Here is a 57,671-nt window from a genome sequence, read left to right on the forward strand (position 1 = left end):
CGTTCGATATGACGCGGGTGACAGCCCTCGTATCGGAAGATTATCATACTTCTGCCGACTGGATCCGAACAGGAGACAATCTTTGACGATATGAATCAGGCTACGATCGGGTACGAGTATGCGGACGACTCCGACGATCCCCACATCGGAGCCGACCCGACGATTCGGGCGGGGACGATCATCTACGACGACGTCGCAATCGGCGACCGATTCTCGACGGGTCACTACGCGCTCGTTCGAGAGTTAACCGAGATCGGCGACGACGTGCTCGTCGGAACCAAGGCCGTCATCGACGGGCGCACGACCGTCGGATCCGGAGTCAGCCTCCAGACCGGTGTGTATGTCCCCTCCGACACGACGATCGGCGATCACGTCTTCGTCGGTCCACATGCCATCTTGACCAACGATCCGTATCCAGTCCGGGAGGATGCCGACCTTGCCGGACCAACGATCGAAGACCACGCGTCTATCGGCGCGAACGCGACGATCCTTCCTGATATAACTCTCGGAGCCAGATCGTTTGTTGCGGCTGGATCTGTCGTCGTTGATGACGTACCACCGGAGACGCTCGCGATCGGTGCGCCCGCGGAGCATCGACCGCTTCCCGAGGAGATCCCGCGGCAAAACGAGCTATGACGATACGGATCGCCAACCCGACGATGAGCGACGAGGCAAAGGATCGCGTAGAAGCCGTCCTTGACAGCGGAATGCTCGCGGACGGGCCGGAGGTCCGTGAGTTCGAAGACGAGTTCGCGAACTACTGCGGAGTCGAACACGGAGTCGCGACGGCAAACGGAACGGCCGCACTCCACGCCGCGCTTGAAGCGCTCGGGATCGGCAAGGGCGACACCGTATTGACGACACCCTTTTCCTTCGTCGCCACCGCAAACACGGTCCGATTTACCGGGGCAGAGCCGGTGTTCGCCGATATCGACCCGGAGACGTACAATATCGATCCCGAGGCGGCCGCGACGACCGCACGTGAACACGATGTCGACGCGATTATGCCGGTCCACCTGTACGGACTCCCGGCAGACATGGATTCGATCTGCGAGTTGGCAGACGAGCTCAACGTTCCAGTTATTGAGGATGCAGCACAGGCACATGGCGCAACCTACGACGGCGATCGAGTGGGTGCCCTTGGAGATGTGGCGTGCTTCTCGTTTTACCCGACAAAGAATATGACCACGGGAGAGGGCGGAATGATCGTTACCGATTGTGACGGCGTCGCCGAGGCAGCTGCTCAGTTCGTCAATCACGGCCGGACCGAGTCGTACGACCATACGACACTCGGACACAACTTCCGAATGACGAGTATGGCAGCGGCCATCGGGCGGGTCCAGCTGGACCAGCTCCCTGAGTTTATCAAGACCAGACGATCGAACGCTTCGAAGTTGACCAACAGTCTTGCCGAAACGAGCGTCGTCACTCCGACCGAACCGGAGAGCATAAGACACGTCTACCATCAGTACACGATCCGTACGAACGATCGGAACTCACTCCAAGATCACTTGGACGACCACGGGATCGGAAACGGGGTATACTATCCGAAGTGTATTCATAATCAACCTGTGTACGAAGATATCGAGGTGACGGCACCGGAAGCCGAGCTCGCCGCGACTGAAGTCCTCTCGCTTCCGGTTCATCCCTCCCTCTCGGACGACGATGTCGATCGTATCATCGAGGTAATTCAGGACTATGACACGAAACAAGACTGACGTTGGCGTGATCGGCGTCGGATCGATGGGCCAACACCACGTACGCGTGTATCGTGAGCTGAATGACGTAAACCTCGTCGGGATCGCTGATGCCGACTCGGATCGAGCGAGCGAGGTCGCCGAGAAACGCAATACCGAAGCGATCGAAACGGGAGACCTATTGGAGGCCGTAGACGCCGTCTCGGTCGTCGTCCCGACTCAGTATCACTACGACGTGGTGACGACGTGTCTGGACGAAGGCGTCGCGACGTTCGTCGAGAAACCAGTGTTAGGATCGCTCGATCGCGCCAACGATCTCCTCGCTCAAGTCGAGGCAGCGGATGTGCCCGTCCAAGTGGGTCACATTGAGCGATTCAATCCTGCCGTGACTGTGCTCTCAGAGATCGTTGAGGATCTCTCGCTCGTTAGTGCCCGTGCTCGACGACTTGGCCCCGAACCAGATCGGAAGATTGAGGACAGCGCTGTGACCGATCTGATGATCCACGACATCGATATTGTGCTGTCTTTATTCGACGAGACACCCACCTCGGTATCCGGATCCGGTGTCCGTGAGGGGCGACACGCAAGCGCACTTCTGGAATTCGATGGTGATCGAATGGCGTTGCTTACTGCGAGTCGAAAGACACAACGGAAGGTCCGAACCCTTGAGATCACCGCAGAGGAGTGTTTCATCGAAGTCGATTATCTCGATCAGTCGATCGAGATCCACCGAAATTCGGTTCCAGAATATATTGAGGAAGATGGTGATGTTCGGTTCAAACACGAGAGCATCGTCGAACGGCCCGTTGTCCAAAACGGGGAACCGCTACGGAGAGAACTTGAATCGTTCTTGGAAGCTGTAAAATCGGAAACAACGCCAGAGGTACCCGTCCAAGACGGATTAGATGCTCTTTCAGTCGCACTAGAAATCGAACAGGAAACGAGTCCCGACCTCGTGATGGCTTCAACCGATGACTGATTCTGATAGCCCGCCAATAAATCTCGAATCGCTGTACGGAACTTCTGTAGAGGAAGAAACTCAACAAAAAGCATTCTCAGAGGGCGAGGTTCCAGTCGCCGTTTATGGGCTCGGAAAGATGGGTCTTCCCTTAGCGTCCGTGTTCGCAGAGACGTGTGGGAACGTGATCGGAGCTGATATCGATCCCGATGTCGTTGCTACCCTTCAGGACGGAGGGTGTCACGTAAAGCGGGAACCTGGACTTGATTCGCTTGTCGCCGATCTTGTCGATAGCCGATCTCTCCGAGCCACGACGGAACCCCGTGAAGCGTCTCGAGATGCGTCCGTCCACGTAGTGATCGTTCCAACCCCGATCACCGACGAGAAAGAACCGGACCTTGCGATCCTCGATACGGTAATCGGAGATATCGCGACTGGACTAACCGAAGGAGATCTCGTCCTCATAGAGTGTACGGTGCCACCCCAGACGACCGAACAGCGGGTTTTCGAGCAACTGCTCGAGGAATCGGATCTCGAACGCGGAGAGTTCGGCGTCGCGTTCTGTCCCGAACGAACTTCCTCGGGACGAGCACTCAAAGACATCAGGGGTGAGTATCCGAAGGTCGTCGGAGGTGTAGATGAGGAAAGTACTCGTGCTGCGAGCGTGATATACGATACGATCAATTCTGAAGGCGTGCTTACGGTTTCGAACGCAACGACTGCGGAAGCCGTCAAACTCTTCGAGGGACTCTACCGAGACGTTAACATTGCACTCGCAAACGAACTGGCCAAATTCACCGACGAGTTAGGAATTGATGTTCGTGAAGCAATCGATACCGCGAACACACAGCCGTTCTGTCACATTCACGACCCTGGTCCTGGCGTTGGGGGCCACTGTATCCCGTATTATCCATATTTCCTGATCAAGCCGTTTGAGACACCATCTCCACTCCTCTCTACGGCACGAGAAGTGAACGATTCGATGCCGTCGTTCACTGTCTCCAAGGTGCGGGAAGGGCTGGAATCGCAAGGAATCGCAATCGAAGATTCAACAGTCGTCGTACTCGGATTGACGTATCGTCCAGGCGTCGAAGAGATCCGAGCTTCGCCCTCGATTTCCATCACCCACGAACTCACCGATCTCGGTGCGGACGTGTATGCCATAGATCCGTTACTCGATATGTTCGATGCCTTTGAAGCGCAGCCGATTGATCAAGAGGATATCTACGATCTCGGAGCCGATGCGATCGTTCTTGTGACTCCACATAAGGAATTCGAGGCAATCCGATGGGAAGAACTTGATACAGACCCCAATGGGCCAGCCGTTCTTATAGATGGCCGAGCAACGCTTGATAACTTAGATTTTGACGCGTGGACCTATACTATCAGTGGTGGTGCTCGATAGAATCGTTCAACCAGTTATGCTGGATTGTCGAGGATCGTGTCTAAATAATTTCTTGCGATTGTATCCCAGTCGAAGTGTTCAGCAACGTACTCACGGCCTGCCACCGCATACTCTCGTCTCTTGTCTGGATTCTCACGTAACTGGCGAACTGCTGTGGCTAGTGCTTCTCCGTTACCCGGTTCAAACACGATACCTGCGTTGGCCTCGGTAAGTACCCTTTCTGCCTCTCCTTGTACACCGAGTACGACTGGTAGTTCGGCAGCCATCGACTCTAGCAGCTTGGATGGAAGTGCCATCTTAAACAGATCGTTCGGTTGTAGATGAACGAGTGCAATATCTGATTTCGCTAAGATACCGGGTACCTCCTCTTTCGGACATCTTCCAGTGAACACGACATTGTCGTGATTCGTTGCTGCTTGCTCAAGCGTTTCTTTCTCAGCACCGTCTCCAACAATGAGAAACTCTACACCGTCCAGTTTCGGGGCCGCGTCGAGTATCACTGATAGGCCGTGAGCCCGTCCAATAGTCCCAACGTAGGAGACGGTGAGATCTGTTGAATTATGAGATAGAAGGTCGGTATGTGTATTTGATATTTGATAGAATTCAGGATTTATCCCGTTTGGCTGGTACGATATTTTGGATTCATCCACGTCGGCCTCCGTAAGCGGATCAGCGAATGCCTGTACGACGATAATCAGATGATCGGCTCGATGATAGAGGAACGTCACGGTCCGCTTGAGCAACCAAATAACGAACCCGTTGTCGAAGTCGCTGACGGCCAAGATGGATTCGGGCCACAGATCGCGAATCTCGAACACAAACGTCGCTCGCTTGATCCGCGCGATGACCCAGGCGGAGACGCCTGTGAGCGGTTGCGGCGAGGTCGCGATCACGACCGATGGAGAGACGTATCGAAGTCCGACAGCCATCGAGATGAGCATAAACCAGAAGAACTTCAGGCTGCGACGGAGGAGATCCCCGCTGGGCGACGTGATCGTTTTCGTATAGAATACGTCCACATCATCCCGTTTTTCGTGTCGCAACCACTGGTTATCGTACCCGTCGTAGATCTCGCCTTCCGGATAGTCCGGCGCGGAGGTCAACACGGTCACTGCAGCCTCCTCCGACCACCGTTTGGACAGTTCGTCCCATCTCGTCTGGGAGGCTCCTGTCTCCGGGGGGAAGTACTGCGTTACGACGAGGATCGATTCGAATTCGTCCGTCATACTTGTAGACAATCTCTATTCCAATCTTGAAGCGATTCGTCCGCCCGCGTCGTGAGCACGGTCACGTCGTGACCCATCGTGGCCTGGTCTCTTGACATCGCGTGGACATAGTAGTCCCCGATTCCCTTCGTGTCGGGAGAGGTCCACGGCGTGACCCGGAGGATTCGCATTATGTTTCCCTACCAAACGCCCGCAAACAAACGTATCGATCCGTATTCATCGAACCCCATCTACGGGCCGCACTGAGTCCTCGCCCGAGAGTAAGGTCGTCGAGGCACAACCACTTACGAGGCCTCGCCCACGAGCGCTACGCCGAGTACTACGCGAATCACCACGACATAAATATATCCGGGTTCTACTTCTTTTCCGCCTATCGGGCCTCGGCGGCAAGAGGCACACAAGGACGCGAACACGGTCGCGCAGTTCGCGGATGCGACCGCGCGGCGAGGCCCCAGAACTATTCGGAGACGGCACCTAACGGGGGATTTCACCCACATCGTAGGATATCGCTCGCGCCTGCGAACTCCCTGCGGCGAGGAACTCACTGGCGTTTACAACGTCGGCACCGAGGAAGCCTACTCGTTCAACGAGATGGTCGCACTGATCAACAACGCGCTCGGCACCGAAATTGACCCCGCATACGTCGAGTGCCCTTCGACAGTTACGGCATCTTGAAGTTTTGTGAGGCCACCGGCTGGGAGCCCGAAATCGACTTTGAGGAGGGCGCCGACCACGTCTACGAGCCGTACCACGAGGCTGGCGCTCCCGAGACGAACTAAGCGGGACGCGATCGATAGGAAAGCGTGGCCGTTTCGAGCCACTCCGGAATCTCCGGTCGATCGCCCACTCCACGAGTCGTGATCTGTCACAACCCAATAACCCCATCTCGTATGGACGTAGTAGTCTATCGATCGTGCGATGGCGACATAGCGTGAGCTGAACGACAAGGGCGTTAGCAGTGCTCACCACGATCTGGTGACTCCCACGAGAGGCATCCGATCTCGCTGTTGTGACGAAGTGAGGTCGACGTTGGGTCATTGGTCCGCTTCCGTCCTGCGTGGGGATCGTGTTCCGTGACGGATTAAGATGGGGGCCGATCGTATCTTCGACAATATGATGATCTATAAATCACCATACTGTTCTAACGTCCTCTGGCACGATGTCCGATGAGACGCCTCCCGTTAGAACAGACATTGCTAAATGGCGACGGCGAACGCCGTGACGTAAATGCTGTCGTCACGGAAGAGTGGATCGGGAAGACGACGCCGTTCGAACGAGTGTGAGAGATCGTCCGACAAATCTACGATACCGGATCAGCTACGCACATCGCTGATTGCTCCTATGTGTCGTCGATGGCGGCGCGAAAACATCTCCGGACGCTTTATTGATGCCGGCGAGATGACGACATCCCAAGAGAGACAGACGACCCTGTACCGCCGGGTGGAGATAGCTATCGTCATCGAGCACTCACGATCACTCCTTGCGGAACGGACGCCCGTAGAGATCGCAACCGGAATTGCCGATATGAATGCGAAATACGGGAGTGGCGCGAGACACCCGAAAAGTTTGCCTGTGAACTGGATATCGACGTCGATCTGTCTCTCCCTCATCTATACCACCCGTCAGCACGACCGACCGTCACTTCCGGGTTCGCTTCGTTGCGTTGTGAGTTCCAGATCGATTGCTTTGCGGTCCAATGACACTGTTCCGCCAGCGGGGCACAATCTTTCGAGCGTCGTTGACACTCACCCCGACGGCCTATCTCTTGGAGCACGAAAGATCAAATGGATGGTGTCCGAGACAGATCCTACCACAAAAATCATTCAAATAACGACCACCACGAACTGATACACAAAGTTAACGTGTTCCTACCACGGATACTACTCTAATTGATGTCAATCCTGGTTACTGGGGGGGCGGGATTCATCGGCTCGCATCTCGTTGATCACCTCCTCGCCGAGACCGACTATCGGGTTGTCGTCCTTGACGACTTTTCGACGGGGAGTGCGTCGAACCTCGCACATCTTGACACCGATCGCCTCGAAACTATCGACGGTGACGTGCGCGATGAATCTCTCGTCGCCAAGTTAGTCTCTGGGGCAGATGCCGTCTACCACCTTGCGGCCGCTGTCGGCGTGAAGACGATTGTCGAGAATCCCTTGGATTCGATGCAGACAAACCTCGAAGGGACGAAGAACGTCCTTGAGGCGGCCGCTGCGAGCGATTCCACGCCGACGTTCGTTGCATCCTCCTCTGAAGTGTACGGTAAGTCAGAGCCCGTCCCGTTCGCGGAGGGAGACGACCGCGTGTACGGTTCGACCACCTCGCAGAGGTGGGGATACGCCACCGCCAAGGCCGCTGATGAGTTCCTAGCGCTGGGGTTCCACGCCGAACGCGACCTTCCAGTCGTCATCGGCCGCTACTTCAACATCGTGGGCCCACGACAGACGGGTCAGTACGGAATGGTGATTCCCACGTTCGTCGAGCAGGCACTCGCCGGCGACGACCTTACGGTCTACGGCGACGGCACGCAGACTCGCAGCTTCACCCACGTCGAAGACGCTGTCTCGATCACCCACGACCTCCTGACGACCCCCGATGGGCACGGTGAGGTGTTCAACGTCGGTGCGCCGGATCCGACGTCGATCAACGATCTCGCGAAGCGCGTCATTGAGCTCACCGGCTCCGACTCGGAGATCACTCACGTCCCGTTCGCGGAGGCGTATGACGAGGACTTCGAGGAGCCCGACGAGCGCGAACCCGATGTCTCGAAACTCCACGATGCGCTCGGTCGCGCACCAACGGCCGACCTCGACTGGATCCTGCGTGACGTGATCGATGAACGGACCGACGAGGTGATCGCCTGATGCAGGGCATCAAGGAACGCCTCGCTGACCGCGAGGCCGAGATCGGCGTGATCGGGCTCGGATACGTCGGCCTGCCGTTGAGCCTCGCCTTCGTGGATGCCGGGTTCGACGTCCACGGGTTCGATATCGATGAGAAGCGCGTCGAGCGCCTGCAAGCCGGAGATAGCTACGTCGACGACGTGAGCGATACCGATCTGGCGGCAGGGCTCAACGACGGGTTCACCCTGGCGTCAACCTCGGATATCGTTGCCGACTGCGACGCGTACATCATCGCGGTTCCGACTAGTATCTCGGACGGGGAACCGGCGATGGGCGCAGTCCGGGCTGCCGCGAAAACGATCGCCAAGCAGGCGGGCAAGCGCGAGACGCTCATCGTGGTCTCTAGCACTGTTTACCCCGGTGCGACAAACGAAGTGGTCGCCCCGATTGTCACCGCCGATCGATCCGCCGGGTCGACTCTGTTCGCGATGGTTCCTGAGAGGCTCAATCCCGGCGGAGACCACGAGATCGGAGAGATCCCACTCGTAGTGGGTGCTGACAACCCAACTGCGCGGGACGCCACAAAGATGCTCTTCGGAACTATCACCGAGACCGTTTCGGTAGATGCGACCGAGACAGCAGCGCTCTCGAAGACCCTGGAAAACACCTACCGGATGGTGAATATCGCGCTCGTGAATCAACTCGTCGCGCTCGCCGAGCGGCTTGACGCCGATGTGTGGGAAGCGATTGAGGCTGCCGGTACCAAACCGTTCGGGTTTCAGGCGTTCGAGCCCGGACCGGGCGTCGGCGGTCACTGTATTCCGATCGACCCGCAGTTTCTCACTTGGCAGGCCGACGAACTTGGGACCGAGCTCCCGTTTATCGAGCACGCCCACGAGGTAAACGAGGAGATGCCCGGTCGAGTCGTCGACGGCGTGACCACCGCGCTCGAAGCCCGTGGCATTTCTCCTGATGACGCCTCGGTGCTAGCGTTCGGCGCGGCGTACAAATCGAACGTCGGCGACCCAAGACACTCGCCGGCGATCGAGGTGTTCAACGGCCTCCGACGACACACCAACGTGACCCTCGTCGATCCACACGTCGATCCCGAAGAAGCTCGGATCCCGATTGTTGACACTGTGAGCGCCGGGGAGATAGAAGCGGCCGACGCGGTTGTCCTCCTTGTAAATCACGATGCGTTCGACCTAGAGCGGCTCGGCGAGCTGGCGAGCTTTGTCTACGACGCGAAGAACGCGATGCCGTCAGATGCGTCCGCGACTGTAGTGACGCTTGGAAACGTCGATACGGAGCTGCAATCGCACGCTCTCAGATACGCACCCGCGGGAGGACAGCGATGACCGAATTGGGCCCAACGGATCAAACCGTTCTCGTTACAGGTGGAGCCGGATTTATCGGGTCGCACCTCGTTGAGCACCTCGTTGATGACAACGAGGTCCGGGTTCTCGATAACCTTTCGACCGGATCACGGGAAAATCTGCCTGCAGATGCAGAGCTCATCGTCGGAGACGTTCGCAGTACGGACGATCTGTCTCGGGCCACTCGAGACATCGATGTTGTGTTTCATCAGGCCGCACAGGTCAGTGTCGAACGCTCGATAAACGACCCTACCGAGAGCTTCTCGAGTAATATTGAACCGACGATAGACGTTTTGGAATTGGCTCGGAAGCGGGATTTCCGTGTCATCGTGGCTTCAAGCTGCGCCATCTACGGTGATCCAGAATATACTCCAATCGATGAGAGTCATCGGACGGAACCCAACTCACCGTACGGGTTGGAGAAACTCACTGTCGATCGCTACACACAGTTGTATAACGAGCTATATGATATCGAAACGGTTGCCCTCCGCTATTTCAACGTCTATGGGCCGCGTCAATCGGTAGGTGACTACAGCGGCGTAATAAGTGTCTTCAGAGAGCAAGCCAACGCTGGGGAAGATCTGACTGTCGAAGGAGACGGCCAGCAGACACGTGATTTCGTTCACGTGGACGATATCGTACGGGCGAATATGTACGCAGCCGAGACGAAAGAAACGGGATACGCGTACAACGTTGGTACCGGTTCAGCGACTTCGATCCGGGAATTGGCCGAGATAATCCAGGATCTGTCGGATTCAACTCCAGATATCGTTCACATAGCGGAACGGAAAGGGGACATCGAGGAAAGTGAAGCGGACCTCACAAAGATACAGAATAAACTCGGTTTCGAGCCGAGAGTACCGCTAAAAGAGGGGCTCCGATCGCTAATGAACTAATAGTCAGTGGAGTATACTTCCTACGTCTTCGAGTACCTTCCAAATCTGTCGCAAGACGATCTGGATATCGTACGTAAACGACTGGTTTCGGATGTACTTTATGTCGTACCGGAGTTTTCGTTCGGGCTCTTTGCCCGTCGCGTCGTGTATCTGCGCGAGTCCGGTCAGTCCGGGTTTAACGAACCATCTCTGCCGCCAATCGGTCAACTGGCTCTCGTAGTCTGATTCGAGTTCGGTTATCGCCGGGCGAGGACCGACGACGCTCATTTCCCCCGTCAAGATGGGCCACAGTTGTGGTATCTCGTCTAGGTGCGTTACGCGGAGAAAATCACCCAGGGCGGTCCGTCTGTCGCCGTCGATATCGAGATCGACGTCCTCGTCGACCGGCTTCAACGTCCGGAATTTGTAGACGGTGAACGTATCTCCGAATTTGTACGTTCGCTCCTGGGTGAAGAACACAGGGCCGTGCCCTTCGATCTTGATCGCTGCCGCGATTAGCAGGATGACCGGCGACAAGACGAGTAACGCGGTCCCCGCAAAGACGACGTCGAACAGTCGCTTGAGCATCCGATCTTGGACGTCCCAGGGTTCGAGGTCGATGTCGACAATCGGCCTTTCATCGCCCGTTGGGTTGACGAGGAGGCTATCGACGTGGTCGACGTGAGTTTTGGCCTCGATTCCGTGTTCATAACAGGTGTGTAATGCACCGAAGAATTCCGCTCGGTTGGCTCCCTCAAACGCGAGGATTGCCGAATCGATGCTGTGTTTTTGGATTACATCCTCGAATCGGGAGAGTCCACCTACGTACCCGTGCTCGAAGGACGCTTGTCCGCCGTCGGTGACACTTTGTGACTCTTGATCAGCGGAATCGTCACCAGACCGATACGGTGTCGGGGGCGCAACGTACCCCAGCATCGGTCCGTCGTACGCCTTGACGATTCGCTCAATCATCGCGGGATCGTCGCCGACGACGACGGCCCGCTCCGTTCGCGTGTCGGGCTGGCGGAGCCAGATGAACCACAGCGGCAGCACGACAAGCAGGATCGGCGTCAACAACAAGAGTGTGAGCCGCGGCACTCGGTAGGTGTAATCGAAGTAGCCGATCGTCGCGAGCGCGAATACAGCGACTATTACTCGCTTTTGGGCCAGCGCGATGATATCAAGGATCCGCCGCGGCCGCGGCTTATACAGCGGGAGGAACGCGCCCGTCACCACGGCGGCAGTTAACAGCACTTCAAGTGAGAGTTCGATTCCGGTTGGTAAATCAGTCGGGAGTCGCGACAAGGCCGGCAGCGACGTCACCGCGGCTTGGATAGTCCCGTTGTTCACGGCGACGACGCTGCCAGCCGTGAGTACGGCGACGCCGAGAACACTCGCGAACCGATACCGCCAACCAGTCTCCATTACTGCGTGATTGTCAGTCGGGCTATCTTAAGGTCTGTGTTATGATTTCTAGAAGCTTCCTACTGGTTGAGCCCTTTGTGTGGTGCCTCCGACGCATTTCGGTTAGTTCTCGGGGTGTTCAGATACACGATCGTTACAGTAGTCTTTGCGAATCAGCACACACTTGACCGCACACTGTTGGGCGATCGGATGTGCATACAATTCAAAAGCACATATTGCTGAGAAATCACCCCCGGGTAGGATTAGAAAGGAAGTCACTCGACAGAGACACGTAACACAAGGACCGACGGAGCGATGGACAGGAACGACGAGGTTCACAGTAAACACTCAAACTGAGGACCGGGAACTTCCGACGGTTTCATCGCTGGAACCGTCGCGTCTCCCCGTGCCTAAACTGAACCCTACGCTTTCTGCCAAAGGCCTATATCTCGCGACGAAAACCAGTGGATTATGAAAGCAGTCGTACTCGCGGCGGGGAAAGGACGGCGACTCTGGCCGCTCACAGAGAACCGTCCAAAGCCGATGCTTCCGGTCGCGAACCGCCCGATTCTCGAACACATCTTCGACGCTCTCGCGCAGACTGCGGTTTCGGAGGTCCTCTGCGTTGTCGGCGCAAACCGCGAGCGCATCCAAAATCACGTTGGCGGTACCTACCGCGACCTCGAGATCTCCTATGTCGTCCAGGAGCCACAACTCGGCACGGGCCACGCCCTCCTGCAGGCGGAATCATTGCTTGGTGAGTCCTTCATCGCGTTGAACGGCGACCGAATCATCGATGCGGAGTTGATCGAGGCGGTCATCGATCGGCAGCGAGAGACAACCGAGCCGGTGATGGCGATTACCCGCGTCAAGGAGCCGAGTCGGTACGGCGTCGTCGCACTCGACGGCAAAACTGTCATCGGCCTTGACGAACAGCCACTCCCCGACCGCACAAAATCGAACTACATCAACGCTGGCGTCTACGCTTTCGGGCCCGAGATATTCGCTGCGATCCGCCGTATCGACACCCACGGCGAACAAGCGCTCACCGACGCATTAGCGTCCTATATCGACGACCGTCGTCTCGAAGCGGTTCGCTATCGGGGCACGTGGTTGGACATCTCGAAGCCGTGGGACCTTCTGACGGTTAACAGTACGCTCCTTGGGACCGAGCGAGCACCAAAGGCGCCAGGGCGAAGCACCGCCATCGACGAGTCGGCCGTGGTCGCCGACGGGACCGCAATCGGTGACGATACCGTGATTCACCCACAGGCCGCAGTATTGGGTGGCGTCAGCCTCGGCGACAACGTCAGTGTCGGCGCCGGTACGATCGTTGAAAATGCGATTCTTTTATCTGATGTGACACTCAAACGTGGAGCAGTAGTGACAGACTGTATCGTCGGCGCGAATACGACACTCGGCCCGAATACCACGATTGAGGGCGGGCGAGCCGATGTCATCCTCGAAGAGACCCTCCATCAGGACGTCACTCTCGGGGCGTTGCTCGGTGACAATGTGGCTGGCGGCGGCAACGTCACGATTACGCCCGGTACGATCGTCGGGAACGACGTCACACTCGGGAGCGGGACCTACGTTTCGAGGCAGGTCGACGACGACAGTCACGTCCAGCGGGGGTAAGCACCTATGTGTGGGATCATCGGCTACATCGGCCCAGAAGAGACAGGACGCATCGTCCATCAGGGACTCAAAAACCTCGAATATCGGGGATACGACTCAGCGGGAATCGCTCTTGTCGACGACACGATCACCCTTGCCAAGACTGAAGGCCAGGTGGATGAGCTCACGGCACCACGCGCGGACGGCGCAACGGCTGGGATCGGTCACACACGCTGGAGTACCCACGGCGAGCCAACCGAAACGAACGCTCACCCGCATACTGACTGCACTGGAGAGGTCGCGGTCGTGCATAATGGTATCATCGAGAACTACGAGGCGCTGAAAGCGGAACTCAGCGACACGCACGTCTTCGAGAGCGAGACCGACACCGAGGTGATTCCCCACTTCATCGAGACCCAGCTTGAGGATGGAGTCTCCCTTTTGAGCGCGGTCCAGCGGACGACCCACCAACTCGAGGGCAGTTACGCGATCGCCGTGACGGCGGCCGGTCACGAGGGGATCGTTGTCGCACGCCGGGACAGTCCGCTCCTACTCGGCCACGGCGACGACGCGACATACGTCGGCAGCGACGCCACCGCGTTCATCGAGCACACGAACCGCGTGACGTACCTCGAATCAGGCGATATCGCCCGGATTACCCCGGACGAGGTCGCGATCTACAACGACGGCGAGCGGATCGAACGTGAAACGGAAACGCTGGAGTGGGACGCCGAGGCGGCGGGCAAGAGCGGCTACGAGCACTATATGCTCAAAGAAATCCACGAACAACCGCGTGCGCTTCGGCAGGCGATCTCGGGTCGGATTGACGAGTTTGCGACCAGTGTCGATCTCGACGTGGCGCTGCCCGAAGAATATCTCCGGTCGGTCGACGAGATACAGATCGTCGCCTGCGGCACCTCCTATCACGCTGGATTGTACGCAAAGGGGCTCCTCGAACCCCACGCGGACGTCCGGGTGACTGTTCACTTGGCGAGCGAATACGCGTTTACCGAGGACCGCGATCCGTGGCGGACGCTCGTAGTTGCGATCACCCAAAGCGGCGAGACGGCCGATACGCTCTCTGCGCTCCGGGACGCCTCCCGTGCCGGCGCACGCACGCTCGCGCTGACGAATACGCTGGGGAGTACCGTCACGCGTGATGCCGACGACACCGTCTTCATTCGGGCCGGCCCGGAGATCGGCGTCGCGGCGACCAAGACGTTCGTCTCCCAGGTTGCGACTGCCGCGCTCCTCACGGTTCACCTAGGCCAGGTCCGCGATACTCTCACGTCGGAGGCCGCAACTGAACTCCTCGAAAGCCTCCGAGACCTTCCGGGTGCGGTCCAGCAGGTCCTCGACCGAGAAGCTACGATCAAACGTGCCGCCGAGACGTATACCGACAGCGAGGCGTTCTTTTATATTGGGCGGCAGGCCGGGTATCCGGTCGCTCTCGAGAGTGCACTCAAACTCAAGGAGATTTCCTACGACCACGCGGAGGGATTCGCCGCCGGTGAACTGAAACACGGCCCGCTCGCATTAGTTACCCCGGATACGCCCGTGATCGCGATCCTTACCGAAGAGGCCGCGGCCGAAAAGACCATTCATAACGTCAAGGAAGTTGAATCTCGCGGGGCTCCCGTGATCGGAGTGACGAGCGATCCGGTGACGACCGACGTCGCCAGCACCTTCGAGATTCCGTCGTGCGGGCCGTTGGAGCCGGTCGTTGCGAATGTCGCGCTCCAGCTGTTTGCGTATCACGTCGCAAATGAGAAGGGCAGACCGATCGATAAACCGCGAAACCTTGCAAAGAGTGTCACCGTCGAGTGACAGCGTCCGTTCGTCTACTGTCGGCTGTGGCGCGGATCGACTCCATATGGTGGGCGCACACACGCTGTGAAACGGTATCGTTTTACTCTCTGATTGATTGGCCGATACTAATGCCACGCTCTGGAGGTCACAGATGGAGTTGATCGACGACGATGGGAACCTCTTTGGGGTGGTCAACGTCGTCGATGCGCTCGTCGTGCTCCTGGTTGTCGCGGTGATTACGGCCGGTGTTATGTTCGTCTTCGCGGATGATCCAGCGCCGGAACCCGAGACAGCGACGACGTACGCGACACTGGATCTCGGCACGCAGCCAGACTACATTGTATCTGCGATCAACGAGGGTGACACGTACAACCCTGATGACTCCTCACAGCTTAGGATCACGGATGTTCATCTCACCCCCCAACACGACAATGTCCGAGTGCTCCTCCGTGTCGAGTTGACGGGCGAGGTGACAGACGAAAGCCTCACGTACGCGAATGCGCCGCCGCGACTGGGACGTACACTCGGTATCTCGACGGATCTCTACGAGGTTGATGGGCAGATTCGTGCCGTCGGCGAGAGCGATACGCTCGCGACGGAGTCTACGACGGTTATCCTCCGCCAAACAATGAACGCTGACGAGGCTGATGCCGTGACATCGGGTGACGAGATTCGTGTTGGTGGTCGGACCGTCGCGACTATCGAGGATGTGGCCGCGTACGCGACGAACGATCCAACCCAGCGGCGGGTCTTCGTCGCGGCGAATCTGACGACACACCGTCAACAGGATGATTGGCGCTTTGGTGGGGTGCCGGTGAACCGTGGACAGCAGATCGTCCTTCCGACCGCGGAGTATACAATTCGGGGAACCATCGAACGGATCGGCGGCGATCTGCAACTCGGCGAGCCTACGAGGCGAACCGTGACACTCCGTATGAACGAGGTGAATGCAGATATCGCCGACAGTATCCTGCCTGGAATGACCGAACGCGTGGGCGACCGAACCGTCGCTCGCGTCACCGAAGTGGAAACGGAGCCGTCACTCATCATCGCGACTGGTGAAGACGGATCCCTTAATGTTGCTGATCATCCGACCGATCGTGAGGTGACACTCACGGCTGACTTACTCGTTCGCGAGACGAGTTCAGGCACCCAATTCAAGGCCGAACCCATCCGTGTCGGATCACGAGTGACGCTCGATCTCGGGACGGTGACCGTCGAGGCGACAGTGATCAACGTCGGTGAGTAACGGTGACGGAACCCTCGGATCCGCGATCGGCCGGTGAAGCGATACGGCAGGCGGCCACGCGGGCAGTCTCCGGGTCCCGTGTCGTCGGCGCCGTGCAATCGGGGACGGCTCAGATCAGACGCTACGTCCGTACTTCGTTCCTCTATCAGTGGCTTACGGCGGAACCGGATCCAGAGGTGATCGTGATCGACCTGCGCGAGACGTGGACGGTGAGTCCGTTTCTCAGTGTACTTGATCGAATCATCTCCGAGTTGAACCGTGCACTCGATTCCTCACGGATCGGTTCGCTCGCTACCGCGGCGGGGACGGCGGTACGGGCGACCCCGCTTCGTGTGCTCGGCTTCGTATTGACGGCACTCGGGGCGACAGTCGCGATTGGAACGCTACTGACGACGGGCGCGACGACGGGGCTCATAATCGGACTCGTCGTGATACTCTCCGGGGCGGTCGCAACTCGGGACGAACGGGACTGGAAAACACTCAGTGAAACGCAGACCGTCGAATGGCTCCGGCGGGTCTTCGAGCCGCCAGCTCCGCCAGAAAACACAGCAGACCACGACTCGACTGACGACAACTCTGAGAACACCGACCGATCTGCGGACTCCAACGAACTGGAGTGACTGCTTTCCTCCCTTGACGGGACCCAACAGTGCGTCTGTCTTCGACTGCTCGCCGAAAAACGAACCCTCTTTTAACTGGACCGTCCGGTCTTCGTATGGTCCAGTCGTAGCTCCTCGCAGTCGTGATCGGGGCCCTCCAGGGGATCTTCGAGTGGCTCCCCATCTCGAGTGAGGGAAATATCACCGTCGTTCTCACTGCGCTCGGTCAGAATCCGACAGCAGCCGTCAGCTATGCGCTCTTTCTGCATCTCGGAACGGCTGTTTCGGCGACGGTCTACTATCGAAACGAACTGCGTGGCGTTCTCGAAACGGTTCCATCTTTGGAGCTTCGTCGTCCCTTCTCGTCGTCGCCCACCGCTGCGTTTCTCGGCGTAGCGACGATTGCCTCCGGAGTCACAGGTCTTGCCGCGTACGCGGCGCTCGAACGGCTCGTTACGGCCTTTACCGGTGGCGTGTTTATCGTGGTCATCGGCGTTTTTCTCGTGTTTACGGGCATTCTCCAGCGCGTATCTTCGGCAGCAGCCCTTGGTGACAAGGACACGCCCGATTTCTTAGATGCCCTTCTTGTTGGTAGTTTGCAGGGGCTTGCGATTCTCCCAGGTGTTTCTCGGTCGGGCGTCACGACCAGCGTGCTGCTGTTTCGCAGTCACGATGGCCAAACATCGTTTCAGCTCTCGTTTCTGCTTTCGATTCCAGCCGCTCTCGGTGGGGGACTCTTGGCGGCCCCCGATACCGGTCTCGTAGGAGTCTCAGCTGACACAGCGCTGCTCGCACTCGGGACTGCAGCAGTTGTCGGATACCTAACTATCGATGTGCTGATGCGTGTCGTCCGTCGCGTCTCCTTTTGGCTCGTCTGTCTCGGCCTTGGAGCGCTCGCCATCCTCGGTGGACTTCTAATCGTGTTCTAGCCGCTACTACGCGCTCGGTACTGCCGTGGCGTTACGGATTTCACCAGTAAACCCACCGCCACCTGGGAGCGAACCGATGGCGAACGAGCTCTGACGTGGTACCGACCCGTCGTATTGATCCTCTCCGACAAGGCGTCCGTCGAGGTAGAGCCGCACTGCCGTGCCTTCGCGGACGAGTTTCGCGGTGTGCCAGGCCCCGTCATCCACGCGCGGACCGGTTACTCGCCCGACCCGCTCACCGTTGCCGACGATTCCGACGAGGTGCCCTTGGCTCAGCGCCACTTGGAAGCCGCTGGTATTCCTAAATGGGGAGGATGGTGCAGTCCCCGCAATTCGCGGATACTGGACATCGTCTACGTAGTCGACGCCCTCCTGAGTCCGGAATGTCACACTGAGTGTGAAGTCCCCCGCTGGTGTGAACGATTGCTCGCCTGCGAAGCGAACTGAATCATCACCGTCGAACGAGAGGCCCGAATCCGTCCAAGTCGCACCCTGAATCCGGCCGTGGTGTCCACCGCGAACATCGAATGCTACGTCCCCAGAACTGGCGTTCAACGGCCAGTGTGCACGCTCTCCGACCGGAGAGGCGAAGGAACCACTTTGGACAGCGTCCTCGGACACGTCCGTCTGTCCACTGCCGAGCGTGTACGTCCCGTTGTACGGAACCTGCACCGCATACCACCCGTTTGCGGTGGCGGTAACGCGGCGCTCGTAAGTGTGGCTCTCCTCGCCGACGTCGAACGTCGTACGAACGGTTTGTGTTTCCCCGGGTGTTCCGTGCCCGACGACCGTAGCCCCAGGCACGAGTTCGTACACTTTCCGCTCCTCGTTCGCGTATATGGCCCGATAGTGTGACACGCCGGAGACGTCCGCCGTGGCGCTCCCCCAGTTTGCCCAGAGGCGCGATTGCATCACTTCGGACGGGACGTCCGTCTCGCTTTCCGTCGGTCCGACGACTACGTACCCGGTCGGCTTCGCAGAGAGTTCTTCGTACCACTGCTCAGATTCAGTAGACCTGCGGAACGCCTCATAATTCTGCTCGGCATACCCATATGATCGGGAGTGCCCGCTGACGTGGTAGTTATACACCCTGTTGGATCCCCACTCGCTGAAGACGTAGTTCTCAGGCCACGTCGTGTTCGTCGCCGCCGCGTGCTCGTCGATCCCGATCGACGCCTCGAACGTGGCGTCCTCAGTAACGAGGTCCTGTGTCCCGCTAGCCGTCTGGAGGCCACCGAACCCGCCCACTAGAAGAAACAGCGCGACGATCGTGACTACTGCTCGGCGCTCCGGGAGCGATAGCGATGGCACCGCAATTGTCTCGCCTCTGAACTGGGCCCGTCCCGTCTCTTCTGCCGAGCCCGTTAGTTGCGGCGCCGAAAGCAGATCGACTGCCGCCAGCAGGTACACGAATCCGAGGCCGCCGAATATGGCTAGTACAATTCCGAACTGCCCGGCGAACCGAAGCTGAACCACCGACGCAGCGAAGAACGTCCACCCATACGCGACGAGTGCGAGCCAGGCTGGCCGGTCCTCGTACCCGATGGAGTAGGTCACTCCGGCGAGCCCTGCCATCCCAAGGACGAAGGTGAATCCCAGATAGAACAGCGGTGTCGTGATGACGCCGTATTCCGGGCTGAACAGAGAGTACGCCTCGATGACCCCCGTCTGACTGAACCGAACGAAGAACGCCACACCGTTGCGAACAGTCTCCCGCAGTCCCGGCAATCCGAACCAGACGACGGCTGCGATGAGCAACCCCCCGCCGATTTCGGCAGCGAGGACCCGGCGCGCGTCGATATCCCGCCGACGCGCCAGCACCCCGATCCCGACGACCGTCAGGGCGCCACCACACAGAAGCGCCGGAATAATGCTTCGGGCGAATCCTGACCAATCATAGAGCGTGTACGGAACGGCTGAAAGCACTGCCGACACTCCGAGACTCCCGAGGAACCACGCGTTCGCCTCTAGGGGTGATCGCCCCGCCCTGACGTCGGTTGCGACCCGAGCCGTGATGTAGAACGCAAGTGGAAGTACCAGCAGTGGCCCGCCGCGCCAGGCGTGTACCTGTCCGGCGATTCCGAGACTCAATGCAGCAGCACCGCTCAGCCGCCGTGGCGTGACGGTCCGCCAGTCACTTCTGTCACGGGCGAGACAGACGACTCCAAGGACCGTCACCGCGAGCAGCAGGTAATCGAAGGCGTGGTGGTCGCTGTATCCCAGTGCCGATCGGTAGGCGACGATCGGCGTGACGGCGTAGATCGCGACGCTTGCGAGGCCGACGCGCGGGTCGTCAAACGCGACGACGGCCGTTTTGTAGACGAGCGCGCCCACGAGGACCGCAGCGACGACGGGATACCAGGCTAAGATCTGTCCGACGACTGCTGTTCCGTCGCCGAAAAGCGTCGCTACCTTCCAGAGTGTAACGATCATCAGCGCTTCGTCCCCTTGACCAGTTACTGAACCCGGTATGGACTCCAGTGATGGATCCAGCTGTACCAGTTGATCGAGCCAAAACCGGTAGAAGTACGGGTCGTTTCCGAGGAGAACGATATGTTCTCCGCGGAACACAGCATTCCACGAGAACGCTATCCGCATCACGACGACAAATGCGAGCGTGCCCACGAGCGCGCCGAGCAGAACCCGATCCGCGTTCGCGAGGCGCGTTCTGGATCTGGAGAGGTCAATCGAAACGCTCGATGCCTCGTCGGTGTCGTTTTCGACGATTTCGTCTTCGTCACCGTCGAGGACAGCACGGACCGCCGCCCGATTGCGCAGCCGATACTGTCCGTCGGCTTTTTCGACGATATCAGCCGCGACGAGTTCACCGAACTCCCCGGAGTCCAACGGGATGTCGTCGAACTCCCAGGGACCGTCATCGTCGACGTCGAGGAGGGCACGGAGGTCGTCCTCGAGATCTGGACGGTCCTCCAGTAGGTCGGCGGTTGCCGACCGGACGTCAGTCATAGATAAGCGGGGCCGTCGCGCCGACTAAAATCATTCGGAGCACCGTCCCCAGAACGAATGGTGTCGCCGTCGCCCTCGTTCTTCTAGTCTCGACCAAGAGTCATAGCTTGGAAATCTCTGTCCCTTGGATGTAGTGCTCATTTCGAGCGCCTCGATTATCGAGCTTTCGTTACCATTCATTCCGCTGGATGGACAGGGAGTCATAGAACGGTTGGCACACCTGTATTTCGGCTCCCAGAATCGCTCAGTGCAGTTCAATTATGAATTGGCTCTTTCAGTAAGTATCGTGGGGATGATGACGCCGACACCAATGAGTATCGCCCACCGTATCCACGCGGTGTTGGTGAATTGTCCCGAGATGAGCCAGAGAGCCGTCCCCAGAACAACAAACAGGAGGGTAATACGGGTATCTTTGGAGACCATAATCTTTCGACTTGCTGCCAAGTACATTAGTCTTGTTCAGTACGTTCGCAAGCTCGCTCTCACGGCTGATTCGGCTTCGATATCGTGGAATGAATACCGTAGTACGAGTTCTATGATTCCCCTTGATACGCTCTATCGGCGAAATGAACTGTACGGAATGTGGCGCGAATTCTTCGATGGTGGTGAGTTCAAAGCCGCGCCGAAAACCGGCTAACTTACTCTTCGTCGTCGTCAGCGCGCGCCTCGTAGTGCTCGCTGTTTTCTTCGACGTCACGACCCATCTCTTTCTCGGAATCCCGGTACATCGGCATAATCTAATATAATCATTGCCCGGATTCATTTGTTGTGCTTGTCGGACTCTCTCCGTGAACCTGGACCAAATCTACCCAGATTCGACCTTGATCGAAAAACACCAAGTAGACACATTAGCAAGCTGACCGAAATGAGCTATCTGGATGATATTCAAGAGCAAATCCAGCGAAACGCAGTCACCTCAGGCTCTGTTTCAGAAGTATTTGATCAGTACGATGTCGAAGTTGCCGGAGATGAAGTGAGAAAGGCGGCTCTTCTCCATAATTACTTTTACTACTATGTCGACTTTGAGTGGCGAGATGATCGCGATCTCCGTTCAGTTCCTGAAACTATAGAAATCGGTGGGAACTGCGAAGAGCAGACGATCGCCTTAGCTGGATATAGGCGCTAAGCCCCCACCCTCAACGGAGCGACCGAAGGGAGCGGAGTAGGGTGGGGATACAGCGCCGTCATCATCTGTTCATACAGCGATACGGTTGCAGGCCCACAGGCCCACGTAGTCGCAACATTTTTTCATTGGGGTCCCGTATAACAGTACGAACCCAATGGAATACGACCTCGATTCGGGAGCGCATTCGACGTACTCCCTGCACTACCACCTGATACTCACCACGAAGTATCGGCGCGGAGTACTAACCGAGGAGCGAACCCAATTCATTCGTGGGGTTATCAGCGGGTTCACGGATAAGTACGGCGTCGAACTGACGAACCTCGACGGAGAGGACGACCACGTTCACATCCTGTTCCGAGCGAAACCAACCACAGACCTCGTGAAGTTCATCAACACGGTCAAGGGCGCGACCGCCCGCCGTATCCGTAACGAGTACGAGGATGAACTGAAAACCGAACTGTGGGGCGACTCGTTCTGGAACGACTCGTACTGCCTCATCTCGACGGGGCAGGTGTCGCTGGATGTGCTGAAACAGTACGTCGAAGACCAGCGGGAGAGCTGATGTACTACGCCTACAAATATCGTCTCAAGCCGTCCGACGCCCACCGCAAGGAGTTGGACCGCCACCGCGATATTTGTCGGCAACTTTACAACCACACGCTCTACTGCCTCAACGAGTACCAAGACGAACACGGCGAACTCCCGTCCATGACCGCGCTTCGGTCGGAACTCCCCGACCTCAAGCAGTGGTGGGATGGCCTCTCCGACGTGTACTCGAAGGTTCTCCAAACCGTCGTCGAACGATTGTTCGACAACCTCAAAGGACTCTCCGCGCTCAAGGAGAACGGCTACGGCGTCGGGCAACTCAAGTGGAAACCGCCACGCGAGTTCCGCAGTTTCACGTACAGTCAGTCTGGCTTCAAGCTCGACAAGAAGGGCGGTCAGGCTGTGCTGTCCCTCTCGAAACTCGCGGACATACCGATTCGGCTTCACCGCAACATCCCCGACGACGCGAACCTCAAACAGGTCACGGTCAAGAAGGAACCGACGGGCGAGTGGTTCGCCACGTTCGGCGTCCAAATGGACCCTGAACCGCCCGAACCGCCTGAGAATCCCGAGCGGTGCGTCGGCATTGACGTGGGGATTCTCACGTACGCCCACGACACCGACGGCACGGCGGTCGGGTCGCTTGACCTCTCAGACGAACGCGAACGCTTAGAGCGCGAGCAACGGAAGCTCTCGCGCAAACAGCACGGGTCGAAAAACTACGAGAAGCAGCGGCGTCGAGTCGCAGAGTGTCACGCCGACCTCCGACGGAAGCGCCGCGACTTCTTGCACAAGCTCTCGGCGTACTACGCTCGGGAGTACGACCTCGTTGCGGTCGAAGACCTGAACGTGAAGGGGATGATGGAATGTCCGTCGAACAGCCGCAATACGGCGTCTGCCGCGTGGCGCACGTTCCTCTCATTGCTCGAATACAAGTGCGAGCGTGAAGGAACGCACTTCGTTGCCGTGAAACCGAGAGGGACGACCAAGGAGTGCGCGTCGTGCGGCGTTTCGACCGACAAGCCGTTGTGGGTCCGTGAACACTCCTGTCCCGCCTGCGGGTTTGAGGCGGACAGGGACGCGAACGCGGCGTGGAACATCCGTTCTCGCGGTCTTCAAGATGTAGGAGTGGGACGCTCCGAATCAACGCCTGTGGAGACTGCGCTCCCTACGGACACCGATTCGGTGTCTGCAAAGCGCGTCGTGGAAGCAGGAAGCCCTACCCTCAAGGAGCGAACGGCGTCAGCCGTGAGCGAGTAGGGGAGGGTAGTTCACCGATCTTTCTCGATCACCTGTCATCAGTCAAAGAGCGGCTGGTCTCTATCTCTGATGGAGACGTTTCTCACGCACTGCTCGAAATTGCGTTTGAAACATCGGATCCAAATCAGGTCGCGAACCAATTGCGGGATGTGTATGACGATTCGTACGTCATAAACTGGGCAATAGAGAACATCAGCTGGGAAGATGATGGTGATTTTTGGTTCGTTGCAGATCCTGAAATGAGCGTCTACATTGGTGACATAAGATCTCACCGCGATCAAGGGTATGCCTATCTGAATGGTGGGAGTGCGTGGGAGTGGAACTACGTGAATGAAGTCGTCGACATAGCTTGATCATTGGGTCTGGGTAGTCAGTTCACCCGGATTGTGTGCGCATCGTAAAAATCGAATCCAGACGGCGTCTCGTCAATAAATCCAGCCTCGATTAACCCGCTTGGATCGCCCAGGTGCTGGCCAGTTGTTGTGTCTGCAGGTACCCAAGCGATCTCGTCTCCTCGTCGTAGAATCTGGGTCACCCAGACGAAGCGATCTACCTTACTATGATACCAGTCTGTAAGGGTTTCAGCCGTCTTTTCCCACTGAGAAGAGTGGCCACACCACGTTTCCGCAAACATATGCTCTTCTCTCTCCCGATTTCGACAGTACGTCAGTCGCACCGGTACATCCAATGCGCTGTATAGTGATGCCAGTAGAACTGCCTGGCAATCGCAGTCACCTTTCTCGGTCTCCAGTAGTTCAGCGGGATCAGAGACGTATAATTCACCTCCTGGGTCGGGTGAATACGTGATGTTCTCGTATACGTATTCGAATATTCCTCCAATCTGGTATGTGTTCGGACTCGGCCACTCATCCCACTCTGCTGCAAGCTCATCAGCAAGACGCTGCACCTCCAAATCGGAGTCATCTACTTTTGAAGCGAACCAATCTAAGGACTTCATCAGGTCGGCTCTCGTAGAGCGCGTTCAAAATATTGTCTCCGCGTTATTGACTACTACGGCTGAATCACTCGTTATCGTCGTTCGTGCCGTCCTCATCGATGAACCGCAGATCAGGCGACCAGATGCCGCGTGGCCACCGGAAGGCCCAATCTGCGAGGAATTTCACCGTGTTATTCTTCCGGCCGCTGAACGTATTCTCCCCAGCAAGCGCATTCGTTGCCGCCTGACAGGTGAAATCGTAATTGGGCTCTTTCCGATTAGTCTGGGGCCTGTAGTAGACCGATTTGAACACAGATACGAGCTCTTCTTTCGGAATCTCGAATTCGGCGTAGTCGGCACCCTCACGACCACCACGAAGTTCCTCCGTCGTGGGCGAAACGAGCTTTTGCTCTGCGAAGGCAGCCATTGCGCCGTTGTACCGTTGGGTCACGCCAACCGAATCAGGGGTGTTCCATCCGTTCGGATACTCCTCTTTCGTGAATTCGACTGGCGGCTCGTTCGTGTACGGCTCATATCGGATGGACGCCTCACCAAAGACACACAGATCTGGTGGCACAAACGGTTGGGTGATCGCCGGTCGCTCGTCACGGCTCGGAGAGTCGACACAGTCGGTGTCATACTCGAAGGTGGTTACTGACTCACTGGCGTGTCCACGTGCGATCTCTTCGCCGTCGACGAGACAGCGCAGTATCCCTTGCCACGTGAGCTCCCATTCGAGTTCCGAATCTTTCGGTCGCATCGGCGTGCTGCCATCCGGCAGGATAACCTTGTCCTGCCGGTATAGATACGCGCCGTCTGGAGTCCGTTCCTTCACGGCATCACGGAGGATCACGGCAATCCGTTCGGCTGTATCCTGACTATCACAGATGTAGACGACTCGTTCGTCATTATACATCGCACGCGCCGCATTCGTGAGGACTTTCGCCGGCTTTGTTTTCCCGTTGACCTCGATCTCGAAATACGTGAGTTGTCCATCTTTTTCAGCGATGATGTCGGGTGCAGAGCCGGTATCATCCCGATCGGTAGCGATGATCTGATAGCCGGCTGCTTCGAGTCGTTTGATTTGTTGGTTGACGAGCCGTTTGTGATCTGGCCCTCCCTGAGTGGCCGCCGGTGCATCGGACTCGAGTTCGGCGAGCAGTTCCTCACCGATCGGTTCATTTTCGATGAGTGTGGGCTCGTTTGCGAACGTACAGAACTCGAAGGGCGAGACTCTACACCGAGCCGGATACAGGCCGAGGAAGCCGGCGAGATCCGACTCGTTGACGGTGATCATCGAATAGAATGGCTGGGTGTAGAAGAGATTCCGTAGATTCGGGTTCGTGTCGTGATAGGCGTGAAAGAGATCGTCGTATTCGTTATGACCAGCGATGAGTTCGGTGAACTGCCGAACTGTCTGTTCGTCACGGGTCGTGACCGGATTCAGTCTGTACTCACCCGTTCGACTCCGTGAGACTGGAAGTTGGGGGTGGGTGGCCACGCCGTAATTCGAGGTGAAGCGTCGGCCGGTCGTGTCGTAATAGTGCGCCAGATCGACCCGCTCACCGTTGGCAATCGCCGTTTCGAGATCGTGTCGCGTCGCCGGGCCGAACTTGGGTGTGAACACGACGAGTCGCTGTGTGAGATAGAACTGGCCTTTTTTCTCCCCACGAGAGACGATCGATGCGAGGAGATACGGGATGTGATTGTTCGTGAGATCACACAGCAGTTGCTGTGTGGGTTTGAGCGTATCTGTGCCGTACCGAAGCGGAGCCATATCCGAGCTTTCACGAACAGCTAACCGACACGCCGTGTTCACTTCCCCGTGAAGCGGGCTGAGATTGACTGCGGCATCGGCCACTCGAAACACCGAGGGAAGCACGTCAGTCGTCACGTTCTTGAGACTCGTTCGGAGCGGACTATCCTCGAGGGATTTCACTCGTGCGTCCGCTGCGGCCCCCTCGATGTCGAATGCCTCGAGTGTTTCAGTCACCTCGTCACCGTCGGTGTCGCTATCAGGAGATAACCGCCCTTGATAGGGAACGAGAACGGTGTGTTGATCCATCTCGTTCCACGTCAACACCTCGATCCGCCCGATTTGATTTTGCTTCGAGAGTGTCTTGGTCGTGATATCCCGTAACCAATGTTCGTTTGTGGGCAGTTCATCGACACTGGCGTCTTCTTTTAGCTCGATTGAAACACCGTTGAGCCGTGGATGTGGCGTCCGGCGTTTCGGCCCAGTATGAAGCTGTCTGGTGGTCTGTGTGTTGGTCGTTCGTGTGAGAAACTGCTTATTCATTGGCTGTTGTTACTGCGAGGTGGTCTGCAAGCGATGCAACTGCACTCGTCGCGTCGGCCTCGAACGGACGCGATGGAACCGTTGGCCACCGCCAGTACCGCGAAAGTGTGGACAGCATCTCCGAGCCACCGAGGCGGCGGAGCTTCTGCTCTAAGACGTTCCGAGAGAGGATCGTCCCGCCGGGAAGGGACTGAAGCCAGGAGTGATACACCGCTGTGGCCGTCTCAAGCGAGATTCGTGGTGGATGTGGGTAGCCGCTGACGGTCGCCGTTGACTCAGTAGTGTAATGCCGGAGGAAATACTGCAGTCGGTCGGTGCTGTTTGTCGGCACTGCAGTGTCGGGCTGCTGGTCGGCGGGGGTCTCCCCAGCTGTGTCGGGAGTGCGTGCCAGTGCGGTACTACTCGAGGCACTCCCACAGACGTACTCGAGATGATCGCCGCGAGCGACCAGCATCGCTACCTGCGGGTGATAGAAGCGACGCGGGCCACATAGCGGACCCCGGATCGGCCGATATTCCCCGGCAAGCTCGTCTCGAGTTCGGTGGACTGGCGCATCGAGGTTGCCGCCGGAAAGCTGCCAGGCGCCCGCAGCCGGGGACCCCCACAAACAGCGGGCTGCAACCACGCCGTGGTCGGGCTGCCAGCGGATGATGGGCCTCCCATCGACTCGATACTCCGGCAGTGCTTGCGGTGAGGTCCACCACGACCCGGCTCCGAGACGTGCCGGAAAGAGGGCCACGGCCCCCTCGCGTGTGACCCACGTTGAGGCAGGATACAGTTGTGTCCAGACCCCATCAGTCTCACTTACGGGGGACATAAGCCACTCCCACATTCGCACAGCCAGCTTCCTGCTGTCGGTGATGATGGTGAGTCGGCCACTCGTCTGTTGGACCGTCTCGATAACCGCCGTGGGCGTTGCTCGATCAGCACTGAAGACGACGACTGGCTCTGTGTGGCCCTCCGGTGTCGTTCGGCGAGCCCGATGGGTGCCGACACGCTCGAGTCTGTCACCGTGTGCTGTCAGTGCCTGGGCCGCACGTGCCAGCAGTGGGTGAACGTTCTCAAGGACGGTGGAGTGACTCATTTGTCTGTCTCCCTCGTCGTCGTCCCAGTTGCTGATCGGTGCTGGGTCTGCGGTGACAGGTGGGGACACTCCCGTCCGGGGTGTCTCGCCCAGATGGCCTGCCCTGATCGATACGAAACCGGGTATCCCAACACTCGTGGGAGGTCCCTGCGAGATATCGTCAGTGTCGGTGCGTATTCGAGTGTCCGATACTGATTGCTGAGGGCTGTCGGCTCAGCTGCCGTCCCGAGCAACCAGGCGTACTCTTCGGGCCCACACGCTATCGTCCGTGCCGTATGAACCGCTGGTGACTCATATCGCCGCGGCAGCGGTCGAATCGCGTCTGTCGGTGACTGTGGGTCACGCCAGGGATGTGTTGTCAGTAGCTGACGCGTTGATGTGATCGCTGCCCAGTCGTAGGCCTCAGCCAGCAACGGGAGCTCACACGAACACGCACGAAGCTGCTCGCGTGGATACAGCACCTCGGTTTCGGGTGTGTACAGCCCGATCTGTTGGCTCACCCGATACGCACCGGCTGACAGCGGTGCGATCCGTGTCCGTGCCAGATGTGGGATACCCTGGCCAGAGAGCGCTTCGAGATACGGTCCCCACACAGGGGCAGGAGCGTTCTCATCGACCATTCGTATCGAGCCTCCCCGTATTTTCCTCCAGTATCCGCGTCGTGAGGACTGGCTGGTGACCAAGCGATGCCGTCTCGATGGATACTGTTTCGACACCGAATACGGGCGGTGTCTCCGCACAGATCGTGTCAGCGATCTCCGTACTCGCAACCGCATCAGGGTCGCTATCGGCTGCCGGTATCGCTCGGATGAGCAGCTCCTGGTGGGTGTCTCCTGGATACGACAGCAGTTCCACCTGCCCAATCGTCGTCAAGTCACACAGCGACCGCACGAACGGCACAAGCAGCCCATCGACTGGTGCGGCGACTCGAAGCGACGTCTCATCAACGCCAGGGGGAACCAACCGAACCCACGACCGATCTGTGAGTGCGGTGGTCGTTGGAACCGTACCGAGTCGGTCAGCATCACTACGTTCGATCATCGAGCCCTCGCTTGCGGTGGCTAGAACGTACTCTCAGGCCGTGTTGGGAGCTGTCAGACGCTTCGTCTGTGGACTTAGTCGCGTTCCAGTAGCGAGTCCTGGCCGAAGCGCTGGCACTGTCGCCCGGTATTGGTCGGTGTGTGTCTCTCATCGACACTCGACTATTACTCCACCATTATTTAGTTTTACTGGTCCATTTATTCTGTTGAGTGAGCTAATAGATTAGCCAAAACAAGCAGAACTTATTTCCATCGCATCCCAAGAAAGGAATAGCCAATGCGAATCATCGCTCAGTGGATGTCGAAATGGGATGGGCTCATCTTAGAGCACCTCTATGAGAAAGGGCCAAGTGCGCCAGCAGATATCGCTGCTCACGATCACGTCTACGTCGGCGCGGCGTATATCTCTCAGCGACTGACTGAAATGGCAGAGCACGGGTTAGTCGAACGTCCACGCCGTGGCACGTATACGATCACAAAAGCCGGGAAGTACTATCTCGCTGGGGGCTACGATCCGATCAACGATGAGTTCCTCCACGAAATCGATTCCGAGGAGGGCATTTACAACTACAAACGAATGGGAATCATTATGCGAGATCTCGCTGACAAATTCCGAAACGAATGATCGAGGCGTCGGCGACAACCACACCATCCAGATTTACCGACTTCAGCGAATTCAAAGTGGAGCGCCCGACCTCAAGGAACGGAGTCTGTGAGTAGGTCGGGAAGCGAACCGATATAGTACGATACAAACACCAGACGGTAGCCGGCTGACTCCCGCACCATTATGCCCATCAATATCATAACCCAAAACACAGATATGCGAGCCAGTAAAATATATGTGTGCCTGAGACATAGCGTAGTGTATGACCGACGAGCCACCATCTCCTGACGGGCCCGACGAGTTCCCCACCGAAGAGGAACTACCGGAGGAACCGGTAACCGTGGCTGATATTGACCCGTTCACTGTTGATGACGATGACTTTGCGGACATCGATGACTTCGCAGCCGCAGAGTGGAAACAAGAGACCACTGCGGACGAGCGAATTCGCACGGTGATAAACAGAACGACGATTCCGAAATCGGCGGGCGACATCGCAGATACAGCTCTCGTCTCAGAAACAAAAGCCAGAACCACGCTCAACAAACTTGCTGAAGAAGGTCTCGTTCGAAGTCATCAGACAGACTCTGGAAAGCTGTATGACCGAGACCCAGAGTGGCACCTTCTCAAACAGATCAGGCAACTCGCCGGTAGCAACACGCTTGTCGATCAAATCCAGCGAGTCAAACAGGAACTCGCAGCGTACAAAGCCAAATATGACGCACCCGATCCAGAGGAACTTCTGATTTCAGACACGGAACTCAGCCAAGATGAACTCGACGACGTCTCTCACTGGCGGACAGCAGAACGAGAACTCAGCCACCTCAGAGCGGCATACCGCCTCAACGAGGCAAAAAAGCAGGCATCCACGGTAACTGAATCGGGAGACAGACAGACGGATAATCAGGCCCCACTCCAGTAATGGGGATGGGGAACGGCTCTCCAATCGATTCGGAAGCGATTGATGAGAGCGTAGAGCAGATGCGCCACCAACTCGGCACCGGAGTTGTCAACGTCCGATTCCGGTATCAGAAAGGCCACCCGTACACACAGCGGGAAGGAAAAGATCTCAGAGCGGCACGGGTCACTGTCACTCCAGGAATCCACAAGCAGGGTGGGTATTTCGATATTCAGTGGTGGGAGAATGGAGACTACAAATACCACTATCGGGAGGACGGACTGGAATTCAGGTTCGGGCGCGAGGCGGCGAATGAAACCACCAATAAGCCAGTACACCATTTTCATCCGCCACGCAATCTCGACGCACATACGCAATCCTGCATCGGGATTGAACAACCACCGAAACTCGTTACAATTGCTGTACTGAAGACGTGGTGGACAGCAGTCGAGAACGGTGATAGGAACTTGGTGAACGCGCAGAATGACTTGCCGTAGTCTAGGAACGCCTACGCAGTCAGTCGGGTCCCCCAGTATGTCATTGGTCTATAGATGAACAAGGCGAGTGCCTCGGGACTTGCCCCCGAGGGTGAAGCCGACACTTAGCCACTCGTTCAGTCGGTGTTGTCGCCGTTTGAGTCGTTTCCGAGAACGGTTCCACTCGTACACGGGTTGCCCGGCGTGGCTACTGTTCTGGCGTGTTCGAGGCAGTCAAAGTCGGGTCCCGAACCGATAGAGTGATTTTGCTACTTCGGGGGTCGGACGAGCAGGTAGTCCTCTTTCGCTTCGATCCGATCGGCCGGGACGATGAGTTGGCCGTCGTCAATCTTGTGGTAGCCACTAGCTCCACCGTCGTGTGACCCCAAGCGGAGAGCGTGCAGATCTCCCGTCTTGGGATCCATCGTGATATTCTCCACTGTCCCGAGCTGCGTTCCTTCAGTCGTCATTACCTCATAGTCGGTGAGGGCTGCTGCCAAGATCGACCCCATAGGTGGAGAATCTGTCTCTCACACCTTAATGTACAAGATGACTGAAATGATGCCTTCAGTAATTGTCAGCCATTCCCCCGGCCCGGCGAAAACCGCCGGACGTACGGCGTTTTTTCTCCCTACAAAGGAATTACCCCACCGTACACTCCTGCCGCAGACGGTCCTGACCACCCGAGAGTGGGGCCACAACCCCCTCTCCGTCCTGCCTGCCACTTCCCCAAGTTACCTGAATTGAGGCCTCTTCCTCAACGAGCGACTGGCGGGAGCGAGTAGGGAGGAGATACAGCCGTCACTTGTTGTTCATTCTTCTCGACGGACGATTTCGTCTCTCGTTTTGAACACTGCCCGACTAGCACCCTGTTATCCCCTTGTTAGAACCCCCTAACTAGAATACACCCATACAAACAATAATCGCCATACTGCGATCGGTTATCGGGCTTAATTGCGACTGATAATAACAATAACAACGATCATCCAAGGGTCGTATCAATGAACATCGGCCAGCGGCCGATCACCCGCCAGCAAAGCAGTAAAACATATCCAATAAGTGGCAAATACACCGACCACAACGGGGAACCGCTTCCCCAAAGAACACCTACCGGTCCACAACGCTTGGAGGACGTTGTCACCATCGGCTGCTCGGAAGAGACAACTGAATCGCCCACCCAACACAGGTTCGAGCACTTATAACAGAGAGCAGCAAGCGGGGACGGTTTCCCCACGACTATCAAGAAGCGAAAGCCACCCAACGACGATGCTCATCTAGAACTGTTGAGAGTGATGAACACCCACGAGTGAATACTGAACCAGACAGAGACACACATCGGTTACCCAACTCTCCCACCAAGAGCGCCCCCAAAGCACACCTCGGCTGACCACTCCACGAAAGGGGAGGATCGACACACAGCCACACTCGATACACCAAGGAAACCCTCGAGACTGCCAAGGGAAACTCTCAGCACAGCAGCAATCTAGTTCCACTCATCCTGACGGAACTTCCCCAAACGCTCGGGGGTGTCTCACCGGAGATGACGGGGATGGATCCGTCGACACACGAAGATGCCCATCGAAAAAAGAACTGCTCAGCAAAGACTCCAACCAGAAGATTGCTCTCGTCGTCGACGAGAGCACCTCACCCACCACGAAGCCAAGTCCATCGTTCCCAAGAGCATCTGTCTCGTTAGTTCGGAGGGACTAGGAAACGGATTGCAGTACTGTTGGAAGTCTCGAGTGACTGTGTTTCCTCTCAACTGGAGCAGCATCTACCACCATCGGCGGTCGAGTCGCTTCCTGGGATCGACACACGCAGTCAAAACCGCCTCTTGCTTGGCCGGTGGCCTGCCACCACTTTCATTTTGTGATCCCTCTTTCGGGTGGACTCTGGCCGTGATCTCACAAGTCGCTGGCTCTGGCTTTTTTGTCTGTTGTTCTTATTATCAGTCGGAGAATCAAGGGCGTAATCGCCCCCCGTCACGGGGGAATTTCCAGTATTCGTTGCCAGTAGATTACACCCGTTACTGAAGGGTCTAACGAACGGGCCTAACGACTCTGAGTTTGCCATTGGCTCACTGTTGGGAGTACTGGATAGCAACTGTGTCCCCAGAGACTACTTCATCACATTTCGAGATTGGACCCCACGATCCAGTGGTCTGTTCCCAACCGGTCCCTACGGAAGATCTCGAATCTTGCGCCCCGTTGACGTCAGTTTGGATCCGAATTCCCACCGTGGACTACAACAATATGTGTGGCGATTGCCATCCGAAATCCGGTGTCCGGCCCTCGGTGTGAGTCAAGCGAGATCACCGGGTGAGCGGTGAACTACCCCACCCTACCGCTCGGGCTGACGCCCTCGCGCTTGAGGGTGGGGCTTCCTGTTTCCACGACGCGCTTTGCAGATACAGGCGTATCCGCAGGGAGCGCAGTCTCCACAGGCGTTAACGAATCGCTGCGCGATTCGTTCGCACACCAGAAATCTTCGATTTCTGGGGACGTTGATTCGGAGTATCCCACTCCTACGTCTTCAAGACCGCGAGAAAGGATGTTCCACGCCGCGTTCGCGTCCCTGTCCGCCTCGAACCCACACGAGGGACAGGAGTGTTCACGCACCCACAGCGGCTTCTCCGTTGAGACACCGCACGCCGCACACTCCTTGGTCGTCCCACTCGGGTCAACCGCGACCAAGAGCGTTCCTTCGCGCTCGCACTTGTATTTGAGCATCCGAAGGAATGTCCCCCACGCCGCTCCCGCCCGGTTACGAGAGTTGCCCGGCAGTTCGACCAAGCCCTTCGCATCCAAGTCTTCAACGGCCACCAAATCGTACTCGCGGGCGTAGTGGTTCGAGAGCTTGTGGAGGAAGTCTCGCCGCTTCCGCTTCAGGTCAGCGTGACGCTCGGCCACGACTTGGCGTTGTTTTTCCCAATTCGCAGAGCCGTGTTCCTTCCGCGAGAGGTCGCGTTGTGCGCGTTCGAGTCGCTCACGTTCCTCGCTGAAGTCGGGACTCTCAATGGTGTACCCATCGGTGTCGTGGGCGTACTTGAGAATCCCCACGTCGATACCGACGACCCTCTCGGGGTTCTCTGGTTTTTCGGGCGTGTCTTCGTCCACGTCGATGCCGAACGTGGCATACCACTCCCCTGTCGGTTCCTGCTTGACCGTGACCTGTTTGATGGTCGCGTTCTCGGGAATCTCTCGGTGGAGGTGAATCGGTATCTCACCGATTTTGCTCAACCACAACACGGGCCGACCACTCGTATTCTTGAGTTTGAAGCCGGACTGGTTGTAGGTGAGTGACCGATACTCCCGAGGAGGCTTCCACTTGAGCATTCCTACGGCGCGTCCGGTCTCTTTCTGTGCTTTGAGCGTGGAGAGGTTGTCGTAGACGCGCTTGACGACCATCTGGAGGACTTTCGAGTGAACACCTCTGAGGTCATCCCACCACGTTTTGAGGTCGGGAAGCCGTCCCTGCACCTCGTAGCGGGCGGGGATGTCGTCTGCCTCGTTGAGCAGGTAGAGGACGTGGTTGTACAGTTGCCTACAAGTATCGACGTGGTGCAGAAGCGTCTCAGTGATGTCTTCTGGCGTGTTGAGTCGATACTTGTAGTTGTATTGCATAGACCTATTCGTTTGAGTCGGGTTCGGAGACTCGCACGACTTTTACGTCGGCTCCGCGCCAGCGTTTGGGAACGATGACGTGGGCACTGTTCCCCGACGGTTTTGCGGTTCCGTCGAGGACTTCTTCGCCTTCGATTTCAAACCTATCCATCACCGATGTATAGACTATGGATAGACATAAAGGTAGCGGTGGGCCTGTGAGTCGAGCGGTGAACGTGTTTGAGAACCGTGCGGCGCTGTATCCCCTCCCTACTGCGCTACTCGGTCGCTTCGCTCCCTGCGTTGCTCCTTGAGGAAGGGGACTTAGCGCCTAATTTCAGCTAACGATCCTCATCAGGATCGAAGTATCGCTCTCCTCGTGGTGTGGCCCCCTCGTCGCCAAAGCGGTCTTCGGCTTCCTCCCGTGTGAGTCGGGGGCCCGTATACGGCCGCTCTGTGAATTGATTCCAGTAGTTGCGTGAGTCCAGTGGAAGTTGTCGATGCCATTTTCGATATGGTGGCGTATCCGATCGGTGAATGTGGATATGACAACTCTGACAGACAGGAATCACGTTTTCGATGCGATTATCCGAATCATCCCCGTTCACGTGATGCGTCGAGAGTCCCTGGCGGCGGTCATAGCCATCCGATGGCGAGCGACCGCAGAGCAGACACGTGTTGCCGTATTCGTCGATGACTTTCTATCGGAAGCTTCGATCGGTCATCAATCGAATGAGGGACGCTGTAGAATTATTTGCACTTTCTGCAAGCTAGCGCTGTCCAGCGGTTCTTCGCAGATGTGTGGACAGAGCTCGGTGCGGACTGGTTTGTATCCCCCGATGGAGGTGAGGGCTGGGTGAATGCTCAGCCTGCCAGCTATGAATTCCCCACGAGACACATCCACGTTCGTCGTGGATCTCGAACAGTTGTATCGCCTTTTTGATCATCACAACAGTCACTGTGATACCCACGAAAGCACCGGAGCAGCACAACCATTCAGTCTGGAGCTTCGTTTCACGCTCCAGCGAGGCCCACGTCGTCGGTATCGGTTCGAGCCACGATATACGGGGCCTGGCTGGTGGCGCTTCGAGGACAAATGGACGGGCTGTCAGTGGCGGCCCGTCGGCCGCGAAGTGCTCGAGAATATCGAACTCCGAGTGACGAGACGAGAGGCCAGTTCCGATGAGTGAAGAGCCATACGACGGACCCGGTAGCCCAGAGGATCTCCCGCTGTACCGCGAAAACGACATCTTCCATCTACTCAGCCAGCATCGCAAGCGTGCGGTCATCCTCACACTCGCGATGGCTCCCTGGAGTCGGGTGCACCTCCAACAACTCGCCGAAGTGGTGAGTCTGCTGGAAGCGGACGGCGAACGTAGTACAGTCCCGACGCGGCAGGTGACAAACACCCGGACGAACCTCAAACGATCACATCTATCCGCACTCATCGAGGCTGGCATCGTCAAGTGGGCGCCCGATGAATCGGATGTCCTCGTTCCTGGGCCGGGATTCAGTAGTGCGGTCCAGACGCTCCGCGCTGGTGGGTATGCACTCGCTCAGTCGCCACCTGATCTGTCTGAAGGTAACTGAACGCTCCGCTGGAGTTCGGCGTCTTCGGGGGGCATTGTTCAGATTAGCTGATTGAGGCAGACGGCGAATGCTTGGAGCCACGCTTCTGCAGTGTTCGGATCAGCGTGTCTGAAGTGATTTGCAAACGCCTCAGTTTGGCGTTTCAGCTCTTTAAACACGCGTTCGACGGCATTCCGATTCCCGTGGATGATCTGTTGGAATCGGAGCGAGTGGCGATGGCAGGCCGCCTGCAGCCAGGGGGCGTCATCGAACAGGAAGATTGCGTCGTCGAGGAGATGTTTCTCGCGGAGTTCCGTGAGTAACTCTCAGTCAGCGCTTGAGTTCTGGTCGGGAAGAGTCGTACCTGCAGCAGGTGGTTCCTATCGGGGTCGACCGCCGCAAACAGCCAGTAGCGCTGGTTATTCACTCGATTGCGGTCTCATTAATCGTCACGTAATTCGGATTGTAACCCTCAGTTGGCTGTAGATCGGCTTTCTGAACCAGTTGGGAACGGTGGAGCGACACCGTTCGACACCCAGGCCAGCGAGGATTGAGGCGGTATCCGCCAGCGACAATCCCACTAAATGCAGTTATTTACCGAGCCTCATCGCCGGCTTGGGTGTCGCTTCTCGCTCCACAAACTCTAACTCCGGAAAGTCGCTACATTCGATGAGGCGGCTAGTTTCTGGCATAGGCACCAACGAACTACGACTGCCTCACTCTTCGATGTTATCTGAACAGTGCCTGCTGCGTTTGTGATGCAGCCAGAGCCAGACCCAGCCGAGCCGGATCGCACCACTCGAAACGTCACGCTTGATCTTGGGACACAACCGGAGTACATCCTTGCCCAGATGAATGAGGGCGATACCTACGCTGCGTCCCAAGAAACAAACCTCACGATCACGGATCTTTACGTCACGCCGCGGGATGGTGACCCCCGTGTCTTCGTTCGTGTACAACTTTCGGGACCGGAGACAGCGGAGACCCTGTCGTATCAGGACGCACCCCCACGATTAGGGCGGAATTTGGATATTGTCACTGAGCAATATCAGGTGTCGGGGACGATCCGAGCTGTCGGCGGCACAACGACACTACAGACATCACAAACGGAAGTTGTCGTTGAAAGATCGATTCCGACAGCCGACGTCGAAGCACTTGCGGTCGGCGATGAACTGCGAGTCGCCGGCCGGACTGTCGGCACCGTCGAGTCAGTGACCGCCTATGGGACAGACAACCCGGATCAGACACGCGTGCTGGTCGGCCTTTCGCTCTCGACACTCGAACTGGCGGGTGAGCGACCACAGTTCGGTGGACAAGCGCTCCACACGGGAGCGATACTCCCGATTCGGACGACAACATCGCAGTTCCAGGGACAGGTCTCGGCTGTTGGGAGGACAGAACCGCCGGGCACGCCCACAACAACGGTGACCCTCCAGCTGCGGGATGTGCCGCCGGACCTCGCCAGCAGTATCCGCCCGGGAATGACTGAGACACCAACTGATGAGACAGTAGCCCGAATTACTGCAGTCGAGCGAAGCGCGTCGACTGTGGTACTCACAAGCCAGGATGGGCAGATCTACGAACGAGAGCACCCAGTCAATCAGGAGCTGCTGCTAACAGCGGAGCTTCGGGTCCGAGACACGGCCACTGGAACAACGTTCAAAGGGCACACACTCCAGCAGGGCAGTACTGTCGTCTTGGATCTAGGAAGTACCACAATCGAGGCGACTGTCGTCGGGCGTTCGTGATGACTCAGCCTTCCGAACCGGACACCGAACCGACGCCACTCAACTCGTGGCGTCAGCGCATACTCCACGGGTCGGTACTCGTCAGTCTCGTTAGGGGGGCTTCAGCGGGCCGTCTTGGAAACACACTCCGAACAGCCGAAGACACGCTCAGAAGAGTCGTCACGAATTCGTTCGCGTACCGGTGGCTCACCAAAGAGCCGGATCCAGAGGACATCGTCATCGATCTGCGAGAGACGTGGACTGTCGGCCCGTTCATCAGAGTGCTGGATCGACTCCTTGAGGGGGTACAGCCATACTGGCAAGCCTCGACTCTCAAACAGGTGCTTGATCGAGTCGGAGGGGTCGGTTCGCGTGTCGCTGACACACGGCTTGGACAGCTACTTGTGAGCCTACTTGAACCACCAGAGCCGCCTGCAGAACGGTCTGACTCACCTCAATGCGGAGGTAAAGACGAAGATACCAAGAATCAGGCTGCGAATACGGACGAACCGAAGCAGCAATAGGTCACTATCTTACTCGAGGATCAGTACTCAACGACTGGAGTCGTGGGCATCTACCTTGACTTCTATGACAAGAGTGCTATGATCTTTCGCTGGATCTCGACGACTTCCTCACCGTCTTCGAGCGTGTCGACGACGCTATCTTGGAGTTCTTCAGGGATCTGGACTCCGTGAGTGACAATGTGGCACTGACCCCGGGAGTAGCGCACTACAACATCGTCGAAGTCTGCGGCGCCTCTGAGAAGAGTAGAAGGTGCTTCTACGCACCTTCTCCCGCCGAATATCCAATCTCGCTGACGCTGGCTTGTTGGGTCTGGTCGATGAAGGCCAACGCCTCTATCAGATACGCCGAAAGGGGGTCGAGTATCTCGCTGGAAACCTGGAGGCCTCGGACCTCGAACTCAACGACTGACGGAGGGAGTTCCTCGCGGGCGACGTCGACGCGGACGACCTGCCGGAACCATAGCGACAGAACGCTTATCCCGAACTGCCTGCTATCGTGAGGTATGAGCACGGGCCGGGAGATTCGCCTGATCGAGGAAGACAAAGGAGGCTGGTCAGCGATCGACGAAGAGTTGAACGTTGCCAGCCAGGGCGAGACACGCGAGGAGGCGCTCGCGAACCTCGATGAGGCGGTCGAACTGACGGAGGATGCCCGCGAGGCCGACACGGACGCGCCGGAGCCGAATGCTCCTTGGTTCGAGGGATGAACGGCCCACCGCGAGACTTCTCCGGTCGGGCGATCGTCAGCGTCCTGACCTTCTTCAACTACCGCAAGGACCGCCAGCACGGAAGCCACTCGATCCTGAAGTACACGCACCCCGACACGGGCAATAATGAGCTTAAAGAACCAGTACGCCACCGACGACCGCAAGCGTACCGAGGCCAAGACAGACGCCCCAGAATGGGACCCGTTCGACAACTCGCATCAGCGCATCGATCGTGAGATAGCCGACGACGGCAGCACTACCCAGTGCGATAGCGCCACCGGCCAGTGTCAAGTCTGTCAACCCAGTATCGAGCGCCGCCAGTAGTCCCCCACCGAGTGCCGCAGGAATCGACAATAAAAATGACAGACGGAACGATGTCGGGCCATCGTGCCCACGCAACAACAACACACCCGTCGTAGTTCCTGATCGAGAGATCCCCGGCAAAATCGCAAGTCCTTGCGCAACGCCGACGAGCAGTGCGTCAATGAGACCGGGAGGCTGCTGTAGCGTCCGGTCAGTTTCCGTCGAAAGTCGTTGGAACAGTCCCGTAACCACCAGTAGGACGCCGATACTAATGACCACCATACCACCAGTCAACGCCGAAACGACCGCCTCAAGGACAGTATACGAGGCGAGACCGACACCCCCGGAGACGAGTGTTGCCACACCAAGAAACGTTGTTCGCGCGTACGCGCCTGTCGTTGCGCGGCGCGGCCGCCACGTTTGGAGGGTTCGGAGTTCCGTCCGGATTTCACTTCGATAATAGACTGTTGCAGATAACGCCGTCCCCAGATGAAGAAACAGTGCAAACGCCACCGCCTGCGATGGACTTTCACCGAGCCAGGAGAGTGCAATCGTGAGGTTTCCTTCACTTGAGATTGGCAGCCACTCGAAGATCCCCTGTAGCGCACCGAGAATCAGAGCGAGTACCAGTGACCGGTCCATAGCGGATATCGCTACCGTAGTCGCAAGTGGGTTCCGATTAATAATTTCCTAACCGTTTTGCGACGCTATCCGTTGGGTACACTGTTTCGAGGGCCGTGTTTAGTTACGGATGAAGAGTGAGGCGGGAGAATTTCTTGCTGGTCTATGCCAGAAATCGCCCGCCTCACCGGATGTACAGACTGGATTGATTTGGAGTTTGTGGAGCGGCAGCGGACACCCGAGCGTGCGATGAAGCTCGGTATTCAACTGCAGTTAGTGGGGCTGTCGCTGTCGAATACCGTCTCGATTCTCGACGAGTTGGGTGTCGAGCGCTCTCGTAAGGCAATCCACGACTGGGTGCAGAAGGCCGCTCTACAGCCCACAGATGGGCGAAGCCCGAATCACGTTGCGCTCGACGAAACCGTGATTCGAATCAATGACCAGCAATTCTGGCTGTACGCCGCCGCCGATCCCGAGACAAACCATCTGCTGCATCTGCGGCTATTTTCCACAACAACGACCGCATCAACTGAGATTTTTCTGCGAGAACTTCGCCAAAAACACGATATCGAATCTGCTGTGTTTCTAGTCGATGGTGCTCAACACCTCCAAACTGTGCTGGCCAGAGCTGGCCTCCGATTTCAAACTACACGAAATGGAAATCGGAACGCCATCGAACGAATCTTTCGAGAACTCAAGCGCAGAACTTCCTCGTTCTCAAACTGTTTCAGCCACGATGAGCCGCAAACCGCCGAAAATTGGCTCCAAGCATTTGCCGCCTGGTTCAATGCTCCAAACTAAACAGTACCCCTAAGACAGACACAAGGTATTCGTAAGCACAGCGAGAATACAAAGTAACTTCCGGGGATTTGCACCCGACTCCCCCGGAAAACCAAACTGACCTGGTCCCCAGACAAGAACAGCGACCGTTACACCACCCAAATATGACTGGAAACCCTTCACACAGGAAGCGAGCCGTATTCCTCACGGCCCTGATGGTCTTCAGCGTCTTCGCTGGGACTGTCGCGTTCACGGGCTCGACGAGTGCAGCCGCCACAAGCCTTGATCTTGGAAGCGGCGACGGAACTCCCCGAACCGTCGATCAGGGCACGACGCTCGACGGCATACAAGTAAATGACGACGACGCCGACAACTCCACGATGTACGTCTTCATCGACGAGGACGACGATGGCGAATACGATAGTGGGGAGGCGCTCGCAACTAACACGTCCGCCTACAACGGAACCGGGACGGATACCGACATCGAAATTGATCCGCTCGAAACGGATGGAATCGCTCCTGGAACGTACACTGTCTACGCGGTCGAGACCGACTCGCTCAATGACGGCGACAGCAATTTCAACACCAGCGTCAATCTGACGCTCGAACCGGTCTCCGGTGCAGCGAACCTGGATCTCGGTAGCGGCGACGGAGACACACACACAGTTACTCCCGGAACATCGCTTGAAAATGTTCAGGTCGATGACGACAACGCCGGTAGTTCCGCGATGCACGTCTTCATCGACGAGAACGGAAACGGGAACTACGACATCGGTGAGCCGAACGCAACCAACACGTCCGGCTACAGCGGAAACGACACCAACATCGACATCGGGACGCTCGAAACTAACGGACTCGATATCGACACGTACGACGTCTACGCTGTCGAAAATGAGTCGTTGAACGACGGCGACGGCGGTTTCGATACTAGTACCCAGTTGGCGATCGAAGTAGAATCCGGCGCGGCGAACTTAGACCTCGGAAGCGGCAACGAGAACGATCACACCATCGATCGTGGAATGAATCTCAACAATGTAGAGATCGACGACACTACCCCCGGAAACTCCACGCTATACGTCTTCGTTGACGAAAACGACAACAGCGAATACGACTCAGGAGAACTGTACGCGACCAACGAGTCCGCCTACAATGAAAATGCAGAGGACGTCGCCATCGACACCCTCCAAACGGGTGACCTTGATGTCGGTTCATACGATGTCTACGCTGTCGAGGCCGATTCACTGAATGAGGGCGACAGCGACTTCGACACTAGCGTCGAGTTGACAGTACAGAGCACAGTGGATCCCTCCAACTACGACGAGGAAATGTCCTCAGGCTCGACTTTCTGGGCCGGACAGGAACTCTTGATCACCAGTGGCAGCGAACTGGACCCGAATACGGCACTGCAACTTCGCAATTGGGACTCTGGTGACAACCAGATCGGCGGGCTCGAAGAGGAGTTCTCCCTCGACGGCTCTGGTACTGCCATCTTTGACACCGACGGCCTTGACGGCGAGTACGTAATCGTCTTGGCGAGCAACAACAACGAGCTCGTGCAGTTCGCCGGCAATAACGGCCAAGTGACAGGGACGACCACTGACGCGGAAAACGACGGCGACAGAGCAGCGTTCGAGGTGGCTGAGCAAAACCTTGACGTTAGCTTCGGTGATGATGAGGTCAGAGAGCAGGGTACGACCACTGTCGAGTTCGACTCGAACCGCGGCTCCTATGCGGTCAACGTCAGCGCTGACGGCCTTGACGCCGAGGAACTTGCGACGATCTTCGGCGACGGCGAGGACCAGAACGGTGAACTCGAAATCGAGACGGTCGACGACGACGAGGACCGCATCACACTCGCCACGCTGAGCGACGGCGAGTACGACGTCGGCTTCACCGGCATCGATACCGGCGAGTACGAATTCGAGTTCGAGGTGGACGACACCTCCGCCTCCGACAGCGCCACCATCGAGGTCACCGAACTCGACGTCGACGGCTCGTTCGACGAGAGTTCCTACGTCCACACCGCCGGTGACGTCGTCGAGATGACGGTCGAACTCGAAGACACCGACGATGCGTTCGTCCAGTTCGGCGACGAGGACGCCGGCTTCATCGATGTCCTCTACATCGAGGACGACGACGATGACGACGAGGTGACCTTCCAGGTCAATACCCGCGCACTCGGCGCGAACGCGCAGTCTGAGTCGGTCTACCACAGCGAGGATGACATCGTCGAGAGCGAGCTCCACGGCGGCATCTCCTCTGCCGACAGGGATCCCGTCTACGTGGACGAGGACGGCGACGAACTCAGTGCGGGCAGTGCAGACGATGGTTCCTTCGCCGCATACCTCGACGAACTGGGGCTGATCAACGCCGACAGCGAAGACCCCAACGAGCAGCTCGTCCGGCCGCTGCAGCCCACCGACTACGACGTCTCCGTTGGCGGCAACAACAGGTTCGTCGTCAACGACGACGGCCAATCCGAGCTCAGCGACGAACTCGACCTGACTGTGGTGGATCTGACTGAGCCGACCCTGGGCGACGTCCAGACGTTCGTCGCGCCGGCCGATAACGCCGACGAGAACGAAGAAATCGACGAACTGCGCGACGTCCTCACCGAGCGCGAGGAGATCGCTCTCGAAGACCGGCTGATCATCCGTGCGGAAGCCAGCGGGATCTACGGTCATATGGTGATGATCGAGGAGTCAGAGGAGGGCAGCGGCTTCGACGCGCTACAGGAGGGCTTCAGCGCGGGCACGCTCGCCACGCTTGACGAGCGGGATGGCGAGGGTGTGAACATCGAAATCGAGGCCGAGGACGCCGTCGCCAACCAGGAGGCCACGTCGCTGAACCTCGATAGCGACAGTGTCAGTGAGAACGAAATCTTCGTGCTCGCCGACAACGCGGAGGGCGAACTGTTCATCGTCGTCGATACGGATTCGTCCGACGCGTTCACCAACGACGTCGACGAGGAGACCGACTTCACCGCGGACTTCGAGTATGAAACCGACGAGGACGAGCGCTACGAGTTCACCGACGGCAAGGGGCCGCTGGGCGGTGCCGGCGGCGATCCGGACGTCCCCGCGTTCCCGTACTTCCAGACGGAGGAGAGCCAGTCTTCGAGCGCCGAGTTCACGCTCGTCGAGCGCGAGGTCGCCTTCGCCAACCAGAACGACGACGGCGTCGTCGAGGTCGCCATCGGTGGTGTCACCGACGCGGGCGAGGGGACGATCTACGGCGAGACGAACGTCGCGCCCGGGTCGGACGCGAGCGTCCGCATCCGCTCGGACAGCGGCGTCTCGCCCTCGTTCGCCGGGACGGCCGACGTGGAGATCGGCGGCGACGGCGAGTTCGAGGTAACGTTCGATTTCGACGAGGAGAACCTTGAGGACACCGGCACGGTGGCGCTCCGCGTCGGTGGCAGCACGGTCGGATCGAACGAGATGATCGTCGTCGACCAGCTTACGCCGACGCCGACGGAGACGACCACGACGGAGGAACCGACCGAAACCACGACAGCAGAACCAACCGAAACCACGACTGAGACGCCGCCGCCGACCACCACGGTCGGGACGCCGATCCCCACGTCGACGACCACACCCGGATTCGGCGTCGCGGCCGCGCTGATCGCGCTCGTCGCTGCGGCGCTACTGGCGGTTCGCCGTGAGAGCTAGCGCTCTCACGAGCCCTCGCCTCCGGCGAGGACGCCGCGAAATCTGATGCTTTCGCGAGCCTCCCGCTTTGCGGGAGACACTACACGAACTACCATTAGTAGAGTTCATCGGCTGCCGTGTCGCCAGTCTCCGAATCGAACGGGAGGTTGATGACGAGTTCGTCGAACCAGACGACGGGACGCTTACTCTGACCGTCTTCCTCGAAGAAGATGATTCCCAACTGAGCGAGCCGGCTGAGCTCCTCGTGGACGTTCTTGACGTCCCGGTCGACAACCCGTGCGGTCTCGTTGATGCTGGATGGCTCTTCCCGGCAGATGGCTTCGATGAGATCGAGGACGCGCGGCGTCAGTGTTCCCATAAGATCGTCGTAGCTGGTAAAGGAGAGTGTCGGCATAGAATCCACCGTTCCGTCGCGTTCGAGTGCCGCGATGCCGTCGGCGACGTCGTCGTGGAACTCACTGGACGATTTCACAGTCACGACGAGGGTAGACTCGGCTCGAAGCTGTTCGCGCTCCATCGGGTGCAGCGGCGGCGTAGTATCGTTCATCGGTATCACCGTGGTGTGTTGGCCTCACTGGACCTCGAATTCGGATTTCGGGATCTCGCTCCAGAATCGCTCCCAGAGTTCGACGATCCCGGGAAACGTGATGATGTCTGGGTCGGAATCCGGTGCGACGTGCAGTTCGTGCCCCTTAGTATCCTCGTGCGAATTATCGAATCGACGAATCGTCCCATCGGCAAGCGTGCGAGGCGGGTCCGGTTCCGTCGTGCCGTAGTGGAGTTTGTAGGCCCACCCAGACGGGTACGCGTCGCGGTCTATTCGCATACAGAACACGCGGACGACAGTCCCATCAGGGTAGTTCCTTCCCTCATTCACGCCATCGAGGTCGTCGTCGGTCGGCGAGGCTATCCTCACCTATTGGTATACAGGCCAATACAATAGAGTCATTGGTCGAGAAAACAATAGCAGACTTCGCATTCCCAATGCCTGCGCTTTTGCTCACCAGGCTATCGAACTCGACCCACTCTCATCCGGACAGTATCCGCGCCGAGACGAAACTTCTTATGACTCACGGCGGAATACGACCTGTATGGGATTGTTCGACCGGCTGCGCGGAGACGGTGATCCGCGCGTCGCTTTCATCGGTATCGACGGCGTGCCCTTCAGTCTCCTCGCCGATAACCCCGACACGTTTCCGAACTTCGCCGCACTCAGAGAGGAGGGCACCGCCGGCGCCATCGAGAGCATCGTGCCGCCGGAGTCCTCCGCGTGCTGGCCATCGCTGACGACCGGCGTGAATCCGGGCGAAACGGGCGTCTACGGCTTCCAAGATCGGGAGACCGGCTCCTATGACACCTACGTTCCGATGGGCAGGGACGTGCAGGCGACGCGCCTGTGGGACCGCGTGACCGACGAGGGCCGACAGGCCAGCGTGATGAACGTCCCGGTGACGTTCCCGCCGCAGCGGAACGTCCAGCGGATGGTCTCGGGCTTTCTCTCGCCTGGGGTCAAGAAGGCCGCCCACCCCGACGAGTTCCGCGACGAACTCGATTCGATGGACTACCGCATCGACGTCAACGCCAAACTCGGCCACGACGACGACAAATCCGACTTCGTCGAGAACGCCCACGAGACGCTCGATAGACGCTACGAGGCGTTCTCTTCGATTCTCGAACGCGACGACTGGGACCTCTTTTTCGGCGTCTTTATGACGACTGATCGGGTGAACCACTTCCTCTTCGAGGACTACGAGCGCGACGGCGAGAACCGGGCGGCCTTCATCGAGTTCTACGAGAAGGTCGACGAGTACGTCGGGAAGATCCGCGAGTCCCTGCCCGACGACGTCACGCTCGTCGTCGCCTCCGACCACGGCTTCACGACGCTCGATCACGAGGTTCACTGCAACGCCTGGCTCGAAGAGCAGGGCTGGCTCTCCTACGAGGACGACGACCACGAGGAACTCGGCGACATCTCCGACGACACGCGCGCGTACTCGCTCATTCCGGGTCGGTTCTACATCAACCTCGAAGGCCGCGAACCGCGCGGGGCCGTTCCCAAAAGCGAGTACGAGGAGACGCGCGAGGAACTCAAAGCCGAACTGGAGGCGCTCGAAGGCCCCGACGGGAAGAAAGTCGCCGACCGCGTCGTCGAGAAGGAAGACGCCTTCCGCGGCGACCACGACGACATCGCGCCGGACCTCGTCGTTGTCCCCAACCACGGCTTCGACCTCAAGTCCGGCTTCAAGGGTCACGAGGACGTGTTCGGAAAGGGCCCCCGAAACGGGATGCACAGCTTCGACAACGCGTCGCTGTTCGTCGACGACGCCGACGTCGAGATCGCGGACGCCGACCTCTACGACATCGCGCCGACGATTCTGGACCTGATGGAGGTCGACTACGCCCGCGCGGAGTTCGACGGCGCGAGCCTCTGTAAGTAACCTATCCTGCGGCTACCGTTCATCCGACACTCAGGTCTCGAACACTGGACAGGTCGCCTACAACAGGTCGTCGAGTTCGTCGTTCGCCCACTGCGCTCCGGGATCCGACGCCCGCTCGGGCGTCGTTTCTTCCTCTTTCTCGGCGTCCTTCGCACGCTGCATAAACGCCTCCAGCCGGTCAGAGCGCTCGACACCGCCGAGGAGGATCAACGTCGCGAGACGGCCGCTCGAAAGCGGGAAGTCGCCGCCACGAACCTGCAGACTGCCCGTCTCCTCTTCGACCCAGCGTCGGGCGCGCTCGACACCCTTCCGCGGGATGGCGTCCTGCTCGCCGGCGACGACGACGAGGGCGGCATCGGCGTCAGTCGCATCCGGGAGACTCGATCCCGTCAACAGCGCGCGGCGCGTGGTGCTCATCACGGTGTTGATGTTGCCCTCTGCGTCGGGGGCGGCCTCCGCGGAGGCGTAGCCGAGCGCGGCGATGCCGCCGTTTCTGAGCGTGTTGATGATCTCTGAGGAATCGACGACGCTCTCGGCGACGCCCTCGACGGACTCGCCCGAGGCGAGCAGCAGGCCGACCCGCTTTGCAATCTCTTGGTTGATCGAGTCGAACCCTTCGGTGACACTCTCACCGGCCGAGCGGAAGGCGTCGTTGTCGACGAGAAGCAGCGAATCGGCCTCACGGACGAACGTTTTCAGCGACCGGCCGGCGTTGACCTGGTACAGCGCACCCTCGTCGCGGCCGGGGAGGATTCCGAGGCCGTAGACGGGGACGTCGTAGATCCGCTTGAGTTCCTTCGTGACGACGGGTGCGCCGCCGCTGCCGGTTCCGCCGCCGAGGCCGGCGACAACGAGGATGGACTCGGTCCCGGCCGTCACGCGGCCATCCAGTGAGGCGAGTACCTCTTGGATATCGGACTGCATCACCTCCGCGCCCAGTTCGTTGTCGCCGCCGACACCCTGGCCTTTCACACGATCCTGGCCGACGAGAACGGTCTCGAAGGGGAGGTCTCGGAGGTCGGCCTTCGCGGTGTTGATCCCTACCGCGCCGCGGACGGCACCGAATCCCATCCGCTCGTCGTATTCGACCAGTTCGCGGGCGAGTTTCCCGCCGGCCTGGCCGACGCCAATCAGGACGGACTTCATATCTGATGTCTCGCAGTAACGGCCCTTGAACGTTGGTGCCGAGCGTTTATGTACGGTGGTGCAGGGCGCTAACACCTCGCCATTCACGGCGGGGATACAGCGCCCGTCATCAGCTACTTTCACTGTGCGCCGAAGGTTCAGGTCCCATCGGTTCGTTTGGGTGGATGTGCGTGGAAAACTGGCAGTTGACTCGGTGTTTACCTCACCAAAATGTAAGCCGCCCACGCCGACTGTCGGTAAACAACTAGGTAACTCGAAGCCCCGTGCGGGTACGAGTATCAGCTTCGTGGCAACGCCAGCAGCTGACAGTCCACGAACCGTAGATTCCCACCCAGCCGAATTGACGGGAGTAACATAAGAACCTCGGGAAGCGTCGCTCTTCAGAGCGGCGAGGATGTCACATTTCACCGCTGGACCACAGGGTATGAAAACGAGTACGAACCACCCAGAGACTCGACGGATTTGGCCTCACTCGAACACGACTTGAGGCGTTCGACTGTCGGCTGTCGCCCATCGAGAACGTATCCAATGCGTTCTGCAACCTCTTCGATGGGAATCGACGCCGTCTCCTCGACGCGGCAGGTCATCGATAATAGATGAAACGGACGGAATTTCGGTACAATGTCCGTCTGTGTCAACGGCCCTGCCCTGACGCTCGCTTACGTGATGCCAAATGCCCGGACGGCGTCGGCTGAGATAGTCACACCCGAATCGGAGTACGTGACAGAATGGCCGGTCACATCCTCGATGAGAGCCGCGACATCACGGAAATACGAGGGTGGTCGTGAACTCTGAATGCGACGTGTGGCTTTCCCCTCGTATCCGATTCCGCGCTCCCGGACGAGTAACTCTGCACTATCGGCCCGTACCGAGGGGGGTGCGGTTTTGACCCAGTTGGGAAGCCCAGTAACGGTCTTGGCTGTCTTCCCGCCAATCGGCGCACCCGCGGCGAGGAGTGTCCGTCCGAGAACACTAGAATGCGCTCGAGGCCACAACTCGGGGGTTCGACCGTCGGCCTCAAGCCGATACCCGACGCCCGCCGTTTCGAGTGCGCGCTCGATCTGTGAGCGCCCAACCGTCGTTGCGGGCGTCCACGATGGCCGTCGTCCGGCTGTATCGATGCTCCCGCACGCGAAGATAGCAATACAGAGCTGACTGAGCGCCCGTATCTCGGCAGTCCATTCATCGGATAGCCAACCGAGATCTGTTGCGATGTCGATCGCGTGGACGCAGTCCGGTTTGGATCCATCGAGCCACGGTCGAACCCGACTGCGAGGGATTTCGAGACGCCGAGCGACGTTCGTGCTGCTGGTGTCAGGACCGAACTGCATCGCTTGCCGGTACTGCTCGACGATGTCGTAGGCGTCCGCGACAGAGGGGTGTGAATAGGTGCGGGCGAGCTTTGATTCGTCAAATAAGACTCCCATCCTGTTCACACGTCCGAGATTACGTATTTCTCATAGCGTCCACAAAAGATAGTCGAAGAATGGCTTTCGAGCGGCGTTTTAGATTGTGTACGTACTGTCGTGGATGACAGTCCGTTCCTCGCCGTCAGCTCCGACAGCCGTTACGATAACCTGTATCTCGTTATCACTGCCATCAGCACCAGAGTTTTCCTCGAACTTCGCACTATTTCCCACTTGATCGAGCACAGTTGAATTTTGAGCCTCCGTATTCTCAGAGACAGCCTCTCCGCTCACATTGACCTCGAGGTGGTCCGCGTTGCTGTTACTGTTCCAGGTAACCGTGACCTCCCCCGGGTCGCCGTTGTCTGACTGAACGGTGGCTCCAGCCTGGACGCCCGTCGAAAGATTACCACCGAGATTCAGTACGAAAGTACCGATCACGGCGGCGAGAATCACAGTTATGGCCACCATAAGGATGACCCCGATAACTGGCGATACTGCTCTGTCGTCTGTGAATAGGTTGCGTAATTCCATTGTTTGTACGACACGATCAGGGTGAAAGCTGACTCCCCATCAGCCCCCCAGTGTGTCTACTTGAAAGGATACACTCACCCTTAATAAACCTCAGCATCAAAATATCAATTCTTAGAACTGAGTTAAGCACTTCTGAACTGTGAATACACAATGAAAACGTCGGGCGAAGAGTGGGGAGTAGCCACGACGTCAAACTCGTGCCGTACATGAACCTCTGCTGGCTGCGAGGTCCATCGGTCTCTTTGGTGGCTGACAGTATAGGTGTTCTGTATGCGCAAATTGATACTGCACTTTCCAACTGGGTTTGAACTCGTGTGTACGCACGCTGTCTTGATGGTTTAAGCATCGGATATTGTACTCCGCTGAATAGCGATCTAATCAGCCAATATCACTGGCTTAGACGAATAAACCGAGGAATTTGACTTGTCCTCTTCCGTTTAGATCAAACTGTGACCAGTTGAGTGAGCAATCCGACCGCCCAAATTAGCAGTCCAAAAACGAGGAGATACGTTATCGGCTCATATTCACTGACAATAGGATTCTCTTCGTACCGCACTAATCCGAACAGGTTAGTCAGTAATAGAATACCCACACCAATAAGCTGTAATACTGCACCAGCCGTTAACCGTCAATTCCAACCTGGATCAATAATAAGATTCTGACAAAAAAGAAACAGATAGCGACTAATCTGGAGGGATGTATTTACGTCAATTTAACGGGCACACATAAAACCGAAAATCAGCGATCGATCGCCGTTACCGGAGTCGCGCGGCGATCAGCTCTTCGAGATCGTCGCGGAACTCGTCGACGGCGATCTCCTCGAGGACGGGCACGAAGAAGCCCTCGACGAGCATGTTGCGCGCCTGCTGGTCCGGGATCGACCGCGACACCATGTAGAACAGGTCCTCCTGGTCGACCTGCCCGACCGTCGCCGAGTGCGACGCCTCGGTGTCGTGGTTGTGGATGATCAGCTTCGGCGACGCGTCGGCCTCGCTCTCGTCGGAGAGCATCAGCGTGTTCTCGCGCTGGTACGAGGAGGTGTTCCACGCGTCGCGGCCGACGTCCTGGACGCCCTCGTACACCGAGCGCGCCTGGTCGTCGAGGACGCCGCGGGTGACGAGGTCCGCCGTCGTGTTCTCGGCCTCGTGCCAGACGCGCGCGTTGACGTCGAAGTGCTGGCCGCCGTGGCCGAAGAACGCGCCGACGATCTTCGTCTCCGCGGAGTCGCCGTTGAGTTCGGACTCAACGTCCGAGCGAGTGAGCCGGGACCCGAGGTTCCCCTCGATCCAGTTCACCGTGGCGTAGGTGCCGACGTCGGCCCGCTTGAGGGTGTAGCTGTAGGTGTCCTCTTCGAGGTTCTGCAGCGACCCGTACTGCACGTAAGAGTTCTCGCCCGCGTCGATCTCGACGAGATTCGAGAAGTACCGGGCGTCGGCGTCGCTCTCGGCACCGGATTCGATGCTTTCCAGAATCGTCACCGACGAGGACTTCTCGGTGACGACGAGCGTGTGACTGAACAGCGAGCGGGAGTTCATCTCCGCGCGGATCGTCACGTCCTCGGCGTCGACGCCCTCGGGGACGTAGACGACGGTGCCGGTGGTGAACAGCGCGGCAGACAGCGCCGTGAGGTAGTTCTCCTGAGGATCGATCGTCGACCCGAACGCGGACTCGACGAGGTCGGGGTGCTCTTCGAGCGCTTCGACGAACGTGAGGACTTCGACGCCCTCGTCGGACGTCCGCTCGGTCTCGTCAGCCTGGTCGAGCGGGTCGACCAGCGACTCGAAATCGAGCGCCTCGAGGTTCGTCCAGCGCCGGCCGGGCGTCTGGATAACGTCCGGCAGGTCGAGCGTTTCGAGCGCGTCGAGCGCGTCGAGTCGCGCCTCGAGCAGCCAGTCGGGCTCGTCCCGACTCTTGGAGATCTCTCGAACCGTCTCCGTCGACAGGTTCGCGGGAAGTTGTGCGCTGCTCATACTATCCGAGGCTCCCCTCCATCTCGAGCTCGACGAGGCGGTTGAGTTCGACCGCGTACTCGATCGGTAGCTCTTCGGTGATCGGCTCGATGAAGCCCGAGACGATCATCTGTTTCGCGTCGTCGTCGTCGAGGCCGCGCGACTGGAGGTAGAAGATGTCCTCGTCGCCGATCTTTCCGACCGTCGCCTCGTGGGCGACGTCGACCTTCGACTCGTTGATCTCCATGTACGGCATCGTGTCCGACGTCGACTCGTTGTCGAACATCAGCGCGTCGCACTCGACCGACGTCGAGGAGTTCTCCGCGCCGTCGGCGATGTGGACGAGGCCGCGATAGTTCGTGCGGCCGCCGTCCTTCGAGATCGACTTCGACTCGATCGTCGACTTCGTGTCGGGCGCGTTGTGGTAGACCTTCGCACCGGTGTCGATGTTTTGGCCCTCGCCCGCGAAGGCGATGGTGATGTGGTTGTCGGAGGCACCGGGCCCTTTCAGCACGGTCGACGGGTAGAGCATCGTCGCCTTCGAGCCCATCGACCCGGAGATCCACTCCATCCGGCCGCCGGCCTCGACGAGCGCGCGCTTGGTGTTGAGGTTGTAGGTGTTCTTCGACCAGTTCTGCACCGTCGAGTACTGGACGTGGGCGTCCTCGCCGACGAACACTTCGACGCCGCCGGAGTGGAGGTTGAACGCAGAGTACTTCGGGGCCGAACAGCCCTCGATGTAGTGGACCTCCGCGCCGTCCTCGGCGACGATGAGTGTGTGCTCGAACTGGCCCATCCCTTCCGAGTTCATCCGGAAGTACGCCTGCACCGGCATCTCGACGGTGACGTCTTCGGGGACGTACACGAACGAGCCGCCGGACCAGACCGCGCCGTGCAGCGCGGCGAACTTGTTGTCCGACGGGGGAACGCACTTCGTCATGAAGTGCTCTTTGACGATCTCTTCGTGCTCCTGGACTGCCTCGTCCATGTTGCAGAAGATGACGCCCTTCTCCTCCCAGCGCTCCTGCATGTTCTGGTAGACGACCTCGGACTCGTACTGCGCGCCGACGCCGGAGAGCGCGTTCTTCTCGGCTTCCGGAATGCCGAGTTTGTCGAAGGTGTCTTTGATCTCGTCGGGGAGTTCGGTCCAGTCGTCGACGCCCGCGCGGACGTCGACGTCCGGCCGGATGTACGGGACGATCTCGGCGATGTCGACCTCCGAGAGGTCCGGCTGGCCGGGCCAGTCGGTCGGCATCGGCATCTCCTGGAACTGCTCTAAGGCTCGGAGCCGTCGGTTCAGCATCCACTCGGGCTCGCCTTTGTCCTCGGAGATGACGCGGACCGTCTCCTCCGTCAGGCCCTTTTCGGTCTGAAACGCCGAGGACTCCTCCTTCTTGAAGTCGAATCGGGCTTCCGTGTCCGTGTCTTTGAGGTGGTCTTGTTCGGAACTCATTGTTGGTAGTGTGTGTTTACGGTTCGTTGCTTATGAGGCTGTGCGTAACTGAACATAGTTACGCCGTCTCGTAGACTTCTTCGCGGACCCAGTCGTAGCCCTCGTCTTCGAGTTCCTCGGCGAGCGACGCGTCGCCGCTCTTCGCGATCTTGCCGTCGAGCATCACGTGGACGTGATCGGGCTCGACGTACTCGAGGATCCGCTGGTAGTGGGTGATCTGGAGGATGCCCGTGCCCTGCTCGTCGCGGAGGGCGTTGATCCCCTCGGAGACGTCCTGGAGTCGGTCGATGTCCAGTCCGGAGTCGATCTCGTCGAGGACGGCGATCGACGGTTCGAGGATGGCCGCCTGCAGCACCTCGTTCTGTTTCTTCTCGCCCCCGGAGAACCCGGCGTTGAGGTAGCGCTGCATGAACTTCTCGTCCATGTCGAGCAGCTCCATCTTCTCTTTGAGGAGCTGCTGGAACTCGGCGACGCCGACCTCGCCCTCGTCGACGGGGCCTTCCATCGGCGAATTCTCGTAGCCCTCGTCGTCCTCGTCGGCTTCCTCGGCGTCGTCGTCTTCGAAGAGTTCCTCGCGCTCTTCGATCTTGGCGTTGAGCGCCGTCCGCAGGAAGTTCGTCATCGTGACGCCCTCGATTTCCGCGGGGTACTGGAAGCCGAGGAAGATACCGAGCGCCGCGCGCTCGTTCGGCTCCAGTTCCAGAAGGTTCCAGGTGCGTTTGTCCGCGGGTATCTCGACGTCGTCGCCGAACTCGTCGTCTTCGAGGTGGAGGAGAACTTCCCCGTCCGTTACCTCGTAGGCGGGATGTCCGGCGATGATCTTCGCCGTCGTCGACTTCCCCGACCCGTTCGGTCCCATCAGGGCGTGGATCTCTCCGGAGTTGACCTCCAGGTCGACGCCACGAAGAATCTGTTCGCCGTCTTCCTCCGCCACGCTCGCGTGGAGGTTCTTGATTTCGAGTGTAGCCATCGTTGTTTCGTTGCCTCGTATCACTAAAATGGGCGCTTGCACCCATAATGGTTACGCATTCCCCACCCGTCGCTTCACTGTGGGTAAAAATTATTTGTGTTTTGCGAAACCAATATCGGCTACGTCGCTGGCTCGGCGGGTACGGGGTGTCCGAGACAGCTCACACGAAACTGCCGAGCCCGGTCTGCTCCTGCCCGGACTTCACCTCGTCCCACGACATCCCGAGCGCCTCGATGATGCGAGCGATCGGACCTTTGAGGGTCTTCTCTAACATCTTGTCCCAGTCGACCTCGAAGGCCTCGGGGAGCTGGTCGTCGTACTCGATGCAGATGACGTCTGGATCGCGCTTGAACTCGCCGTACAGGGCGTCGCGCTGGGGATCGAAGCCCTCCTCGCTCTCCATCTTTCGGAACCACGAGGGGTGGACCTTCCGGAGGTAGAGCCGCTTCGGCTTCGATCCGCGGCCGAAGTTCGTCCCGAGGAATTCGTTGGCGTACTTCGCGCCGCGGACCTGCGCCGTCGCCGTGTCGTAGGCGTCCAGTCGCTTGCCGATGCCGCCGGGAATGCCGATGTCTTCGACGGGTACCTCGCCGGTCTCGAAGTCCTCGATGATCCCGTTGAGGTAGTCGGCGATCTCCTCGTTGTCCTCGCCGTAGACGATCATCTCGATGACGCGCTTCTGCACCTCCTTGGTGATCGGCGCGATGTCCGAGCGCTTGTACTCGAAGCCCGTGATGTCGATGTCGTCGACGTCCTTACCCTCCTTCCAGACGATGTGACCGGCGTAGCGCTTCTTTTTGCCCGCCTGGAAGAACCGGCGATACAGCTTCTCGAACTCGATCTGGAAGCGGTGGTGTTCCGCGTCCAGTTCCCGAAGGGCGAACTCGTCGTAGGAGTCGTTGATGTGATCCTCCAACTCGAAGGACTGCTCGATGGCCTCCTCCTTGGAGACGTCGCCGCCGAGTTCCAACATGACCGAGTCGGTGTCTCCATAGATGATACGTTTGCCGAGTTCGTTCGCGGACTCGGCTGTGTACTCGATCACGTCACGGCCCGTTGAAGTGACGGCAGCGCCCATTTCCTTGTCGTATAGCCGGAAGCGATCCCACCCCAAAACGCCGTACAACGAATTCATAATAACCTTGACAGCTCCTTGCTGTCGATCGTACTGCTCGTACGCCGCGGTGTCGGGATCGTTCTCGTTTCGCAGCGACTTCTTCTCCTCGCGCTCTGCGAGCAGGTCGTCGATCATCTCGCGGATGATCCCGTCCGGTTCGCGCCGAAAGTGCGTCCCGTTCGGGGCCTTGAACGTGTCGCCGTCGTACTCCTCGGGGTCGACCTTCGTCTCCGGCGACGCGTTGATCGTCACCATACACATCGGATAGAGACTCTTGAGGTCGAGCACCGTCACGTTCTCTTTGACCCCGGTGATCGGATCGAAGACCGCCCCGCCCTCGTAGTCCTCGGCGTTGGCCTGTCCCTTCGAGGGGAGGGCGAAGCGGCCGTGGGCCTCGTGGAGGATGTACACGTCGACGGTGTCGCCGGGCGTCGTCGCGTCCTCCAGTTTACAGCCGACGAACGTGCGCACCTCGTCCCAGAAGGCGATGACGTCCTGTTTGCGGTCGATCTCGACGCAGAGTTCCACGTCGCGGACGTTGTACTCTAAGAGACGCTCCGGTTCCTGCTCCCAGAGGTCGCCGATGTCGCCGGCGTAGCGCTCCTTTCCCACATCCAGTTCGAGTTCGCCGACGGCGTCGAGTCTGTACGATTCGAGTTCGGAGAACTGGGTTCGCTTGTAGGCGTACAGCAGGTCGAAGACGACGCGGCCCTTCACGTTGGGGCCGCCCCACCCGCTGCGCCAGACCTCGTCGATCCGGGAGAAGCGCTCGGGGCTGAGGTCGTACTCGGAGGTGGGATCCAGTAGCTCCATCCGGTCGAGGAGGTACGGCATATCGAAGTCCTCGAAGTTCCAGCCCGTCAGCACGTCCGCGTCGGTGTCTTCGATGTAGGTGACGAACGCGTCGAGCATCTCGTCTTCGCGCTCGAAGGAGCGGACGTCGACTTCGGTGTCGTCGCGGAGCGGTTCGTAGTCGGCGAGGTCGTCGGGGGAGTCGACGCCCTCGCCCGCCTCGGGGGCGTCGTAGAGCCACGCGACGTACTCGTCTCGGTAGGAGTCGTGGCTGGTGAGACAGACGATCGGTTCCTCGCCCTCCTCGGGGAAGCCCGAGCGGTCGTCGACCTCGATGTCGAAGGTGTTCACGCGGAGGTCGGCCTCGACCGCGACGGGTTCGATCTCGTCGTGGGGGATCTGGATCGTGCTGTTCTCGTTGGTTCCCTCGCTCTCGTCGTCCGCTCCGAGTCGTCGGGCGGGGACGCGGATGCCGCTCTTGATGTCCTTGTCGATCAGCAGGCGGTTCGGAAAGAGGATGTCGGCCTCGTAGTGCTCGAACTCGTCGCGAATCTGCCCGACGTCCCGCGGCGTCTGCGTGCAGATCTTCGTGAGGTCGTCGCCGCGGATGCTCTCGAAGCCCTCCTCGGTGCGCGTGATTACCTCCTTGTCGAGTTTGTCGTCGTCGAGCGTCTCCGTCGGCGCGTAAAAGTAGGGCTCGAACCCGAGCACGCGGACGTGTTCGACCTCGTTCTCGCGGGTCCGACCGAACACGTGGAGGACGGGGTACTCGCGGTTGCCGCTCCCCTCGATGGAGTAGTTCACCTGCGTCACCATCAACTCGACCGTGCCGTCGGCGTCGGGAAAGCGGATGTCCTCGGCGTCGACGACCTCGGAGACGTGCTGGCTGCCGTTGCCGGCGACGGCGACCGCCTCCTCGTCGGGCCGGGAGCCCTCGGCGGCGTCGTCCTCGCCGCCGCTCCAGTTGTCCGTGAGCCCTGCCTGTTTCATAGCGTCGCTTTCGGCATAGCCGAGTAAAAGGTTCGGCATTACACCCGACCGACCCCGTTCGGCTCGCCCGCGCGGAAGTGTCGGTCGGGGGTGTATTGACCCGAGCACAAGACCTATACTGTGGTACAACATACCACGATTCACGATG

46 protein-coding genes and 3 pseudogenes (1 of these 49 running past the window's edge) are annotated in these 57,671 nt (G+C 58.4%); 26 read left to right on the plus strand and 23 right to left on the minus strand.

Translation table 11 applies throughout. The features are described from left to right. Positions 1–90: 90 nt before the first annotated feature. From NO876_RS10390 to NO876_RS10405, 4 genes are read left to right on the plus strand one after another with little or no spacing between them, the layout of a single operon-like run. On the plus strand, positions 91–636 hold the full coding sequence (locus NO876_RS10390; RefSeq protein WP_256421603.1) for an acyltransferase: 546 nt from the start codon (positions 91–93) through the stop codon (positions 634–636). Between the two features lie 23 nt (positions 637–659). Then, entirely contained in the window at positions 660–1,718 is a 1,059-nt protein-coding gene (locus NO876_RS10395) for a DegT/DnrJ/EryC1/StrS family aminotransferase (RefSeq protein WP_256421604.1), read from the plus strand. After that, complete coding sequence (locus NO876_RS10400) at positions 1,699–2,676, plus strand: Gfo/Idh/MocA family protein (protein WP_256421605.1); 978 nt, start codon at positions 1,699–1,701, stop codon at positions 2,674–2,676. The genes NO876_RS10395 and NO876_RS10400 overlap by 20 nt, the downstream gene beginning before the upstream one ends. Next, complete coding sequence (locus tag NO876_RS10405; protein ID WP_256421606.1) at positions 2,669–4,060, plus strand: nucleotide sugar dehydrogenase; 1,392 nt, start codon at positions 2,669–2,671, stop codon at positions 4,058–4,060. Before NO876_RS10400 ends, NO876_RS10405 begins: the two co-directional genes overlap by 8 nt. A gap of 14 nt (positions 4,061–4,074) precedes the next feature. On the opposite strand, the gene NO876_RS10410 is transcribed toward NO876_RS10405, so the two are convergent. Together NO876_RS10410 and NO876_RS18030 are read right to left on the minus strand one after the other, a co-directional pair. Next, entirely contained in the window at positions 4,075–5,286 is a 1,212-nt protein-coding gene (locus tag NO876_RS10410; protein WP_256421607.1) for a glycosyltransferase family 4 protein, read from the minus strand. Positions 5,287–5,315: 29 nt separating this feature from the next. Next, a pseudogene (locus NO876_RS18030) lies at positions 5,316–5,456 on the minus strand (glycosyltransferase family 1 protein); the annotation flags it as partial. Positions 5,457–5,579: 123 nt separating this feature from the next. Here NO876_RS18030 and NO876_RS10415 point away from each other — a divergent pair. The 4 genes and pseudogenes from NO876_RS10415 to NO876_RS10430 form a co-directional block, all read left to right on the plus strand. Continuing rightward, a pseudogene (locus NO876_RS10415) lies at positions 5,580–6,065 on the plus strand (GDP-mannose 4,6-dehydratase); the annotation flags it as partial. A 1,113-nt stretch (positions 6,066–7,178) separates the two neighbouring features. Beyond that, a complete protein-coding gene (locus NO876_RS10420; RefSeq protein WP_256421608.1) occupies positions 7,179–8,153 on the plus strand; it encodes an NAD-dependent epimerase/dehydratase family protein in 975 nt (324 codons plus the stop codon). Further along, positions 8,153–9,490 (plus strand): nucleotide sugar dehydrogenase, encoded by a 1,338-nt coding sequence (locus tag NO876_RS10425; protein WP_256421609.1) that lies wholly within the window; start codon positions 8,153–8,155, stop codon positions 9,488–9,490. Before NO876_RS10420 ends, NO876_RS10425 begins: the two co-directional genes overlap by 1 nt. Continuing rightward, a complete protein-coding gene (locus NO876_RS10430) occupies positions 9,487–10,404 on the plus strand; it encodes an NAD-dependent epimerase/dehydratase family protein (protein ID WP_256421610.1) in 918 nt (305 codons plus the stop codon). The genes NO876_RS10425 and NO876_RS10430 overlap by 4 nt, the downstream gene beginning before the upstream one ends. Before the next feature lie 3 nt (positions 10,405–10,407). Here the strand turns inward: NO876_RS10430 and NO876_RS10435 are convergent, their stop codons facing one another. Continuing rightward, on the minus strand, positions 10,408–11,808 hold the full coding sequence (locus NO876_RS10435; protein WP_256421611.1) for a sugar transferase: 1,401 nt from the start codon (positions 11,806–11,808) through the stop codon (positions 10,408–10,410). A 450-nt stretch (positions 11,809–12,258) separates the two neighbouring features. On the opposite strand from NO876_RS10435, the gene NO876_RS10440 reads away from it, so the two are divergent. The 5 genes from NO876_RS10440 to NO876_RS10460 all read left to right on the plus strand — a co-directional run bounded on the left by NO876_RS10440 (position 12,259) and on the right by NO876_RS10460 (position 17,990). Beyond that, positions 12,259–13,425 carry a sugar phosphate nucleotidyltransferase gene (locus NO876_RS10440; RefSeq protein WP_256421612.1) on the plus strand — a complete coding sequence of 389 codons (1,167 nt, stop codon included), beginning with the start codon at positions 12,259–12,261 and terminating at the stop codon, positions 13,423–13,425. 6 nt (positions 13,426–13,431) lie between these two features. Continuing rightward, the gene (gene glmS / locus NO876_RS10445; RefSeq protein WP_256421613.1) at positions 13,432–15,231 is read left to right on the plus strand and encodes a glutamine--fructose-6-phosphate transaminase (isomerizing); all 1,800 of its coding nucleotides are present in this window, start codon (positions 13,432–13,434) and stop codon (positions 15,229–15,231) included. A 133-nt stretch (positions 15,232–15,364) separates the two neighbouring features. Further along, a complete protein-coding gene (locus NO876_RS10450; RefSeq protein ID WP_256421614.1) occupies positions 15,365–16,462 on the plus strand; it encodes a DUF4330 family protein in 1,098 nt (365 codons plus the stop codon). Positions 16,463–16,464: 2 nt separating this feature from the next. Further along, positions 16,465–17,082 carry a hypothetical protein gene (locus tag NO876_RS10455; protein ID WP_256421615.1) on the plus strand — a complete coding sequence of 206 codons (618 nt, stop codon included), beginning with the start codon at positions 16,465–16,467 and terminating at the stop codon, positions 17,080–17,082. Positions 17,083–17,204: 122 nt separating this feature from the next. Next, complete coding sequence (locus NO876_RS10460) at positions 17,205–17,990, plus strand: undecaprenyl-diphosphate phosphatase (protein ID WP_256421616.1); 786 nt, start codon at positions 17,205–17,207, stop codon at positions 17,988–17,990. Positions 17,991–17,996: 6 nt separating this feature from the next. Here NO876_RS10460 and NO876_RS10465 read toward each other — a convergent pair whose 3' ends face one another. Next, positions 17,997–20,957: a LamG-like jellyroll fold domain-containing protein gene (locus NO876_RS10465; RefSeq protein WP_256421617.1), complete on the minus strand. Its 2,961-nt coding sequence runs from the start codon at positions 20,955–20,957 to the stop codon at positions 17,997–17,999. A 258-nt stretch (positions 20,958–21,215) separates the two neighbouring features. Beyond that, positions 21,216–21,380 carry a DUF7987 family protein gene (locus NO876_RS10470; protein ID WP_256421618.1) on the minus strand — a complete coding sequence of 55 codons (165 nt, stop codon included), beginning with the start codon at positions 21,378–21,380 and terminating at the stop codon, positions 21,216–21,218. A gap of 442 nt (positions 21,381–21,822) precedes the next feature. On the opposite strand from NO876_RS10470, the gene NO876_RS10475 reads away from it, so the two are divergent. The 3 genes from NO876_RS10475 to NO876_RS10485 all read left to right on the plus strand — a co-directional run bounded on the left by NO876_RS10475 (position 21,823) and on the right by NO876_RS10485 (position 23,889). Beyond that, positions 21,823–22,083 (plus strand): hypothetical protein, encoded by a 261-nt coding sequence (locus tag NO876_RS10475; RefSeq protein ID WP_256421619.1) that lies wholly within the window; start codon positions 21,823–21,825, stop codon positions 22,081–22,083. 154 nt (positions 22,084–22,237) lie between these two features. After that, a complete protein-coding gene (tnpA, locus tag NO876_RS10480) occupies positions 22,238–22,645 on the plus strand; it encodes an IS200/IS605-like element ISHko3 family transposase (protein WP_256421620.1) in 408 nt (135 codons plus the stop codon). Continuing rightward, positions 22,645–23,889 carry an RNA-guided endonuclease InsQ/TnpB family protein gene (locus tag NO876_RS10485; protein WP_256421621.1) on the plus strand — a complete coding sequence of 415 codons (1,245 nt, stop codon included), beginning with the start codon at positions 22,645–22,647 and terminating at the stop codon, positions 23,887–23,889. The genes tnpA and NO876_RS10485 overlap by 1 nt, the downstream gene beginning before the upstream one ends. Before the next feature lie 370 nt (positions 23,890–24,259). Here the strand turns inward: NO876_RS10485 and NO876_RS10490 are convergent, their stop codons facing one another. From NO876_RS10490 to NO876_RS10505, 4 genes are all read right to left on the minus strand, one after another. After that, positions 24,260–24,847, minus strand: coding sequence for a transglutaminase domain-containing protein (locus NO876_RS10490; RefSeq protein ID WP_256421622.1), 588 nt, complete (start codon positions 24,845–24,847; stop codon positions 24,260–24,262). Positions 24,848–24,911: 64 nt separating this feature from the next. Next, positions 24,912–27,125 carry a hypothetical protein gene (locus tag NO876_RS10495; protein ID WP_256421623.1) on the minus strand — a complete coding sequence of 738 codons (2,214 nt, stop codon included), beginning with the start codon at positions 27,123–27,125 and terminating at the stop codon, positions 24,912–24,914. Then, positions 27,118–27,336: a hypothetical protein gene (locus tag NO876_RS10500; protein ID WP_256421624.1), complete on the minus strand. Its 219-nt coding sequence runs from the start codon at positions 27,334–27,336 to the stop codon at positions 27,118–27,120. The genes NO876_RS10495 and NO876_RS10500 overlap by 8 nt, the downstream gene beginning before the upstream one ends. A gap of 1,482 nt (positions 27,337–28,818) precedes the next feature. Further along, a complete protein-coding gene (locus NO876_RS10505) occupies positions 28,819–29,250 on the minus strand; it encodes a hypothetical protein (protein WP_256421625.1) in 432 nt (143 codons plus the stop codon). Between the two features lie 276 nt (positions 29,251–29,526). Between NO876_RS10505 and NO876_RS10510 the strand changes: the two genes are divergently transcribed. The 3 genes from NO876_RS10510 (at position 29,527) to NO876_RS10520 (ending at position 31,245) form a co-directional block, all read left to right on the plus strand. Next, positions 29,527–29,874, plus strand: a complete 348-nt coding sequence (locus tag NO876_RS10510) for a helix-turn-helix domain-containing protein (protein ID WP_256421626.1) — start codon at positions 29,527–29,529, stop codon at positions 29,872–29,874. 241 nt (positions 29,875–30,115) lie between these two features. Further along, a complete protein-coding gene (locus tag NO876_RS10515; protein ID WP_256421627.1) occupies positions 30,116–30,772 on the plus strand; it encodes a winged helix-turn-helix domain-containing protein in 657 nt (218 codons plus the stop codon). Beyond that, positions 30,772–31,245: a toxin-antitoxin system TumE family protein gene (locus NO876_RS10520; RefSeq protein ID WP_256421628.1), complete on the plus strand. Its 474-nt coding sequence runs from the start codon at positions 30,772–30,774 to the stop codon at positions 31,243–31,245. The genes NO876_RS10515 and NO876_RS10520 overlap by 1 nt, the downstream gene beginning before the upstream one ends. Before the next feature lie 248 nt (positions 31,246–31,493). Here the strand turns inward: NO876_RS10520 and NO876_RS10525 are convergent, their stop codons facing one another. The 3 genes from NO876_RS10525 to NO876_RS10535 all read right to left on the minus strand — a co-directional run bounded on the left by NO876_RS10525 (position 31,494) and on the right by NO876_RS10535 (position 34,998). After that, positions 31,494–31,736, minus strand: a complete 243-nt coding sequence (locus NO876_RS10525; RefSeq protein WP_256421629.1) for a PRC-barrel domain-containing protein — start codon at positions 31,734–31,736, stop codon at positions 31,494–31,496. Positions 31,737–33,554: 1,818 nt separating this feature from the next. Continuing rightward, positions 33,555–34,847: an RNA-guided endonuclease InsQ/TnpB family protein gene (locus NO876_RS10530; protein ID WP_256421630.1), complete on the minus strand. Its 1,293-nt coding sequence runs from the start codon at positions 34,845–34,847 to the stop codon at positions 33,555–33,557. 4 nt (positions 34,848–34,851) lie between these two features. After that, entirely contained in the window at positions 34,852–34,998 is a 147-nt protein-coding gene (locus NO876_RS10535; protein ID WP_256421868.1) for a DUF2080 family transposase-associated protein, read from the minus strand. A 1,010-nt stretch (positions 34,999–36,008) separates the two neighbouring features. On the opposite strand from NO876_RS10535, the gene NO876_RS10540 reads away from it, so the two are divergent. Further along, complete coding sequence (locus tag NO876_RS10540) at positions 36,009–36,416, plus strand: DUF7344 domain-containing protein (protein WP_256421631.1); 408 nt, start codon at positions 36,009–36,011, stop codon at positions 36,414–36,416. 38 nt (positions 36,417–36,454) lie between these two features. Here NO876_RS10540 and NO876_RS10545 read toward each other — a convergent pair. Then, positions 36,455–37,087: pseudogene (locus NO876_RS10545) on the minus strand (IS6 family transposase). 66 nt (positions 37,088–37,153) lie between these two features. Here NO876_RS10545 and NO876_RS10550 point away from each other — a divergent pair. Then, a complete protein-coding gene (locus tag NO876_RS10550) occupies positions 37,154–38,143 on the plus strand; it encodes a DUF4330 family protein (RefSeq protein ID WP_256421632.1) in 990 nt (329 codons plus the stop codon). A 759-nt stretch (positions 38,144–38,902) separates the two neighbouring features. Here the strand turns inward: NO876_RS10550 and NO876_RS10555 are convergent. Continuing rightward, complete coding sequence (locus NO876_RS10555; protein WP_256421633.1) at positions 38,903–39,157, minus strand: hypothetical protein; 255 nt, start codon at positions 39,155–39,157, stop codon at positions 38,903–38,905. On the opposite strand from NO876_RS10555, the gene NO876_RS10560 reads away from it, so the two are divergent. Then, positions 39,150–39,353 (plus strand): type II toxin-antitoxin system HicB family antitoxin, encoded by a 204-nt coding sequence (locus NO876_RS10560; RefSeq protein WP_256421634.1) that lies wholly within the window; start codon positions 39,150–39,152, stop codon positions 39,351–39,353. The two genes, NO876_RS10555 and NO876_RS10560, sit on opposite strands and share 8 nt — an antisense overlap. 132 nt (positions 39,354–39,485) lie before the next feature. Here the strand turns inward: NO876_RS10560 and NO876_RS10565 are convergent, their stop codons facing one another. Beyond that, complete coding sequence (locus NO876_RS10565; RefSeq protein ID WP_256421635.1) at positions 39,486–40,298, minus strand: undecaprenyl-diphosphate phosphatase; 813 nt, start codon at positions 40,296–40,298, stop codon at positions 39,486–39,488. 144 nt (positions 40,299–40,442) lie between these two features. Between NO876_RS10565 and NO876_RS10570 the strand changes: the two genes are divergently transcribed. After that, positions 40,443–41,078 carry an IS6 family transposase gene (locus NO876_RS10570; protein ID WP_256421636.1) on the plus strand — a complete coding sequence of 212 codons (636 nt, stop codon included), beginning with the start codon at positions 40,443–40,445 and terminating at the stop codon, positions 41,076–41,078. Positions 41,079–41,221: 143 nt separating this feature from the next. After that, positions 41,222–44,728, plus strand: coding sequence for a BGTF surface domain-containing protein (locus tag NO876_RS10575; protein ID WP_256421637.1), 3,507 nt, complete (start codon positions 41,222–41,224; stop codon positions 44,726–44,728). A 94-nt stretch (positions 44,729–44,822) separates the two neighbouring features. Here the strand turns inward: NO876_RS10575 and NO876_RS10580 are convergent, their stop codons facing one another. After that, positions 44,823–45,275, minus strand: a complete 453-nt coding sequence (locus tag NO876_RS10580; protein WP_256421638.1) for an HVO_A0114 family putative DNA-binding protein — start codon at positions 45,273–45,275, stop codon at positions 44,823–44,825. Between the two features lie 24 nt (positions 45,276–45,299). After that, positions 45,300–45,638 (minus strand): toxin-antitoxin system TumE family protein, encoded by a 339-nt coding sequence (locus NO876_RS10585; RefSeq protein ID WP_256421736.1) that lies wholly within the window; start codon positions 45,636–45,638, stop codon positions 45,300–45,302. A 181-nt stretch (positions 45,639–45,819) separates the two neighbouring features. Here NO876_RS10585 and NO876_RS10590 point away from each other — a divergent pair, with 181 nt between their 5' ends. Further along, positions 45,820–47,166, plus strand: coding sequence for an alkaline phosphatase family protein (locus NO876_RS10590; RefSeq protein WP_256421639.1), 1,347 nt, complete (start codon positions 45,820–45,822; stop codon positions 47,164–47,166). Between the two features lie 57 nt (positions 47,167–47,223). On the opposite strand, the gene NO876_RS10595 is transcribed toward NO876_RS10590, so the two are convergent. The 6 genes from NO876_RS10595 to NO876_RS10620 form a co-directional block, all read right to left on the minus strand. Then, positions 47,224–48,312 (minus strand): tubulin/FtsZ family protein, encoded by a 1,089-nt coding sequence (locus NO876_RS10595; RefSeq protein ID WP_256421640.1) that lies wholly within the window; start codon positions 48,310–48,312, stop codon positions 47,224–47,226. A 1,505-nt stretch (positions 48,313–49,817) separates the two neighbouring features. Then, on the minus strand, positions 49,818–50,252 hold the full coding sequence (locus NO876_RS10600) for a type IV pilin domain-containing protein (protein WP_256421641.1): 435 nt from the start codon (positions 50,250–50,252) through the stop codon (positions 49,818–49,820). 755 nt (positions 50,253–51,007) lie between these two features. After that, positions 51,008–52,222: a Fe-S cluster assembly protein SufD gene (gene sufD, locus NO876_RS10605; protein ID WP_256421642.1), complete on the minus strand. Its 1,215-nt coding sequence runs from the start codon at positions 52,220–52,222 to the stop codon at positions 51,008–51,010. Between the two features lies 1 nt (position 52,223). After that, entirely contained in the window at positions 52,224–53,654 is a 1,431-nt protein-coding gene (sufB, locus tag NO876_RS10610; protein ID WP_256421643.1) for a Fe-S cluster assembly protein SufB, read from the minus strand. A gap of 58 nt (positions 53,655–53,712) precedes the next feature. Next, positions 53,713–54,624 (minus strand): ABC transporter ATP-binding protein, encoded by a 912-nt coding sequence (locus NO876_RS10615; protein ID WP_256421644.1) that lies wholly within the window; start codon positions 54,622–54,624, stop codon positions 53,713–53,715. Between the two features lie 160 nt (positions 54,625–54,784). Continuing rightward, positions 54,785–57,523 carry a DNA-directed DNA polymerase gene (locus tag NO876_RS10620; RefSeq protein ID WP_256421645.1) on the minus strand — a complete coding sequence of 913 codons (2,739 nt, stop codon included), beginning with the start codon at positions 57,521–57,523 and terminating at the stop codon, positions 54,785–54,787. A 145-nt stretch (positions 57,524–57,668) separates the two neighbouring features. Between NO876_RS10620 and NO876_RS10625 the strand changes: the two genes are divergently transcribed. After that, positions 57,669–57,671, plus strand: the start of a protein-coding gene (locus NO876_RS10625) for a DUF7331 family protein (RefSeq protein WP_256421739.1). The gene runs 186 nt beyond the window's last position; only the first 3 of its 189 coding nucleotides appear in the window; the start codon lies at positions 57,669–57,671; the stop codon falls past the right edge of the window.

The sequence above is a fragment of the Halobellus rarus genome (genome assembly GCF_024494595.1).
In the GTDB taxonomy this organism is placed as follows: domain Archaea; phylum Halobacteriota; class Halobacteria; order Halobacteriales; family Haloferacaceae; genus Haloquadratum; species Haloquadratum rarum.

Excerpts from the sequence above, each read along its gene's own strand:
- NO876_RS10390 (WP_256421603.1), top strand. The coding sequence starts at position 91 with ATGAATCAGGCTACGATCGGGTACGAGTATGCGGACGACTCCGACGAT.
- NO876_RS10395 (WP_256421604.1), top strand. The coding sequence starts at position 660 with ATGAGCGACGAGGCAAAGGATCGCGTAGAAGCCGTCCTTGACAGCGGA.
- NO876_RS10400 (WP_256421605.1), top strand. The coding sequence starts at position 1,699 with ATGACACGAAACAAGACTGACGTTGGCGTGATCGGCGTCGGATCGATG.
- NO876_RS10405 (WP_256421606.1), top strand. The coding sequence starts at position 2,669 with ATGACTGATTCTGATAGCCCGCCAATAAATCTCGAATCGCTGTACGGA.
- NO876_RS10410 (WP_256421607.1), bottom strand. The coding sequence starts at position 5,286 with ATGACGGACGAATTCGAATCGATCCTCGTCGTAACGCAGTACTTCCCC.
- NO876_RS10420 (WP_256421608.1), top strand. The coding sequence starts at position 7,179 with ATGTCAATCCTGGTTACTGGGGGGGCGGGATTCATCGGCTCGCATCTC.
- NO876_RS10425 (WP_256421609.1), top strand. The coding sequence starts at position 8,153 with ATGCAGGGCATCAAGGAACGCCTCGCTGACCGCGAGGCCGAGATCGGC.
- NO876_RS10430 (WP_256421610.1), top strand. The coding sequence starts at position 9,487 with ATGACCGAATTGGGCCCAACGGATCAAACCGTTCTCGTTACAGGTGGA.
- NO876_RS10435 (WP_256421611.1), bottom strand. The coding sequence starts at position 11,808 with ATGGAGACTGGTTGGCGGTATCGGTTCGCGAGTGTTCTCGGCGTCGCC.
- NO876_RS10440 (WP_256421612.1), top strand. The coding sequence starts at position 12,259 with ATGAAAGCAGTCGTACTCGCGGCGGGGAAAGGACGGCGACTCTGGCCG.
- glmS (WP_256421613.1), top strand. The coding sequence starts at position 13,432 with ATGTGTGGGATCATCGGCTACATCGGCCCAGAAGAGACAGGACGCATC.
- NO876_RS10450 (WP_256421614.1), top strand. The coding sequence starts at position 15,365 with ATGGAGTTGATCGACGACGATGGGAACCTCTTTGGGGTGGTCAACGTC.
- NO876_RS10465 (WP_256421617.1), bottom strand. The coding sequence starts at position 20,957 with ATGACTGACGTCCGGTCGGCAACCGCCGACCTACTGGAGGACCGTCCA.
- NO876_RS10470 (WP_256421618.1), bottom strand. The coding sequence starts at position 21,380 with ATGGTCTCCAAAGATACCCGTATTACCCTCCTGTTTGTTGTTCTGGGG.
- NO876_RS10475 (WP_256421619.1), top strand. The coding sequence starts at position 21,823 with ATGAGCTATCTGGATGATATTCAAGAGCAAATCCAGCGAAACGCAGTC.
- tnpA (WP_256421620.1), top strand. The coding sequence starts at position 22,238 with ATGGAATACGACCTCGATTCGGGAGCGCATTCGACGTACTCCCTGCAC.
- NO876_RS10485 (WP_256421621.1), top strand. The coding sequence starts at position 22,645 with ATGTACTACGCCTACAAATATCGTCTCAAGCCGTCCGACGCCCACCGC.
- NO876_RS10490 (WP_256421622.1), bottom strand. The coding sequence starts at position 24,847 with ATGAAGTCCTTAGATTGGTTCGCTTCAAAAGTAGATGACTCCGATTTG.
- NO876_RS10495 (WP_256421623.1), bottom strand. The coding sequence starts at position 27,125 with ATGAATAAGCAGTTTCTCACACGAACGACCAACACACAGACCACCAGA.
- NO876_RS10505 (WP_256421625.1), bottom strand. The coding sequence starts at position 29,250 with ATGATCGAACGTAGTGATGCTGACCGACTCGGTACGGTTCCAACGACC.
- NO876_RS10510 (WP_256421626.1), top strand. The coding sequence starts at position 29,527 with ATGCGAATCATCGCTCAGTGGATGTCGAAATGGGATGGGCTCATCTTA.
- NO876_RS10515 (WP_256421627.1), top strand. The coding sequence starts at position 30,116 with ATGACCGACGAGCCACCATCTCCTGACGGGCCCGACGAGTTCCCCACC.
- NO876_RS10520 (WP_256421628.1), top strand. The coding sequence starts at position 30,772 with ATGGGGATGGGGAACGGCTCTCCAATCGATTCGGAAGCGATTGATGAG.
- NO876_RS10525 (WP_256421629.1), bottom strand. The coding sequence starts at position 31,736 with ATGGGGTCGATCTTGGCAGCAGCCCTCACCGACTATGAGGTAATGACG.
- NO876_RS10530 (WP_256421630.1), bottom strand. The coding sequence starts at position 34,847 with ATGCAATACAACTACAAGTATCGACTCAACACGCCAGAAGACATCACT.
- NO876_RS10535 (WP_256421868.1), bottom strand. The coding sequence starts at position 34,998 with ATGGATAGGTTTGAAATCGAAGGCGAAGAAGTCCTCGACGGAACCGCA.
- NO876_RS10540 (WP_256421631.1), top strand. The coding sequence starts at position 36,009 with ATGAGTGAAGAGCCATACGACGGACCCGGTAGCCCAGAGGATCTCCCG.
- NO876_RS10550 (WP_256421632.1), top strand. The coding sequence starts at position 37,154 with ATGCAGCCAGAGCCAGACCCAGCCGAGCCGGATCGCACCACTCGAAAC.
- NO876_RS10560 (WP_256421634.1), top strand. The coding sequence starts at position 39,150 with ATGAGCACGGGCCGGGAGATTCGCCTGATCGAGGAAGACAAAGGAGGC.
- NO876_RS10565 (WP_256421635.1), bottom strand. The coding sequence starts at position 40,298 with ATGGACCGGTCACTGGTACTCGCTCTGATTCTCGGTGCGCTACAGGGG.
- NO876_RS10570 (WP_256421636.1), top strand. The coding sequence starts at position 40,443 with ATGCCAGAAATCGCCCGCCTCACCGGATGTACAGACTGGATTGATTTG.
- NO876_RS10575 (WP_256421637.1), top strand. The coding sequence starts at position 41,222 with ATGACTGGAAACCCTTCACACAGGAAGCGAGCCGTATTCCTCACGGCC.
- NO876_RS10580 (WP_256421638.1), bottom strand. The coding sequence starts at position 45,275 with ATGAACGATACTACGCCGCCGCTGCACCCGATGGAGCGCGAACAGCTT.
- NO876_RS10590 (WP_256421639.1), top strand. The coding sequence starts at position 45,820 with ATGGGATTGTTCGACCGGCTGCGCGGAGACGGTGATCCGCGCGTCGCT.
- NO876_RS10595 (WP_256421640.1), bottom strand. The coding sequence starts at position 48,312 with ATGAAGTCCGTCCTGATTGGCGTCGGCCAGGCCGGCGGGAAACTCGCC.
- NO876_RS10600 (WP_256421641.1), bottom strand. The coding sequence starts at position 50,252 with ATGGAATTACGCAACCTATTCACAGACGACAGAGCAGTATCGCCAGTT.
- sufD (WP_256421642.1), bottom strand. The coding sequence starts at position 52,222 with ATGAGCAGCGCACAACTTCCCGCGAACCTGTCGACGGAGACGGTTCGA.
- sufB (WP_256421643.1), bottom strand. The coding sequence starts at position 53,654 with ATGAGTTCCGAACAAGACCACCTCAAAGACACGGACACGGAAGCCCGA.
- NO876_RS10615 (WP_256421644.1), bottom strand. The coding sequence starts at position 54,624 with ATGGCTACACTCGAAATCAAGAACCTCCACGCGAGCGTGGCGGAGGAA.
- NO876_RS10620 (WP_256421645.1), bottom strand. The coding sequence starts at position 57,523 with ATGAAACAGGCAGGGCTCACGGACAACTGGAGCGGCGGCGAGGACGAC.